The organism is Streptomyces huiliensis (genome assembly GCF_020037025.1).
GTDB classification, from domain to species: domain Bacteria; phylum Actinomycetota; class Actinomycetes; order Streptomycetales; family Streptomycetaceae; genus Streptomyces; species Streptomyces huiliensis.
Genome location: NZ_JAIQLH010000068.1, coordinates 1 through 57,671, shown reverse-complemented (window position 1 = coordinate 57,671; position 57,671 = coordinate 1). Strand labels below are relative to the sequence as shown.

The window sequence follows — 57,671 nt, the reverse complement described above, 5'->3', positions numbered from 1 at the left end:
GCGGTAGTCCAGCAACGCCCGGGAGACCTCGGGGAAATGGAGGTTCAGGTACGGCAGCACGAACAGCTCGTCCCAGAAGACGTGCCCCCGGTACGCCTCCCCGTGCAACCCGCGCGCGGGGACGCCGACGTCCAGGTCGGCCGTGTGCGGGGAGAGGGTCTGCAGGACGTGGAACAGGTGCAGGCGCAGCACCCGGCCCGCCTCGCCGGGGACCTCGAGCTCGGCCTGCCGCCACACCTGCTCCCAGGCGACGGTGTGCGAGCGCAGCAGTTCGGCGAAGTCCGGGGCGGCGGCGACCCGTTCGAGGGCGGCGCCGAGGGGGTCGGCGATCGCCCGGTCCCGGGACGTGTGCAGGGCGACGGTCTTGGTCAGCGCCACCGGCTCGTCCGGCGGCAGGACGAGCCGGAAGCGGTGCGCGGCGTAGGAGCCGGCCGCCGTGCGTTCGGCCGGCGCCGGTTCCGGCCCGTCGACGGCGGCCCGCTGGGCCATGCCGACACCGATGTCGGACGTCTTCGTGCGGCAGTGCAGCCAAACGGCCTCCGGATCGGCCGTCCCGGTGCGCACACGGGCCAGGTGGCGGCGTTGCAGGGCCCGGTAGCGGTGCACGTTGGCGTTGGTCACGTTCCCGTCCAGCCCGGCCTCCGCCTCGACCCGGCCGGGGCGGCCCTCGGCCGTGAAGACCGTCCGCAGCACGCCGAGGTGCGGATCGCCCAGGTGCGTCAGCCGGCACTGCTCAACCCGCAGCGTCCCTCCGTCGTCCGCCCGGAGGCGGAAGGAGCGGGTCAGCGTGCCGCGCCGGATGTCGAGGACCTGCCGGTAGTCCTCGGTCTCGCACCGGTCGGGCGCGAACCAGGGCCCCGGCGTACCGTCGGCGGACAGCGGCCGGAAGCGCAGGGGCAGCCAGTTCGGCAGGTTCACCAGGTCCTCGTTCTCGACCTGCCGGCCCGCGACGGAGGAGACCAGCCGGTCGTAGCAGCCGGCCACGTAGGTGCCCGGGCAGTGGATCAGGCCGGCGCGGCACTCGGGGGCCGCGCCGCGCGTGGCGAAGTAGCCGTTGCCCAGGGTGTGCAGCGCCTCCCGCAGCCGTTCCGTCGCCGGGTCGTACCCGGCGTACTCCCAAGTCCACTCCCCCATCACCGGCCTCGCTTCCGCCTCGGGGGCACGGCCGCAGCGGCGCCGGGGCGTCCGCCCGCTCCGCGCACCCGCGCGCGGGCGGCGGACGGCCGGCTTCCGGCCCGTCCCCCCTCCAGCCTGAGTCCGCCCCGCCCGGGCGGCCACCGGAGCCGGGCGGACCTTCGGCTCTCGCGGGTCGGCGGTCACGACAGCCCCGCCCCGGCGCGGACGCGTGCGCCCGTCGCGATGTCCCCGCCCTCCTGGGTCGCCACCGTGTCACCGAACACTCGCCGCGCCGCCCGGCGCCACTGGTTGCCGGGCAGGTCCGGCCGCAGGACCGCGAGCCCGCCGCAGTACTTGGTGAAGGCCGCCGGGCGCTGCCCGTAGGAGTGCAGCAACCGGTCCGTGTCGGTGAGGTGTCCCGCCGACTTGGTCTCGACGAGGACGAGGTCCGGGCGGCAACGCACCGCCCTGCCCGTGTGCGGGTCGCGGCAGACCAGCCCGGCGTCGCAGGTGACGCGTTCGCCGTCCGCCACCAGGGTGGCGCGCAGGTAGTCCGTGCCGAGCGAGGGGAGGAGCGCGGCGGGGGCCTCGATGCCGTAGGCGCGGCACAGCGTGCCCGCGAGGAAGGCGCGGTGGTGGGCGTCGAGCGGAGTGGCGCCGCCCGTCAGCGCGCTGCGGTGCTTCACGGTGTCGCCGCGCCGCCCCTTCAGCTTGATCTCGAACTGCCGCTCCCCGCAGTCCTGGTACACCCGCTCACGGATCTTGAACCGGAGTCTGCGGCCCTGGCGGTGGTCGTGGAAGGAGCGGAGCCCCGGGGTGTCGTAGTAGACGGAGTGGTAGCGGAAGGCGCGCCGGCCGTCGATCGTCAGGGCGCGGAAGGGGCCGCCGGGCCGCCGGGGGTCGGTCAGCCGTTCGGCCAGCCGCAGGAAGACGTCGGCGGGCAGCAGGTAGGAGCGGTCGAAGCGGGTGAGGAGTCCGGCCCGCTCGTCGAGTTCCGCGAGGGAGACGGGGGCGGCGGCTCCGGCGGCGGCCCGGATGCCGCGGGCCCCGGCCGGCTCGGTGGTGCTCACGCCGCCTCCCCGACGGCCGGGGCGCGGTGCGCGCCCGTGCCGGGGAGCGCCGCCAGGGGCGCGCGGTACCGCACGTCGACGACGGTCAGATCGCGGACGAAGTCGACGGTCACCACCGTCCAGCGCAGGGGCTCGCCCAGCCGCCGGGCGAGGTCGGCCCGCAGAGCGGCCGGGTCGCCGTGCGCGGTGTCCAGGGTGACCAGGGCCCGGCGGGAGCCGGGCAGCAGCCGCGGGTGGTCGGCCGCGTGGACGACGAGCAGCAGGACGCCGCTCAGCCCCGCGGCCGTCGGGAGCCCCAGCTGCGGCAGTGCGCAGAGCAGGCCGAGGACCATCGCGGTGAAGTAGTAGGCGACCTCCTCCTGCTGGAGGGCGTCGGAGCGGAGCCTGACGAGGGACAGCACCCCGAAGAGCCCGAGGCCCAGCGAGGTCCCCCCGTGCCCGCCGCCCGCCGCGGCGAGGACGTGGACGACGGTGAACAGGCCGACGTTCAGCGCGAGCAGGGACGGGACGAGCTCCCGGCGCCCGTGCCGCGGGTGGTAGAGGCGGAAGGTCAGCAGGCAGACGGCCGCGAGGTCGAGTCCCAGGTGGGCGGCGAGGTGCCGCAGGGTGTCCATGGTGGTGCCCCCTCTGTGCGTGCTCGGGTGTGTGTTCTTCGGTGCTTGCGCTTCGGTGCGCGTGCTTCGGTGTCCGTGCTTCGGTGCGCGTTCCGCGGCGTGCGCTCTGCGAGCAGCAGCGGAACGGGGACCGACGATAGGGACCACCGCGGCGAACGTGTGTTCGGCTGTGGAGAAACGATGCACCAACGCCCCATGACGGACCACGGGAAACGACGGGAATCGCCCGACAAAGTCGAGAAGCGACGACAGTGCGGCGATACGCGATCTCAAAGCGCCACAAGGGAGCGTTTAGCGCTCATCAATCAATCGTGCAGCGACTGCCGCGAAAGTCGTCGGATTATCACCCACTCCACGACCGAAGGGACCCGCCATGCGCACGAGAACACCGTTCAAGAGATCCCACCGCGCCCACCGCGCCCGCCGCGCCCACCGCCTCGCCGCCGTCGCCGCCACCGCCGTGATCGCCGCCACCGGCGTCCTCGCGGCCGGCGGACCGGCCTCGGCCGACCGCAACACCGCCCAGGGCATCATCTGGAACAACGAGGTCCTCCCCAAGGGCTCGGACCTCGCGAACGGCGACGCCCGGCTCGTCATGCAGGACGACGGCAACCTCGTCGTCTACACCACCGCCGACCGCTGGGCGCACCGCACGCCGGTCTGGCACACCGACACGTCGGGCTGCGGGGACCGCGCCGTGATGCGGTCCGACGGCGACTTCGTGGTGTACGGCCGCGACGGCCGGCAGTGCTGGGCCAGCGGCACCGCGCAGCGGGACACGGGCCCGGCCTACCCGGTGCGGAAGCTCGCCCTGAGCCCCGACGGCACGCTGCGGGTCTTCAGTGAGGCCCCCTACTTCGTCCAGGTCTGGTCGAGCCGGTGACCCGCGAGCTCCGGTTCTCCCTCCTCGGCCCGGTGCGGGGCTGGAGCGGTGGCGCCGAGCTGGATCTGGGCCGGCCGCAGCAGCGGGAAGTGCTCGCGGTCCTGATCGGCGCCGCCGGACGGACGGTGGCGATGCCGCTGCTCGTCGACGGCGTGTGGGACGAGGCCGACCGTCCCACCAGACCGGAGCACGCGATCCGAACCCACGTCTGGCGGCTGCGCCGGGTCCTCGACGGGCCCGGCGCGCCGGTGCTGGAGACCGTCGGCGAGGGCTACGCGCTGCGCGTCGCCGAACAGGCCGTGGACACCTGGTCGTTCGCGGACGCGGCGGCCAGGGCCGAGGAGGCGCGGTCCGCCGACGGGACACACGCGGCCCGCGAGATCCTCGAAGCGGCCCTCGGGCTGTGGGCCGCCGAGCCGCTGGCGGGCCTGCACGGGCCGGCCGCCAGGGTGGCGCGCGAGCGGTGGCGCGGGGTCCGGCTGGAGCTGCTGGAGGCCCGGCTGGAGCTCGACGCCGAGCTCGGGGACCGGCCGGGGCTGGCCGCGGAGGCCCGCGCCCTGGTGCGGGAGTACCCCGCGAGCCAACGGCTGCGCGGAGTGTGGATGCTGGCGCTGTACCGGTCGGGCCGCCAGGCCGAGGCGCTGGGGGTCTTCGAGGACACCCGGCGTTTCCTCGGCACCGTACGACCCGGCCGGGCGCTGACCGAGCTGCACCGGCGGATCCTCCGCTCGGACCCGTCCCTCAGACCCCCCGAACCGGCCCGCGGCATCCGGGCCGCGGCCCCGCGCCCGGCCGCGCTGCCGCGCGGCGTCGACGACTTCACCGGGCGCGGCCGGCAGGTGGCTGCACTGTCCGAGATGCTGACCGGCGCCACGGCGACCGTGGTGGTCTCCGCGGTCAACGGCATGGCCGGCGTCGGCAAGACCGCGCTGGCCGTGCACACCGCGCGCGGGCTCGGGGACCGGTTCCCGGACGGCCATCTGTACGTGGACCTGCGCGGCGCCGACCGCGACCCGGCCGACCCGCGGACCGTCCTCGGCACTTTCCTGCGGGAGTTGGGGACCGACGCGGATGACGTCCCGGACGGCCTGGCCGAACGCGTCGCGCTCTACCGTTCGTCGCTGGCGGAGCGGCGGGTCCTCCTGCTGCTCGACAACGCGGCCTCCGGCGACCAGGTGCGTCCGCTGATCCCGGGCGCGGCGGGCTGCGCCGTGCTGGTGACCAGCCGCGCGTGGCTCACCGGCCTGGAGGGCGCGCGACACCTGCGGCTCGACGTGCTGCCGGCCGACGAGGCGGTCGCGCTGCTGCGCCGCGTCGTCGGCGACCGTCGCGTCGACGCCGAACCGCGGGCGGCGGCGGCCCTGGCGGACGTCTGCGGGGCGCTGCCCCTGGCCCTGCGGATCGCCGCGTCCCGGCTGGCCGCGGAGCCCGGCCGGCCGCTGGCGGACATGGTCCGCCTGCTCAGGGACGAACGGAGCCGCCTGGACGAGCTGAGCGGCGGGGACGCGGCGGTGGCGGCCGCCTTCGACCTGTCCTACGCCCAGCTCACCGCCGAACAGGCGCGCGCCTTCCGGCTGTCGGCGGTCATGGAGGTGCCGGACTTCGGGTCGCCGTGCGCGGCCGCGCTGCTGGGCGGGGGCACGCACGATCCGGCGAACCCGGCGAACCCGGCGAACACTGAGGACACCGAGGACACCGAGGCACTGCTGGAGTCGCTCGTCGACCTGGGCCTGCTGGAGTCCCGCAGGCCGGGCCGGTACCACTTCCACGACCTGGTCAGGGTGTTCGCGCGGGCCAGGAGCGCCCGCGAGGACACCCCCGAGGAGACCACCCGGGCCTTCGCGGTGCTCCTCGACTTCTGCACGGCCACCGCCCGCAACGCCGACGCGGTCGCGCACTCGGTGGAACCAGAGGAACGTTCCCTCGTCGACGTCCCGACGACCGCGGAGGGCCTCGCCTTCCGCACCGCCCAGGACGCCACCGACTGGCTGCGGGAGGAGACCCCCGTACAGCGCGCGCTGATCGACCGCGCCTGCGCGGACGCCGGCCTGTCACTGGTCCAGGCGGCCGACCTCATGGACAAGCTCAACACCGTGCTGTCCGGCATCCCCCACCTGTCCGCCGTGGCCGAACGGGCCGAGCGCGTCGCCGGCGCCGCCGCGCGCCGCGGCCGCCCGGACGTCGAGGCGCTGGCCCGGTACGTACGGGGCAACGCCCTGTGGCACGCCAACTCCTACGCGGAGGCCGAGTCCGACCTCGTCCGCGCCCTGGAGCTGTGCGCCGGCGGTTCCGCACGGCTGCGGGCGTCCGCACACCTCACGCTGTGCGCGAGCGCCCGCGTCCACGGCCGCTTCGACGAGGCGGTCGAGCACGGCGAGGCGTCCGTGCGGCTCTTCCGCGAGCTCGGTGCGGCGATCTCGGAAGGCACCGCACTCGGCGAGCTGGCCTTCAACTACGCCCGCCTGGGCCGGTTTCCCGAGGCCCGGGCCGCGGCCGAGCGGGGTGCGGAGCAGGTCGGCGGCCGGGAGTCGGTGTCCAAGGCCATCGGGCTCTACTACCTCGCCCGGGTGCTGCGCCTGTGCGGGGACGGGGACGCCGCGCTGGGCCGGGCCCGGGACGCACTGGCCCTGTTCCGTACGTTCGGCGTGACCGCCTTCGAGGCGGCCACGGGCACTCTCATGGCCGAGGTCCACGCGGAGGCCGGCCGCCACTCCCTCGCGGCGGAGACCGCCGAGGAGTTCCTGCCGTCGGCCCGGCGGACCAGCGGCATGCTCGAAGGCGCCCTGCTCAGGGTGCTCGGGTCCGGCCTGGGCCGCCGTCCTGAGCAGCGGGCGCGGGCGAGGGCCTGTCTGGAGGCCGCCCTCGCCCTCTTCGAGCGGCACGGGTCCGCGGCCGAGGCCGAACGGACCCGTGCGCTGCTGGCCGACTCGCGGTGAACGTCAGTTCTTGTACTCGCCCCACCGGACCACGGCGTTGTTGCCGCCACCGCCCTCGATGACGTTGCGGAAGGAACCGTCCGTCCCGTCGGTGTCGTAGCCGTTGCCGCCGACGTAGGGGTTGTTCCAGTGGAAGCGGATGACCCGGCCGCTCCGCCAGCCCTCCTCGCAGTCCGACGTCGTGAACTTGACGGAGCCCTCGGTGCCGGTCATGAACCCGTTGCTCTCCGACCGCCATTCGGCGTCGTTCGTGTTGTACACGACGGCCGGCGGCTCCTGGCTCCAGATGCCGTGCGAGAGGCCGTGGTCCGCCCGGGTGAGCGTGCAACCGGTGCCGTTGTGGAACTTCACCTGGGTGCTTCTGGCCGCGAAGACGACGGCCTGATCGGCCGAGGCGGTCGGTTCGGCCGAGGCGGTGCCGGCGGCGACGGCGCCGAGCCCGATCGCGGCGACGGCGGCCGCGGTCATCAGGCGGTAGGTGATACGAGGCATGAGAAACCTCATTCCTTCGGTCGGTTCCGCGGGTCTTTCCCGCGTTGCCGGAGACTCTGCGGCAGCCCGTTCAACAACCGATGGACGGCGGTCGTTTATCCGTCCGTCCGTGCGGTCGTATGGAAGGCTTTCTCAGGTGAACGTCGCCGCGTTGCAGACGTCCGGACCCACAGGGTCGGCGATCCGGCTCGGCCGAGTACGAGAAGACCTTCCACGGCGGCCGGGAGGCGGGCGCCACCGACGGCTACACCCTCGTCGTCGCCAAGGCGCGGGCGTTGGACAACATCGCCCCGAGGGCCGTCCTGGCCGTGAAGCTGGACGGCACGGTCTGCGAGAAGCACGTGCTGCCCGCCCTGCGGACCAGCGTGTGGGATCACCTCGAACTCCTCGTCCCGGTGGCCGCCGGACAGAAGCTCGCGTACGAGCTCGCCCTGCGGCACGCCGAGACGCACCATCGGGTGCTGTGGCTGCCGGTGGGAAAGCCGTGCTGACCGCCCGCCGCCGCTCACGGGTGGGCCGTCGACCGCCACGTCCCCTCGTCGGGCTCGGCGGCCTCGGCGGCCTCGGCGCACGTCCACGTGTCGGCACTGGCCGCCTCGACGAACTCCTGGTGCTGCGGGCTGCAGTAGCGCGGCGGGTTCCAGCGCGCGGTGTCGAACTCCTCGTGGCCGCTCCACCCGGCGGCGGCCTGGCACAGATGGGCCCAGCCGAAGTGGATCTCCTGGCGCACCTGGTTCTCCGGTACGGGGTACTCGTGCCGGTGCTCGACGTCCCGCCAGGCGTTGACGTAGTCGCGCAGCTCAAGCCCGTCCATGGCGATGAGGTGGGCGAACCCGCGGGCGGCGGCGTGTTCGTCGCTGCCCGCCGGATGCCGCCCGGCCATGTCCTCCAGTCGCCGCTTGAGGAACTCCGTCAGCGCGATCACGTCCGCCTCGGTCAAATCGTCGCTGTACGTGAGCACTTCACCGGCCACGGTACCGACCTCCTCCGCCATGGACATCCCCTCCGTCACGGACGCCGGCACCGGCGCCCCGCCATGCGACTCCCACCGCGGCCCACGCCGCTCGCGCTGTGCATCCTGCCACCGCCGAAGGACCGCGGGGGCCGAAACCGTGGCCAAGGCACCTCCTGGGTTGACGTACGTCGGCGACGCCTCCTACGGGTCCCCCGGGGCCTGGCCCTCCGCCCCCAGGCGGCGCAGGGCGTCCTCGGAGTCGCGGTCGTCGGGCAGGTAGGACAGGAAGTGGTGACCGGGCTCGTCCACGGCGGCCAGTTTCACGTACCGCAGGCGCAGGTCCCCGACGGCCGGGTGGCGGAAGCGGCGGACCGAGGGCTCGAACGCGGCCGTCTCCCGGCGTTCGTACCAGCGGGCAGCGTCGTCGTCGGACAGGAGCTCGGTGACGAGTTCGGCGAACCGCGGGTCGTCGGGCCGGCGGGCCGCCCGGGAGCGGAACTGGCCGAGCAGGGCGCGGGCCTCCTGTTCCCAGTCGGGGAGCAGGGTGCGGGCCGGCGGCCAGCGGAACACCAGCCAGAGCAGGTTGCGCCGCTTGGGGTGCAGCCGTGCCGGGTCCGTCAGCAGCGCGGCGTAGCCGGTGTTCCACGCCAGCAGGTCCCAGTGCGGGTCGAGGACCACGGCGGGGTGCGGCGCCATCGCCCGCACCAGGGTGAGCAGGTTGGGTGACACCCAGGTGGGGGTGTCGGCGGGTGGCCTGTTCTCCTCCGCGAACGACAGGACGTGCGCGGTTTCCGCGGCGTCCAGCCGCAGCACGCGCGCCACCGCGCGCAGCACCTGCTCCGAGGTGCGTGCCCGGCCCTGCTCCAGCCACGTGTACCAGGAGACGCTGATGCCGGCGAGCTCCGCGACCTCCGTCCGCCGCAGCCCGGGTGTCCGGCGGCCCGGGGCGTCCGGCAGGCCCGCGTCCCCGGGTGTGAGCCGTTCCCGGCGGGACCGCAGGAAGGCGCCCAGTTCACGCCGCGGCGAATCGCCCGGCGGCAGGGGCCCGATGCTCACCGGCCACCGCGCCGGCGGCCGGATGTGCGGGACGGGGGCGGGGCACAGGTGTCCGGGGACGACAGCCCGCCGCGCGTCATGGTGTCCCTCCTCCGGCCGGCGGGCGTCCGCGCACGCCCGCGGGTGCCCTCTAGCGATGCTGCCGCCACCAGGCACGATGCCGCGGCGGCAGGCTGTGAGAGATGGTAATAGCCGGCGGCCTCCGCTCCGCGGGGCCCGGTGCTGAACTGACTGGTGACCGGCCGCGTCCGCCCCCGGACCGGCCCGTCTCCGTGCGCCCGTTCTCGCCGGACCCTCCCGGAAAGGAGCACCCTCCCCGTGACCACCACCACCGCGCCGACACCGGTGGCGACGCTTCCCGCGTCCTCCTCGCGGCTGCTGTACGCCGCCGGATTCGTCAGCAACTTCGACCGCTTCTGCATCGCGCCCATGCTGGTTCTCATCGGTGCCCGGCTCGGGGCCCCGCTCCCCACCGTGGTGCTGGCCGCGAGCGGTTACTACCTCGCCTACGGGCTGATGCAGCCGGTGTGGGGGGCGGCCAGTGACCGGTGGGGCCGTGTGCGGGTGATGCGGGTGTCGCTCACCGGCGCGGCGTTGGCCGCCCTGGCCTCGGCTCTCGCGCCCGACGCCCCTGTGCTGATCGGGACCCGTGCCCTGGCCGGCGCGTTCTTCGCCGCCTCCATCGCCGCCTCCCTGACGTACGTGGGCGACACGGTGCCCGCCGCGGTACGGCAGCGCCCGCTGAGCGAGCTGATGACGGCGTTCGCGCTGGGCACCGCCGTGGCCACGGCCGTCGCCGGGGCACTGGCCCACTACCTCACATGGCGGCTGGTGTTCGCACTGCCCGGCGTCCTCGCCGCCTACCTCGCGGTGGCCCTGCGCCGCCTGCCCGAACCCGAGCGGGCTCCCTCCGGTTCGCTGCTGGCACCCTTCCGGGTGGTCCTGTCCTCGGCCTGGCAGTGGTACGTGATGGCGGTGGCGATGCTGGAGGGGGCCGTGCTCCTCGGCTTCCTGACCTACCTGGCCCCGGCCCTGGAGGCGCACGGCGTCCCCACCGCCCTGGCCGGCGCCGTCGCGGCCCTGTACGGGGTGGGTTCCATGGCGGCGGCACAGGCGGTCAAGCGGCTCGTCGGGCGGTGGTCCCCGGTGCGCCTGATCACCGCCGGCGGGGTACAGACGGCCGCGGCGTACACCCTCGCGGGATACCGCCAGTCCACCGGGGCACTCGTCGTGGTCGCCCTGCTCCTCGGGGGCGGTTGGTCGTTCCTCCACTCCACGGTCCAGTCCTGGGCGACGGCCCTGTCCCCCACGGCCCGCGCGACAGGCGTGGCCATGTTCGGCGTCGCCCTGTACACGGGCAGCGCCACCGCCGGCATCCTGGCGGCCCCCGCCGCCCAGGCACACGCCTACCGGCCCCTCTTCTGGCTGGCAGCCCTCCTGACCGTGCCCCTGACGACGGCCGCGGCACTCGGCCGGGCGCGCCACCAGCGCACGTCGACGGCCGGCGAACGCCCTGGCGGGGCACCGGCACCGACGGATGCGTCCTAGCCCGGCCGATGTGGGCCGGCCCTGGCGAGGTACGCGGCGAGGACGAGGCCCGTCCGGTACCTCTCCACCCCGCTGACCTTGCGGCCCGCGCGGACCCGCGCCACCGATCGCGGCACCCGCAGTTGATCCATTGACCGGCCGCCACCGCGCTTTCTCTGATAGTTGTTTCGGTGGGGCACGGGCGTACGCCCGTGGCGGTGTCTCCCGACACCGCGGGGAGGGCGTAGATGAGCACGACTCGGGACGAGATCCTCGTCGGCGAACAGCGGGCGGTGGACCACGCGTACGACTGCTACGCCGCGAAGCTCGCCGAGCTGAGGAGCGGTTCGACGGTCGTCGCGTCGGCGAGCGGCAAGGACGGGATCGCCAACCGGGCGGAGGCGAAGGCCCGGGCCGAGGCTTACGGAGGGCTCGGCGACGAAGCCCTGGTCTTCGCCCGTGTCGACGCGCCGGAGGATCCGGGGCAAGAGCCCCGGCCCTGGTACATCGGACGCCGCGGGGTGCGGGACGCCTCGAACGAGCCGGTGGTGCTGCTGTGGACCAGTCCCCTGGCGAAGAAGTGGATCGAGGCCGGGCCCGAGAGCCCGGGCGAAGTGGTCCTGCGGCGCCGGCTCCGCTGTGTCCGGCGGGTCGTCGAGGGCTACTTCGACGAGATAGCCCTGGCGCCGTCCAGGCCCGTGTCCCCGGTCGGCACCGTGGCCGGGCCCTCCGTCGTCCCGGAGCCCGAGCGGACCGCCGACGGCGGCGAGGCGGAAGGACCTGCCGAATCTCCGGCCCCCGAGGGCGAGGTACGTCCGCCGTCCCCGAGCCCCGGCGATGTCGCGCGACGCCGACGGCGGAAGGCGTTCCAGGTGGACGACTTGCTGCTGCGCGAGCTCCAGCGGTCGCGCGGCCGCCGGATGCGGGACATCGTCGAGACCATCCGCCGTGACCAGATGGAGCTGGTCACCGGTTCTCCCTCGGACATCCTCGTCGTGCAGGGCGGCCCGGGCACCGGTAAGTCGGCGGTCGGCCTCCACCGGGTGACCTGGCTCGTCGACAACGAGCACTTCAAGGCCCAGGACATCCTTGTCATCGGTCCCCACCAGCGGTTCCTCGACTACGTCGGCCGGGTCCTCCCGACCCTCGGCACGCGGGACGTCAACGTCGTCCGGCTGGACCGCCTGTGGGAGGGCGGGGCCACCGGCGACGACTCCCCGCGGGCGCGCCTCGTGAAGTCGGACGACCGCATGGCGGCCGTGCTGCGGCGCCGGGTCGAGCACGACTACCGCCCGGAGGCCCTCGACGGCCTCACCACCGCCCCTTCGTTCGAAGGCGACGAGCCCGCGGTCGTCGTCACCGCGGGCAGCACGACCCTGCGCGTTCCGAAGTCCGAGGTGCTCACGCTGCTCGGCAGGGCCCACGGGGGCGCCGGTCCCTTCCGGGAGCGGCGCGACCGCTTCCGGGGCCTGTTCGTCGACCGGTTGCTGCGCGAGCTCGCCGACATCGCGCCACGGCGCGGACAGGCCGACACGATCCGGCGCGATCTCGAACGCAACCGCCGGGTGGAGCGTCTGGTCGAGCGCGTCTGGCCGTCGCCCGGCCCCCGGCCGCGTCCGGCTGGGCGGAGCGCCTCACCGCGGCACGGCGGGAGCTGCTGGCCCGCTTCGCCACAGCCACCGCCACAGCCACAGCCACCGGGCCGGACCACGGCTCCCGGCCGAACGCCGGCGACGCGGTCCCCGCCGCCCCGCACGAAGCCGAGCAGCAGGAAGAAGGACAGATGAGCACCGCGGGCACCCCCTCCACCCCGCCGTCCCCGACCGCCGCGGAAGGACTGCTCCGCGCGCTGGAGACGGCCGCCGAGGCCGACCGCGCGTGCAAGAAGCACGAGGCGGTCCGCCACGCGCTGAAGGCGTCGCTCCTCTGGGCGGACCTCCAGCCGGCCGACTCACCGGTCGTCGACGTCAGCTGCGTCACCGACCGGGGCCTCTTCCTGTACGAAGCCCTCGGCGCGGGACGCTCCACCTACGCGGACCTCCGCTCGGGCGCCGCCCGGCTGCTGGAGATCAACCACACGCTGCCCACGCCGGCCGACGCCCTCTACCTCGTTCTCCCCGAACCGCCCGCCGAGGACTGGTCCGTGGACACCGTTCGCGATGTCTTCCGGGTCCACGTCATCTGGCGCGGCCCGGCCGGCTGGGCCGGCGAGGGTGCGGACGTCGCGCTGGGCCCCTCCGGCGCCTGACCCCGGCGGCGTGGCTCACCAGGCGATGACGATCAGGCCGTCGCCGCCCTTGGCGCCCGCACCGCCGTCGTATCCGCGCGTGCCCGCCGCGGGCTTGCTGTCGTTGCTACCGCCGGCGCCCCCGAAACCGGGGCGATACCTGGAACGGTCGAAGCGAACGGGCGGGCGGGTTCCGCCGTTGCCGCCCCTGCCGACCGTCGCCGGCGGGGTGTAGGAGGTGCCGTCGGGAAGCGTGATGCGCGCGGGCCCTACGGATCCACCGGTGCCGCCGGAGCCGCCTTCACCCGCGTCGTAGCGTGCGGCGCCGTTCTTCCCCTGCCCGCCGTTGGAACCCTTCTTGCCGGGGAGGAACTGACGGCAGCGATTGAGCGCGATCTTCTTGGCCGCTCCCGCGCCGCCCTGCGCCGTGGCCTTCGTCGCCTTCCCTGCCGAGGCGCCCTTCTCGCTTCCCCCGCCACCGCCGCCTCCACCCCGGCCCCCGTGCCCGCCTTGGCCGCCGTACGCGGCCAGGACGGGCAGGACCGTGTCCTGGCGCTTGCCGGTCACGGGGTCGTACCTGCTGCGGATGCCGACCGAGGTGTGGCCCTCGGAGCCGCCGCGGGCGCCGGTGGCACCGTTCTTGCCCTTGCTGCCGTCGGTCCCCAGGAGGTTGGTGCCGCTGGATCCGCCGTCCCCGCCCGCGCCACCGGCGCCGCCCGCGTTGCCCGCTCCGGCGGAGATGACCAGCGAACCCGTGTACGGCGCCACGCAGTGCAGGAAGCTCCCTGCCCCGCCGCCGCCCCCGCCGTTCCCGCCCGCGCCTCCGGCCCCGGCCCCACCGTTCGACGAGCTGTCGACGCCGGTGCCGCTCCCCGCGCCCCGGCCCTCACCGCCGCCCCCGCCGCCACCCCCTCCCGCGCCGCCTCCGCCGCCGCCCGGGCCCCAGAGGTAGACGTGCAGCTCCTTGACCCCACTCGGGGGCTTCCAGTCCGTCGCCGCGCCCGGGGTGAACACCACGTACCGCTGGGGAGCGGATTCCGCGGGCACGACCAGTTGCGAGGTCATCACGCACGCCCCCGCCAGGGCCGCCGCCCCCGACCACAGCCTCGAACGCCTCATCTGCCGCTCCTTCGCCCCCCGCGGGGCACCGCCGGTGAGTGACGATCCGTATTCAAGGGGTAATCGTCTGGTCGCAGGAGCGGAATACACACGGTTCACCCGTATCGGTCGGCCGGTGCGGCACATCCGTACGGGCCGGCGGGCCGCATTCGACCGTTCCGACCGCCGGGGCCGCGCGGGCGGCGTGTATCAGGCCGGTTTTCCGGATGCCCGGGGCAGCCTGGGTACGGCAGAGTCGGTCGGGCACCGCGAGCGGGCCGAGTACGGACGCGCACCGGGGCCCGGTCGTCATCGGACAACCTCGAGGAGCCCGTGTGGCAGCACGCACCGGCAAGGACTTTCTCGACCGGCTCGCCCGCTCGCGCCCCACCGTGCACATCCAGGGCGAGACCCTGACCGGCGGAGTCCGGGACCACCCCGCGTTCCGCAACGTCGTCCGCAGCTACGCCGAGTTGTACGACCTCCAGCATGCCGACGCGCACAAGGACGTCCTCACCTACCCCTCCCCCGCCTCCGGCGAACCCGTCGCGACCTCCTTCCTCGTCCCCACCACCCCTGGCGAACTCCGCAAGCGCCGCGAGGCGTTCGCCCTCCGGGCCGGGCACAGCAACGGCATGCTCGGGCGCACCGGCGACTACCTCAACAGCGCGCTGATGGCCATGGCCACCGCCGCGGACTGGTTCGCCGGGGCGGACCCGGCCTTCGGCGCGAACGTCCGCCGCTACTACGAGCGGGCCCGCGAGCAGGATCTGCTGCTGAGCCACACGCTGATCCCGCCGCAGGTCAACCGGGCCGTGCCGGGGTCCCGGCAGGCCGGTGGGAGCGTCACCGCGCGCATCGTGCGGGAGGACGACAACGGGGTGGTGGTCCGGGGCGCCCGGATGCTGGCCACGATCGCGCCCTTCGCGGACGACCTCCTCGTCCTCCCCTCGACCGTGCTGCGCGGCGCCCCGGAGGACAGGCCGTACTCGTATGCCTTCGCCGTTCCGATGGACACAAAGGGGCTGCGGTGCATCGCCCGCGAGCCGCTCGATCCGGGGCTGCCGCGCCACGACCACCCGCTGGCCTCGCGCTTCGACGAGCCGGACTGCGTCGTCGTCTTCGACGACGTGCACGTGCCGTACGAGCGGTGCTTCCTGCTGGGGGACGCCGAGCGGTGCAACGAGCTGTTCGCCCGGACGTCGGCCGTGGTGCACATGGCGCACCAGGTCGTCGTCCGCACGGTGGCGAAGACCGAGTACGTCCTGGGCCTGGTCTCGCTGCTGACCGAGGCGGTCGGCGTCGACGGGTACCAGCACGTCCAGGAGGACGTGGCCGAGGTGATCCTGACTCTGGAGACGCTGCGGGCGTTCCTGCGCGCGGCCGAGGCCGACGCCGCCGTCAACGAGTTCGGCGTGCTCACCCCCGCCTGGACCCCCCTGAACGCCGCCCGCAACCTCTACCCCAAGCTCTACCAGCGGTTCCCGCAGATCCTGCGGAAGCTCGGCGCCTCCGGGCTGATGGCCACCCCCACCGCCCTCGACGTCACCGGGCCGGCCGCCGCGGACATCGACGCCTACCTGCAGGCGGCGACGCTGCCGGGGGCCGAGCGCGTGAAGCTGTTCCGGCTGGTGTGGGACACCTGCGTCTCGGCCTTCTCCGGCCGGCAGGCCCTGTACGAGTACTACTTCTTCGGCGACCCGGTCCGCATGGCCTCCGCGTACGTCGCCTCCTACGACCGGGAGCCGTACAAGGCCCGCGTGCGCTCCTTCCTCGACGGCTACGCGGCCGCGGAGGCCCGGCGGGGGCGGGGGCCGGCGTGAGCGGCCGCTCCACTCCCCCGGCACCCTCCGTCATCGCTCACTGGATCGGCGGGGAACCGGCCGAGGCCGCCGACGGCCGCGTCCTCGACGTGACGGACCCGGCCTCGAACCGGGTGTACACCCAGGTGGCCAGGGGCGGGCCCGCCGATGTCGCCCGGGCCGTGGACGCCGCCGGGGCCGCCTTCCCCGCCTGGGCGGCGGCCTCGCCCCAGGAGCGCGCCCGCGTCCTGCACCGCGTCGCCGACGCCGTCGAGGAGCGCCGCGAGCGGCTCGCCGCCGCCGAGTCGTACGACTCCGGCCTGCCGATCGGCCAGGCCCGGGGCCAGGCCCACCGCGCCGCCGAGAACTTCCGCCACTTCGCCGGCGTGATCACCACGCTCGGCGAGGACGCCTGCCGGCAGGGCGGGGCGGGCGCCGAACAGCTGAGCTACGTGGTCCGCGTCCCCGCCGGGGTCGCGGGCCTGATCACCCCCTGGAACACGCCCTTCATGCTGCAGAGCTGGAAGCTCGCGCCGGCCCTCGCGGCGGGGTGCCCGGTCGTCCTCAAACCCGCCGAGTGGACGCCGCTGTCGGCCTCGCTGTGGCCGGAGATCCTCACCGCGGCGGGTGTGCCGGCGGGCGTCGTGAACATCGTGCACGGCACCGGCCCGGAGGCCGGGCAGGCGCTCGCCGACCACCCCGGGGTCCCGCTGATCTCCTTCACCGGCTCGACGGCCACCGGCCGCCGCGTCCTGCGGTCCTGCGCCGACCACTTCAAGGCCGCCTCCATGGAACTGGGCGGCAAGTCCCCCGTCGTCGTCTTCGCCGACGCCGACGTGGAAGCGGCCCTGGACGCCGTCGTCTTCGGCGTGTTCTCCCTCAACGGCGAGCGCTGCACGGCGGGTTCACGGCTGCTCGTCGAGCGCCCGCTGTACGGGGAGTTCGTCCGCCGCCTCACCGACCGCGCCGCACGCGTACGCGTCGGCCCGCCCTCCGACGCGGCCACCGAGGTCGGGCCGCTCGTCCACGCCGACCACTACCGCCGCGTCCTGGAGTACGTCCGGAGCGGCCGTGAGGAGGCGCGCCTCGTGGCCGGCGGCGAGCGGCCGGTCCACCTCCCCGAGGGCAACTACCTACGGCCTACCGTCTTCACCGACGTACCGCGCGAGGCGCGCGTCTTCCAGGAGGAGATCTTCGGGCCCGTCCTCACCGTGACCGCCTTCGACGGCGAGGACGAGGCCGTCGACCTGGCCAACGCCACCCGCTACGGCCTGGCCGCCTACGTCTGGACCTCGGGCCTCCGGCGCGGACACCGCCTCGCCCACGCCATCGACTCCGGCATGGTCTGGATCAACTCCCACAACGTGCGCGACCTGCGCTCGCCCTTCGGCGGCACCAAGGCGTCCGGCGTCGGCCGCGAGGGCGGCGCGCGCGGCATCGACTTCCACACCGAGGCCAAGACCGTCCACGTCGCGGTCGGCGACGCGCGCCCACCGCGGTTCGGAGGCACACCATGACCACCCGCCACCACCCGGCTCCCGACATCGTCCGCGCCGCCTACGCCCAGCTCACGGTCACCGACCTGGCTCAGGCCCGCTGGTTCTGGGCCGACCTGCTCGGCCTCCACGTGCAGTACGAGGACGGCGACACGCTCTGCCTGCGCGGTACGGACGAACTGACCCACCACTCCGTCGTCCTGCGCCTGGGCGACACCGCCGCCCTGGACCACCTCGCCTACCGGGTCCGCACCCCGGACGACGTGGCCAGGGCGGAGCGGTTCTTCGGCGGGCTCGGCTGCCCGACCTCGCGCGTGCCGGCGGGCGGCGGCACGCCCGGCGTCGGCGAGGCCGTCCGCGTGGTCGACCCGCTCGGCTTCCCCGTCGAGTTCTTCCACGGCATCGAGCGCGGTGAACGCCTCATCCAGCGCTACGACTTGAAGCACGGCGCGGAGGTCGCCCGGCTGGACCACTTCAACATCTGCACCCCCGACGTCCCCGCGGCGTACGCGCACTACGCGTCCCTCGGCTTCCGCTGCTCGGAGACCATCGAGGGCGACGCCGACGAGCTGTACGCGGCGTGGATGTACCGGAAACCGACCGTCCACGACGTCGCCTTCACCGCGGGAGCCGGACCTCGCCTGCACCACCTGGGTCTCGCGACCCACGAATCCCATCAAATCCTGCGCGCCGCCGACCTCCTCGGCGCCCTCCACCAGGAACACCGCATCGAACGCGGCCCCGGGCGCCACGGCGTGTCCAACGCCTTCTACCTCTACCTCCGCGACCCCGACGGCCACCGCGCCGAGATCTACACCTCCGACTACTACACCGGCGACCCGGACCACGAGACCTACCGCTGGAACGTCCGGGACGACCGCCGCCGCGACTTCTGGGGCAACGCCGTCATCGAGTCCTGGTACAAGGAGGCGTCCCCGGTGCGGGGTCTGGACGGGGCCGTCCGGCCGGTCTCGGAAGGGGTGCCGGCCGGGCCCTCCGCCCGCGTGGGAGCGGACGGGCTGGGCTGACGGACGTGACTGGCCGCACGGCCCGGAACGTACGCACCGGGGTCGAGCCGCATCAGGACCCCGGATTGTCAGTGGTGGCCTCTACCGTGGTGACACGACGCTTGGCACGTCCGAAGAGAGCAAGGGGGAGGCGGCATGCCCGAGTGGGCTCTCGCGATACTCATTCCGGTCGGCCTGCTGGCCGTGGGCCTGGGGGCGTTCCTGATATGGGCCCGTCTGGGGACGAAGGAACCGTTGAAGCACGACAACCAAATCACGGAGACCCATTTCGGCGTCGGTGAAGGGCCCGGCAGCAACTGACCGGCGGCACCTGACTCGGCACGGGTGCCCGGCGTCACCCGGCGTCACGGGCGGACCGGTCAGGCCCACGAGGTGTACGGCGCCCGGCTTCGGAGGCCCGGCCCGCCGGCCGACCGAGGCCGGCCGGCGGGCCGCACAGAAGTTCACACCCCCGAAGGTCCGCCGCCGCCCCGCCCGTCAGACCGCGCTGTGCGGATGGGCCGCCGTGGCGGAGCGCGGGGGCCAGGCGCACGGGGCCAGGATGCCGAGGACGTAGGCGCGGGCGACGAGGGCCGGGCGGGTCGCCGCGCCCAGGAGCTGCCGCAGGCGGCTGAGGTGGTAGTCGACCGTCTGCCGGGACAGTTGCAGCGAGGTGGCGATGTCGCCGTTGCTGCTGCCTTCCGCCAGGAGGGAGAGGATGCGGACCTGCGCGGCGGTGAGCGGCGCGTGTGCCTCGTGGGCGAGGCTCTGGTGCGTGACGACGGCCCAGACGTGCCGGGCCCGGCCGGCGGAGTGGCCGGTCGTCGTCAGGTGGAGCCGTGCGCGGCGTCGCAGCCCTTGGGCGTCCACGAGCACCACGGAGGTCTCCACCCGCCTGGTGCGGCGCGCTATCAGGCCGTTCCAGCGCCGGAGCAGCCGGTCGAGGTCGGGTTCCGGGGCGAGCAGGGTGTGCGCACGGCGGCCGACCAGGTCGTGCGGGCTGACCCGGAGGAGTTCGGCCGCCGCCGCGCTCGCCTCGACCACGCGCCCGTTCGCCGAGAGCAGCGCGCAGGGCAGGCCGCTGTGGTCGCGCAGGGCCTGCAGGTTCTCCTCTGCCTCCTGCCACCGGACCGTGGCGCGCAGGTGGTCCGTGACGTCCACGTAGATTCCGGCGACGCAGGTCTGCGCGTTCTCCCGGACGGGGAAGCGGTGGCCCACCGCCCGGCCCGCGCTGCCGTCCCGGCGCCGGTAGCCGACGGTGTGGCGCACCGGCGTGCCCCGGCTGAGTATCTCCTGGTCGAGGGTGCGGAACCGGTCGGCCTCGGCGGGCTCGTCGAGGTCCTCTATGTACTTGCCGACGACCTCGTCCGGGACCGTGCCGTAGAGGTGCCCGTAGGCGTGGTTGGCCCACAGGTAGCGTCCGTCGCCGTCCCGTATGAAGGCGGCGGCCGGGGCGAGGTCCACCAGGTCCGCGAAGGCCGCGTCCCCGCGCGGGGCTTCGGGGCGGGCGCCGGCCTCCACCGCGAGACCGCGCGTACGACGGCGGGCCCGGCTCTCGCCCGGGGGCCTGCCGGCACCGAAAGCCCGGCCGGCATCGAAGGCCCGCCCGGAGTCGAAGGTCTGGCCGGCGTCGAAGGCCCGGCCGGAGTCGAAGGTCTGGCTCACCTCGACAGCCCGGCTCACCTCAATAGCCCGGCTCACCTCGAAGGTGCGGCCGTCGAACCGGATTTGCCGGCGGCCCTCCCGTGGCGAGTGCCCCGGTTCGGGGAGTTCCCGGAGCAACCGGTCGAGGAAGCGCCGTTCCGTGCCGGTGTCGGCGAAGGCGCCGCCTCCCTGTTCCAGCACCTGCCCTGTCTCGTCGGCTTCCCACCAGAACACGGGAAGGTGCTCAAGCAGCGCTTTGAGCCTGGAATCATCCACTGCGGTCTCCGTCCGTATACGACTTCCTGACGCTCAGTCACATAACGCCGGATGTCCCGACTTCGCTCCGCACACGCCCGGTTTCCGGCCGTTGCCACTGAGGCAAGAGTGACGGCGGAGACGAAGGCCCTCCGGGACTCAGGCAAATGCCTGAGTCCCGGACTCCCGCGGAGACATCACGGGCCTCCGCATCCTGGTCTCCTTGAGTGAGCGGGTGAACACGCCCCGCCACGCGGGCCGCAGAGCCCTCGGAACCACCACGCGTTCCCCCGGCATACGGCGATCCGTCGAAACCGGACGATTGGAGACGAACTTCCGTGAGCAAGGTGCTGCTAGTGCATGCCAAGGGTGGTCCGCCGCTCGGTCACGTCCTGTCCCGGACGGCCGCGAAGGCGGACGTGCACCTGCTGGCGCTCAGCGCTCTTCCTCCCGCCGTGGCAGGCTCCGCCGGCAGACTGTGCGCCTCGGTCGTGACGCCGGCCGACGCGCACCACCCCGACCTGGTGTCCCTGATCGTCGCCCGGGCCGAGGCCGTGGGCGCCGACGCGGTGCTCACCTTCTCCGAGTACGCGGTCGTGGCCGTCGCCGAGGCGTGCGAGGCGCTCGGCCTCAAAGGGGCGGGCAGCGCCTCCGCCCTCGCTCGCGACAAGCGGCTGATGCGCAGCACCTGGCGGCAACACGGCCTGCCGCAGCCCGAGTTCCGTCCCGTGGACACCGAGGCCGACCTGCACGCGGCGGCGCGTGCCCTGCCGGGGCCGCTGCTGCTCAAGGCGGCCTGGAGCGCCGGGTCGACCGCGCACCAGATCATCCGCTCCCCGCACGAGGTGCCGGCCGCCTGGGCCCGCTCCCGTGACGTGATGGCCGAATCGGCCCGACTGGGCTTCGCGGAACTGCATGTGGCCGAGGCCGACGCGGACTACGTGGTCGAGCGGATCGTCACCGGCACCGCGTCGGACTGGTTCGACGAGTCCGGCTGGGGCGACTACGTGAGCGTCGAGGGCGTCGTGACGGACGGCGTCTTCCGTCCGGTGTGCCTCAGCGGGCGGATGCCCACGGTCGAGCCGTTCACCGAGCGCGCGAGCATCACCCCCGCCCTGCTGTCCGAGGACGCCCAGGACCGGATCGTGGACCTGGCCCGCCGTGCGGTCGACGCCCTCGGCCTGCGCGACTGCGGGACCCACACCGAGATCAAGCTCGGCGCCGACGGCGGCATGTGGCTGATAGAGACGGCCGCCCGGTTCGGCGGCGCGATGACCGTGCCGCAGATCGAGGAGGTCTTCGGGCTCGACCTCGTCGGCATGCTCGTCGACCACCTCCTCGGACGCCCCGTCGCATGGCCCGAGCGGGCGCTGACCCCGGCGGAGGCGCGCGGCGCGGCCGGCTCCCTCGTCGTCCTCGCGGTCGACGGCCACGGCCGGGCCTGGCCGGACCGCAGGGTCTGGGACTTCGGCGCCGTCGCGGCGGACGTCCCCCTCAGCCGGGGCAGCCGCCTGTCGGTGGTCCCGGAGAGCTCGCTCCCCGACGGCAGTGCCGTGCCGGTGTACGACCCGGCCGCCGGCGCCAACACCATGGCGGCCCTGTGCCTGCTCTCCGCCGCCGACGCGCGGACCGTGCTCCGCGACTTCGAGACCCTGGTGGACGCCCTGCCCCGGGTGCTGCCCGCCGCCCAGCCGCAGGAGGTTCCGGCATGACCGCCGAGTTGCTCACCGGTACCGCCGAACCGGCCACGGACCGCACGGTCGTCGGCGAGAACCTCTCGCTGCCGCTCTTCCGCACCCTCTCCGGTGTCCTGGCGGGACACCCGTACCTCAAGGTCGTCGTCGACCGCGCCGAGAACACCTGGCACCTGCTCGACACCGCCGCGCACCCCTTCCACGTCAATTACATCGCCACCAGCGTCCTGGGCATGGACCTGGCCGCACTCGACGCGGACCTCGACGCCTTCAACGCCTCCGTCTACACGGACCCCGGGCGCCGCTTCCTGCTCGGCGTGCTGTCCCTGCACACCGACGAGGACACGGAGGGCCGCGAACGCACGTTCCTCGTCCTGGAGACGACCGAGGCCGACACCATGCACGGGGAACTCCTCGTGTTCTTCTACGAGTTCGTCCGCGCACGGGTCGACGGCAGGCTGCCGCTGCTCCTCAAACCCGCCAACCACGGGCAGGAGGAGGAACTGGCGGCGATCAGCGAACAGCGCGTGCCGCGTATCCTCAGCCACGAGCTCTTCGGCTCCCGGACCCGCACGCCGCTCAACCCCGGCGAGGCCACCGGGCGGCTGCGGTACTTCCGTACGCACGACGAGTACACGGCGTACGCGGCGGAGGCCGGGCTCGGCTGGGCGGACATCGTGGCCATGCCCTGCCTGCCGGACGACGTCCCCCGGGTCGCCGGGTTCCTCAACACCGCGCCGATCACCCCGCTCTCGCACACCAACGTCCTCGCCTCCGGCTGGGGCATCCCCAACGCGATCGTGCGCGACCTGGACCAGCTCGTCGAGAAGGGCGGCCTGGACGGCGCGTGGGTGCGCTACCGGGTCCGCGAGGACGAGATATCCCTGGAGCGGCTCGACGACGAACCCGACCTGCGGCCCCCGGCCTGGCACCGGCAGCGCATCCGCCTCGAACCGCCGCTGCTCGAGGACGTCCCCGTGCTGGCCCTGCACCGGCTGCGCGGCACCGACCGCGACCGCTACGGCACCAAGGCGGCCAACCTCGGCGAGCTGCACCACGTGCTCGACAGCCGTACGGCCGACCTGACCGCCTTCTACGGGCGGCCCCGCCCGCCGCGTGAGGACCTCTACGGGCACCTCGCGGCCCGCCTCGGCCTGGACGCCCCCTCACCCGCCGAACTACGTGCCGCCGCCGCCGACTTCGCGGCCGCGACGGTCGGCGCACCCGAAGGCATCGCGCTGCCCTTCGCGCTCCAGCAGCGCTTCCTGGCCTCCTCCCCCGCCATCCAACAGGGCATCGGCAAGCTCAAGATGGCACTCGAACTCGACGCCGGCGACGTCCTGGACTCGCTCTGCCTGCAGCTCCAGCACCTGATCCGGCACACGCCCGTCCCCGAGTCGGTCACCCGGCAGATCAGTCAGGCCCTTCCCGCCTCCACCGGCTCGCACGGCCGGCTGGTGGTGCGCTCCTCGTCCAACGCCGAGGACCTTCCGGGGTTCTCCGCGGCGGGCGTCTACGACTCCGTCACCACCACCCACGGAACCGACGGACTCCTGGACGCCGTACGCCAGGTGTGGGCCTCGCTGCTCTCGCCCCGCGGCGTGCGCCTCCGCCACCAGGTCGGCATCTCCCTGGACGACACCTACATGGGCGTCATCGTCCAGGAGTACGTCCCCGCCTCCCTCGGCGGCGTTCTGGTGACCTGCGACCCGACCCGCCGCGGCGACTTCCGCAACGTCTACCTCAACTGCTCCCCCGGCTCCCCGGAGCGGGTGGTCGAGGGTTCGGTCCTGCCGCAGCAGTACCTGTACAACACCGTGGAGGGCGGCGGCCGTACCGTCTCCCTGGGCTCCGCGGGCGAGGAGCTCCCCGCCGCCACCCGGGCCCGGCTCGCCGACCTGTGCCTGACCGGGCGGCTCCTGCAGTCCCACTTCAGCGCGTCCGACGTGGACCGGCCGCTGGACGTCGAGTGGCTGATGACCGACCGGGGCGACTTCCGGCTGGTCCAGATCCGTCCGTACGCGCTGTGAGGGCGCGCACCGGCGGACGGGCGGCGGGCACCGGCCTCACCCTCACCGCCCGCCGGATCATCCGGCTCAACTACGGCTTCCAGCTGCTGTTCAACCTGCTGTGGTGGATGCCGGTGTTCTACGCCTACCAGAAGGCGGCCGGGCTCTCGGACGGGCAGATCTTCGGCATCCAGAGCATCTACTACGTGGCTTTCTGCCTGTTCGAGATCCCGACGGGCCTGATCGCCGACCGGATCGGCACCCGCAACTGCCTCCGGGCCGGCGCGGTGGTCATGACCGCGGCGAACCTGGCTCCGGTGGTCAGCGCCTCCTACGCCGGCTTCCTCGTCCACTTCCTGGCCATCGCCGCGGGCCGTTCGCTCACCTCGGGAGCGGCCAGCGCCTACCTGTACGACGGTCTGCGCGCCGAGAAGTGCGACGAGCATTACCTGAGGGCGGAGGGCACCGCCCGGGCGCTGGGGCTCGTGGCGAAGGTCGTGTGCTGGCCGCTGGTCGGGCCACTGATGGCCGTGGCGCATCCGGCCCCGTACGTGCTCAGCGCCGCCAGCGCGGCGGGCTCCCTCGCCTGCGCCGTCGCCCTGCCCCGCCTCGCGGGGACGGGCGACGGTACGGGCGGAGGGCGCGGGGGCGGGCGCGGGGGCGGCGCGTTCCTGCGGGACGCGGGCACCGCGCTGCGCTGTGTCGCCTCCTCGCCGTGGCTGGCGCTGCTGATGGTGCAGGGCGTGGCGGTCTTCACGCTCTCCCGGATCTGCCAGGTCAACCTCTTCCAGCCGATCCTGCTGGACCACGGCATCGCGGAGGCCTCGCACGGCAGTGTGATGGCGGCGATGACGGTGGCGGAGGCGGTGGCGTCGGCCCGCCCGCAGTGGCTGAGCCGCCGCCTGCCACCGGTCGCCTGGGTCTCGGTCCTCAGCCTCGCGCTGGCGGGCAGCCTGGCGGCCATGACGTTCGGCGGGCCGTGGGCCGTCGTCGCGCTGCTCTGCCTGTTCGCCGCCGCGACCGGCTTCGCGTATCCCGTCCAGCGCAAGCTGGTGAACGACGCGGTGCCCGCGCACGCCCCGCGCGCCACGCTGCTCTCGGTCGAGAGCATCGTGGACCGCGCGGTGTGCGCCCTGGCCGCGATCGCCGTGGGCGCCTACCTCGCCGCCGGGCGCCTGGACGCGTTGCTGTGGCACAGCGCGCTCGCCACGGCGGTGCTGCTCGGCGTCCTCCAACTGCTGCTGCGCAGTGGGGCGGTCAGGCGGGAGAGCGCCGGCCGAGGAGTTCGACCAGCCGGACCGGAAGAAACGCGGGCCGGTACGGCCGACCGACCTGATACGGCACGAAACCGAGCGAGGTAGCCGCTCTGACCTCCTCGGCCGTCTCGGCCTCATAGACGACGCGGCACCGGCCCGAACCGGCCTTCGCCCGCTGCCAGAGAGCGGGGGCCGGTTTGCGTTCCGCCTCGGTGCGCGGGGTGAGGACGCGGTCGCCGAAGTCCTTCCACGCGAAGGGCGCGGACCCCTGCCACACGGCGTCGACCTCCTTCCGCAGCCTGGCGGCGCGCTCGGCGTCGGTCGCGCCCCAGGACGGCGGCACATTGGTGATCAGCCCGACGGGAACGCGGCGTGCGCGCAGGGCGCGCAGGTAAGCGTCCGCGCCGGGCCGGTAACCGATGCCGCCGTCACCGGCGGTGTGCACCAGGGTCTCACCCAGATCGAAGTACACGATGGGGCAGCCCCGTTCGCGCACGTCGGCAGCCACTCTCGTGACTCCGCCCGCGTCTTCGGGGAGCGCCACGCTTGGTGTGGCGCTCCCCACGGCCCACACCAGAGCCGCGCTCACCGCGACACTCGCGCGCCCGCACCCCTTGAAAACGGACCTGTTCATACGTCATCACCCGTTCCTCGTGCACACCGGTCCACGACACCCCCGCCCTTGCGCGGGCCTTCCTCGGAGATCACCGCACCGGCGGCCCTTGAAACCCACGGCGGCGCCGTGATGAACACCACGACGACCGGCGGCCTGTCGGCGAGAACGCGTACGATCACTCACGCCCGCCTTGCTCCCACCCCGAGGAACGCCCCTCCGTGCCCGCTTCCATAGCCGCGCCGTCGGCCACCACCGGTCTCCTACGTCTCCGGCACCTGACGCGGACCGAGGACGGCGAGCTACTGCAGGCGCTGCTGTGGCGGGCGGGTCCTGGTTGGCGGATGGCCAGCAGCGCACTCCTCGGTGGTGGCATCGCCGAGCGGACCTGGGTTCTCAACGCCCAGGTCGCCCACGGGTACCGGCGCACCGACCCGGCGGCGCACCTGGCCGGCATCGCCCGGGCGGCCGGGGTGGACGGCGAGGGGGTGGGGCTGATGACGGCGGCCGATGTCTCCGCCTACGGCAGGGCGTACGACGACGGTGTGGAGGCGGTGGCGACCGCGGGCATCGCCGTGCGCGGCTGGGCGGCTTCTCCGCAGGAGGGCACCGTGGGACCCGAGGCGCCCGGCACCATCAACATCATCGCCGCCGTGCCGGTGGCGCTGACCGATGCCGCCTTGGTCAATGCCGTGGCCACGGCCACGGAAGCCAAGGTGCAGGCGCTGCTGGAGGCCGGCTACGACTGTTCCGGCACGCCCACCGACGCGGTGTGCGTCGCGGCGCGTGTGCCACGGCCCGGCGACGAGACCCATCTCTTCGCCGGACCGCGCTCGCTGTGGGGTGCCCGCCTGGCACGAGCGGTCCACCAGGCGGTTCGAGCGGCCGTGCCCGCGTCGCCCTGACGCAGCCGCTCCCGCCCGGCCGACCGAGGCTCAGGCGCCGCGCCGCACCCGGGCCGCCTTGCGGGCCTCCGCGAGCTTGCGGGCCTCGGTGCTCTTGCGGGACGGCTTGCCGCCGGAGCCGCTCTTCGCGTCCTTGGTGCTGCCCAGGCCGCGGAACGGGACGTTGTGGTTCTTGGGGCGGGATACGGCCGGTCCGCCGTCGAGCGGCTCGCCGGAGGGGGCCCGCGCGCCGGTGATACGGCTCAGCTCCGCCTCCCCGGAGCGCACCTTGGTGACCTTGGACGCGACGCCGGCGTCCGCCATGACCTGGCCCGCCTCGCGGCGCTGCCCCGTCAGGACGAGTGTCACGACGGTGCCGGAGCGGCCGGCCCGGGCCGTGCGGCCCGCGCGGTGCAGATAGTCCTTCGGGTCGGTGGCCGGGTCGACGTTGACCACGAGGTCCAGGTCGTCGACGTGGAGGCCGCGCGCGGCGACGTTCGTCGCCACCAGGGCGGTGACCTGCCCGTTCTTGAACTGCGCCAGGGTCCGGGTGCGCTGCGGCTGTGACTTCCCGCTGTGCAGGGCGGCGGCGGCCACCCCGCTGGCCCGCAGGTGCCGCGTGAGCTGGTCGACGCCGTGCTTGGAGTCCAGGAACAGCAGGACGCGGCCGTCCCGGGCGGCGATCTCCGTGGTCACGGCGTACCGGTCGGGGCCGTGCACGACGAAGACGTGGTGCTCGATCGCGGACACCGCGCCGGCCGAGGGGTCCACGGAGTGGACGGCGGGATCGCGCAGGTAGCGCCGCACCAGCTCGTCGACGTCGCGGTCGAGGGTGGCGGAGAACAGCATCCGCTGCCCGTCGGGACGCACCTGGTCCAGGATCTCGCTGACCTGCGGCAGGAACCCCATGTCACACATCTGGTCCGCTTCGTCCAGGACCGTGATGCGCACCCGTCCCAGTCGGCAGTCCTTGCGCTCGATGAGGTCGTGCAGCCGGCCGGGTGTGGCGACGACGATCTCGGCGCCCTCCCGCAGCAGGGCGGCCTGCCGCCCGATGGACACCCCGCCCACCACGGTGGTGAGCCGCAGCCGCAGCGCCTCGGCGTACGGGGCGAGCGCCTCACCGACCTGCTGCGCCAGCTCCCTGGTCGGCACCAGCACGAGGGCCAGCGGCTCCTTGGACTGCGCGCGCCGCCCGGCCGTCCGGGCGAGCATGCCCAGCCCGAAGGCGAGGGTCTTGCCGGATCCCGTGCGGCCCCGTCCCAGGACGTCCCGCCCCGCGAGCGCGTTCGGCAGCGCCGCCGCCTGGATGGGGAAGGGCGTGGTCACACCCCGCTCGTCGAGCACCCGCAGAACGTCGGCCGGCAGCCCCAGCTCCGCGAAGGACGCCACCGCGGGCCGCGCCGAAGGGGCGCCCGACGCCTCGGACACAGAGTCCTGTCGCCGGACATCCGCACGTGCTGATCCGCTGCTCACAAAAAGCCTTCCGTCGAGTCGAAGAGGTCGAAGGTCGAAGGTCGAAGAGACCGAACCGAGGAAGGCGCGGCCGGGTCGCGGTCACCAGCCACGGACACCGCGAGGAGCACCGACACGGCGACGATGCGAACAGGTGAGCCTAGCACGGAGCACACCGCCCGGGCCTCCCACGGCGACCGAGGGGGCCCTCGTCGCCCCGCCCCTCACCGTTCCCCGGGAGTCCGTTCCGCGCCTCGCGACGGCGACTCCGCCTCGGCGGTGATGCCCAGGCGGAGCAGGACGAGGTGCGAGATGTCGGTGATGGTGCCGCCGCTGCGCAGGAGCTCCAGCGGGGGGATCTCGATGTCGAACCGTTTGCGGAGGGAGACCAGGAGTTCGGCGAGCATGAGGGAGTCGAGCCCGTACTCGTCGAGGCGCCGGTCGGGGTCGATGTCCCGCTCGTCCAGGTGGAGGACGTCGGCCATCAGCCGGGTGAGGGTGGCGGCGACGGCTCGTGACGCCTCCTCGTAGGGCATGGTGGCGAGGAACCGGAGGATCTCCTCCTGGGTGTGGTCCGCTTCCTGGAGGTGTTCGGGCAGGAGGGAGGCGCAGCGGGGGGAGTCCAGGAGGGGGAGGACGCCGCGGAGGCGGCCCCAGTTGTAGCGGCCCAGGCCGGCGACGGCGGTGCCCTGGGCGATCAGCAGGCCGCCGGTGGCGAGGGCTTCGCGCGGGTCGAGGGGTTCGATGCCGACGGCGGCCAGGGTGCGGGCGAGGCCGGTGCGGGCGACGTAGCCGGTCTCGCCGATGGCGCCCCAGGCGATGGCCTGGGCGGGCAGGCCCCGCTGCCTGCGCCGCCGGGCGAGCGCTTCCAGGTGGAGGTTGGCGGCGACGTAGCCGGCCTGGCGGATGTTGCCGAGGAAGGTGGTGCCGGAGGAGTAGAGCAGGAAGGTCTCCAGGGGCCGGTCGGCGAGGAGGCGTTCGAGGACGGCGGCTCCGGCGACCTTGGGGGTGAGGACGGCGGCGAGGCGTTCGTCGGTGAGGTCGGCCAGCGGGTCGTCGTCCAGGTGCATCGCGCAGTGCAGGACGCCGTCGACCGGGTGTCCGGTGGCGTCGACGAGCTCGATGACGCGGCGCATGCCGTCCGGGTCGGCCGCGTCGGCCGCGTACGCCGTGGCGGTGACGCCGCGTCCGGCCAGGTCGGCCAGGAGGGCGGCGGCTTCCGGTGCCCGGTGGCCCCGGCGGCTGACCAGGGCCAGGCGGCGCACCCCGTGGTCCGCGAGCCACCGGGCGCCGGTGGCGCCGAACCCGCTCGTGCCCCCGGTGACCAGATAGGTGCCCCGGGATCCGAACCGGGGTGCGGTGACGGGCCGTTCGACGACCGGGGGCTCGTCCAAGGGGTCGAACGTGACGACGACTTTGCCGATGTGGCGTGAGTGCTGCAGCAGCCGGAACGCCTCGGCCACCCGGGCGGCCGGGTAGGTGCTGTGCGGCAGGGGCCGGTAGGAGCCGGCGTGGACGCGCCGGGTGACCTCGGCGAACAGGCGGGCGCCCCGGTCGGGGTCGAAGGCGAGGGTGGTCAGGTCGACGCCGAAGAAGGCCAGGTTGTGACGGAAGGGCCGCAGGAGGAGGGGCTGGTTCTCGTAGATGTCGCGCTTGCCCAGTTCGATGAACCGGCCGCCGGGGCGCAGGAGTTCCAGCCCTCTCGTGATGGCCTCGCCCGCCAGGGAGTTGACCACCACGTCGACTCCCCCGCCCTCGGTGGCGTCCATGACCTGTGCGGCGAAGTCGAGGGCGCGGGAGTCGACGACGTGGTCGGCGCCGAGGTGCCGCAGCAGCTCCCGCTTGGCGGGGGTGCCGGCCGTGGCGACGACGCGCGCGCCGCACAGCCGGGCGTGGCGCAGCGCGGCCAGGCCGACGCCTCCCGCGCCGCCGTGAACCAGGACCGTCTCCCCGCGACGCAGGCGGGCGAGGTCGTGGAGGCCGTAGTGGACGGTGGCGAAGACGACGGGGAGCGTGGCGGCTTCCGCGAAGGACATCCCGTGCGGCATGTGTCCGACGGCCTGGGCGACGGTGCGCGTCCGGGACGCGAGGGAGGCCGGTGCGAGGGCGAAGACGCGGTCGCCGGGGCGGAACGCGGTGACGCCGTCGCCGACGGCGGTGACGACGCCGGCGCACTCCAGGCCCGGGCCCGTCTCCGTGTAGGTGCCCTCGACGGCCTCCGCGGGCAGGAGGCCGACGGCCTGCATGACGTCCCGGTAGTTGAGGGCCGCGGCGCGTACGTCGATGGCGACCTCGCCGGGGCCCACCGGTTCCTGGGTGCGTTCCACCCAGACGGGCCGGTAGGAGAGGCCGGGCGTGCGGATCTCCAGGGCGTACGCGGTGGTGGGTGCGGCGGTCGTGGTGGTGTGGCCGGCCGGCAGCGGCAGTTCCCTGGGGGCGAAGCGGCCTCCGGAGCGGGTGAGGGCCACCTCCGTCTCGTCGGTCGTTGCGAGCAGTTCGCGGGCCAGGCGCCGGGCGTCGGTCTCCGTCCGGCCGGAACGGTCCAGCGAGACGGTGCGCATGGACACCCCGGTTTCCTCGTTGGCCAGGGTACGCATGATGCCCCAGACGGCGGCGTCCTCGGGCGCGAGCGGGCGTTCGGGCGGGGGCAGGGCGCCGCTGGGCCGGGTGACCACGATCAGCTCCGCCCGGGCGCCTTCCGGCGGGCGGGTGCCGGCGGCCGTGATCCGCCTCAGAAGTGCCGCGCGCCGGGTGGTCAGCGCGACGGCGGCGGTGGGCTCGGGCAGGTGGTGCGCGCCGAGGATGACGCAGGTCCCGGCGGTGCCACCGCTCGGTGTCGCGGGCCGGGGCGCGGTCGTGTCCTCCACGGCGTCCACGCGGTGGGCGGCGCCTCCCTCCGGCCGCGGGAGACGGGCGGCCACCGCCCGCGCCAGGGTGAGTTCCTCGCGCGTCTCCGCCACGATGTGCCAGGGGCGCCCGGGCCCGGGCGCCCGCGCCGGTCGCCGGGTGGAGCGTCGCGGCGCGTTGGCGAGCAGGACGGAGAAGTCGTCGCGGCAGGGCGCGGTGTCGTCGCCGGTGCGGACGGCGTCGGTGAAACCGCAGCGGGTGAGCAGGGCGACCCACCGGTCGGCCGTCAGGAGGGGCGAGTCGGGGCGTTCGTCGTGGTCGGTGCGGTCCCAGAAGGTGTCCAGGGTGCCGAAGAAGGGCGCCAGGACGTACGGGTCGTGACTCTCGACGGCCAGCAGCAGGCCGTTCGACGCCGTCAGCGCCGCCACGTTGCGGACGGCGGTCTCGGCGGACCGCGCGGTGTGGAGGGCGTTGGCCGCGACGACGATGTCGAAGGTTCCCTCGGCCAGGCCCTGCCCGACGGGGTCGGCATCGAGGTCGAGGGTACGGAAGGTGAGGAAGTCGTAGGCGGCGAAGCGGTGTTCGGCTCGGGTGAGGAAGGCCGGGGAGACGTCGGTGAAGACGTACTGGGTGCGCTCGGGAGGCAGCAGCGGCAGCAAGGCCGCCGTCGTACCGCCGGTGCCCGCGCCGACCTCCAGCACGCGCAGGGGGCGGTCGTCCGGCCATCGCTCCACGACGACGCGCAGGAGCGCCTGCGCCAGCCGGTTGTGGAAGCGGCCGATGACCCCCGTGTCGTACAGCTGCTCGAGATCGGCCAGGCCGCCTTCGGAGAGCAGGTGCTCGACCGGGTGGTGTCCGCCCGTGGCCCGCAGCGCGCGCAGGCCGTGGAGCGCCAGGCGGCCTTCAGGGGCGTAGCGGGGGAAGCGCAGGATCAGGTCGCGCAGCGCCCCGGCGCCGTCGAACCGGGTGCGGAGCAGCCGGTGCCCGCCGGCGCCGTCCCGGCCGAGCAGACGGTGACGGCGCAGTTCGGGCAGCATCGCGACGAGGAAGGCCGCGTGCCGGGGAAGCGTGCCGGCGCGGAGGAGGTCGGCCGGTGTGAAGGAGGCGTCCGGGCGCGGGAGGACGTCGGCGAGGGCGGCGGCGTAGCAGTGGGCGGCGGCCCTCTTGAGCGCCGCCGCGAACCGGGGGTAGTCGTGACCGTGCCAGTCGGCGCGCAGCGCCGCCACCTGTCGCGTGGCCGCCGAGGCGATGTCCGTCGCGGTCATCGGCGGCTCGCCCGGCGACAGTGCGTCCGATACCGGCTCGTCGAGAGGAGTGACCGCCCGGAGGACGGTGTGGTGGACGGTCACGGGGGTGCGGTGGGCTCCGGCCAGCCGGCGGAGGCGGCAGCTCCGCAGCTCGGCGCTGACCCGGCCGTCGTCGTCCGTGATCAGGACGTCCCAGCACACCTCGGTCCCGGAGGCCGAGAGCGGGCGCACGTACGCCCACCCGGTCGCCGCCGGGCGGTGCCACACCCGGGCGGCACCGATCGCGGCCGGCAGGTACACGGCGCCGTCCGCCACGGCCTCGCCGAGCAGCGGCGCCCCCGCCTGCAAGGCGGCGTCCAGCAGGGCCGGGTGGGCGGTAAACGGGTCGTCCGCCGCCTGGTGCCGGTAGGCCGCCAGCACCTCGCCGTCGCCCACGTGCAGCACGTCGAGGAGCCGGAAGGCGGGCCCGTAGCGCAGTCCGGCCCGGCCGACGGACTCGTAGTGCTCCGCGCCGGTGACGGTACGGGGGCAGCGCGCCCGGGCGGCGGCCACGTCGACGTCCGCCGGGGCGTGACCGTACAGCGCCCGGACCCGTGCCCGTACATGCGGGCGCGGCCGCTGGGCCCGGGCGTCGGTGCTGGTGATGTGCACCCGCCCGTCATCGGGGCTGATCGCGAGCTGGACGCGGACGCTGCCGGCGTCCGCCCATGGGACCACCAGGGGGCGGGTGATCTCCAGATGGTCCACTTCGGCCGCGCTCTCCAGCGAGAGTTTCCCGGCCGCCAGGGCCATCTCCACGTAGGCGGTCGCCGGGACGACCACGGATCCGGCCAGTTGGTGATCGGCCAGCCAGGGCACGAGGACCGGTTCCACCGTCCCTTGCCAGGTCGGCCACGGCGCGGGCAGCCGCTCGCCCAGCAGAGGGTGCTCCAGTTCGCCGGACCCGCTGGTGCGCAGCCAGCTGTGGGGCGTGCCGTTCCAGTGGCGTTCCCGCTGCCAGGGGTAGGCGGGCAGGTCGGCCACCGCGCCCCTTTCGGGGAAGTACGCGCGCCAGTCCGGCTCCGCACCCTGGGCGAGCAGCGTGGCGACGGCCCGTCCCATCGCCTCCGCGCCGGGTTCGCCCCGCCGCAGCGTGCCGGTCACCGCGATCGTCGTGCGCGGCCGGCTGGCGGCGATCCGCCGCAGGAAGGGGCTCAGGACGGGATGCGGGCCGACCTCCAGGAGGATGTCGGCACCGAGGTCGAGGGCGCGTTCGACGGCGGGGGCGAACGCGACGGGTTCGCGGACGTTGCGCCACCAGTACGCCGCGTCCAGGCCGGCGCCGTCCACCGGCTGCCCGGTCACGGTGGAGATCATCGGCACGGCCGGGGGCGCGGGCCGCAGGTCCGCGAGCGCCTCCCGCAGCGGCTGCTCGACGGGGTCCATGGCCACGCTGTGGAACGCGTGGTCCACGCCGAGTTCCGTGCCGGCCACCCCCCTCTCCCCCAGCCGCGCCAGGAACGCGCGCACGGCGTCGGCCGGGCCGGCGACGGTCACGTCGCGCCCGCTGTTGACGGCGGCCACCTCCAGCCCGGGGTGGCCGGCCAGCGCCTTCCGGGCATCGGCCTCGCCGAGCGCCACGGCCGCCATCCGGCCCGATCCGGCGGTGTCCGCCTGCCGTGCGCTGCGCGCCGCGACCACCCGGGCCGCCTGCCCCAGGTCGAGCACGCCCGCCACGTATGCGGCCGCCACCTCGCCGACGCTGTGCCCGAGCACGCAGTACGGCATGATGCCCTGCTCCGCCAGGAGCCGGGCCAAGCCGACCTGGACGGCGAACAGCAGCGGCTGCGCGACCCGCGTCAGCGCCATGCGCTGCGCCTCCGGCGGCGCCGCGAGCTCGTCGAGCGGTGACCAGCCCAGGAGCGGCGAGAGACGCTCGTCCGCCTCCGCGACCGCCGCGCGGAACGCGGCGCTGTTCTCCAGCAGGTCGGCGGCCATGCCGGCCCACTGCGACCCGTTGCCCGGGAAGACGAACGCGACCCGTCCGTGCTCGACCGCCTGAGACGTCATCCCCAGGCCCTGGAGCCCCTCGCCGAGGGCCGGTTCCGGGTCCGCGGGAGGCGCGGGAGGCGCGGGAGCCGACTCGGCCGGTGCCGCGGGGGCCTGCGCCTCCGTTCCGGGGCCGTGTTCCGGGAGCGTGAAGGACCGCAGCAGCGGGACGGCCGTCCTCGCGGTCGCCAGGACGGCCAGCCGGTGCGGATGGAGTCCGCGGCGCCGGCACGCGGTGTAGGCGATGTCGTGGAACTCGCCCTCGCTGAAGCCTCGTTCGAGCTGGGCGGCCATGGCGGCGGCGGCCTCGGCCAGCGCCGGCGCCGTGCGCGCCGAGACGACGAGCGGCAGGGGCCTTCCCGCGAGACCCGGCCCCGGCGACTCACGGTCCGACGCCGCGCCGGGGCCGGCCGCCAGAGCCACATGAGCGTTCGAGCCGCCGAATCCGAAGGAGTTGACGCCGACGACGGGACGGACGACGGCCGCGGTCGGACGCGCCTCGACGGCCGGCGCGATGTTCAGCCCGCCGAAGTCGATGTCGGGATGGGCGGGGACGGCGTGCAGCGTCGGCGGGACGGTCCGGTGCCGGAGCACGAGGAGGGCCTTGAGCAGGCCCACGATCCCCGAAGCGGGCTCCAGATGACCGAAGTTGGTCTTCACCGAGCCGATGGGCAGGACCCCGGTGGTCCGCCGCCGCCCCAGGGCCCGGCCGATGGCCCGGCACTCCACGGGGTCCCCGACGGGGGTCCCCGTACCGTGCGCCTCCAGGTACACGAGCTCGTCCGGGTCGATGCCCGCCCCCTCGTACACCGACCGCAGCAACTCCTCCTGCGCCGGCGCGCTCGGCAGGGCGAGACCCATGGTCCGGCCGTCGCTGTTCGTCCCCGTGCCCAGGATCAGACCGTGGATCCGGTCGCCGTCGGCCACGGCGTCCGCCGCCGGCTTCAGCACCACCACACCGCCGCCCTCCGCCCGGACGAAGCCGTCGGCGGCGGCGGAGAACGCGGCGCACCTGCCCGTCGGCGACAACATGGCCGCCTGGGAGAACCCGACGAAGTGGTAAGGGCTCAGCAGGACGTTCACTCCCGCGCACAGCGCCGCCGCGCTGGTGCCGTCCGCCAGGGTGCGGCACGCCCGGTCCAGCGCCACCAGCGAGGACGAACACGCCGTGTCCACCACCATGCTGGGCCCGCGCAGGTCGAAGAAGTGCGACAGCCGGTTCGCCGCGATGGACGACGCGCCGCCGGACATGGTGTAGGCGTTGACCGCCTCGGGGTGCATCATCTGCAGGCCGCCGTACGACGTGTCCGACACCCCGACGAACACGGCCGTGTCCGAACCGGCCAGCCGCGCGGGCGCGATGCCCGCGTCGTCCAGCGCCTCCACGGCCAGCTCCAGCAGCAGCCGGTGCTGCGGGTCCATCCGCGACGCTTCCTTGGGGGCGATCCCGAAGTACCCGGCGTCGAAACCGGCGACGTCGTCGAGGAATCCCCCCGCCGCCGTACAGCTCTTGCCGCTGCGCGGCATCGACGTGTCGACGAACCGGCGCGCGTCGAACCGGTCCGCCGGCACTTCCCCGACCAGGTCCCGCCCCTGCTCCAGCACCTCCCACAGGGCGGACAGGTCGCCGACGCCCCCGGGCAGCCGGCACGACACCCCGACGACCGCGACCGGACCTCCACCAGGACCCGACGGCAGTACGGCCATGGCACCCCCCACACGCCAGGAGCGAGACGCCCCATAACGAGACAATGACCCCCACAGGGGGTTACCCCTCGCGGGCGGCCCGTTCACCCGCCCCGTCGGTCGGGGATACGTTCGGTCGCTCCGGCCCCTTCCCCGTCCCGCGGAGGTGACCAGGGCCGGCCGGGCTCGGCCGGTGTCGGTGAACCACCGGGCGTGGACGGCGCTCTTGGCGTACGGGCGGCGTTCGGTGACGAGGTGAGGGTGAGAGCGCCCGTCGGCTTCAGGCCGCGTGCACCCGGACCGGCAGGCTCTGCAGCCTGCGCATCGTGCTTTCCGGCCGCAGTACCGCGGGCCCGGCGGGTTCGATCCGGCCCCAGACTGCCGGCAGCCGACTGAAGACGATCTCCGCTTGCAGACGGGCCAGTTGAGAGCCGAGGCAGTAGTGAGCACCGCCGGCGAAGGAGAGGTGGGGCCCTTCGTCGCGGATGATGTCGAAGCGGTCCGGGTCGGTGAACCGGTCGGGGTCGCGGTTCGCGGCCGCGAGCACGGCCACGACCAGGGCGCCGGCCTCGATTTCCAGACCCGCGAGGGTCAGCGCCGTCCGCGCGCGGCGGGCCATGACCTGGACAGGGGGGTCGTAGCGCAGCATTTCCTCGACGGCGGACGCCGTGAGGTCCGGCCGGCGGCGCAGCAGTGCGAACTGCGCGGGGGTGTCGAGGAGCGCGCGCAGGCCGTTGCCGAGCATATGGGCCGCGTTGCAGCCCGCGACGAACAAGGTGGCGGCGAGGGCGACGACTTCGAGAGTGTCCAGGCCCGATTCGTCCCGGGACGATTCCAGCCGGCTCAGCAGGTCCGGAGCGGGGTGCCGGCGCTTTTCCGCGAGCACGTCGGTGAAGTAGGCGTACAGTTCGCGGGCCGCCGCGGCCGTCCGGGCGAGCGTCGGTTCGTCGGTGAAGGGCTCCACGAGTGCCGCCGCCGCTTGGGCGACCGTCGCGAGGAAGGGGCGGTCCGCGGCGGGGACGCCGAGGAGTTCGGCGGTCACATGGAGCGTCAGGGGCCGGGCCACAGCGGCCATGAAGTCGCCGTGGTCGGCCAGGCCGGCGACGCACGTCTCCGCATGGCGGGTGACGGACGCGCGCAGCCGCTCGACGGCGTCGGCGGTGAAGGCCGATGCGACCGCGCGGCGCAACCGGGTGTGGTCCGGGGGGTCGCTGAACGGCAGGATCCCCACGAGGGAGTGGAGGGAGGCCCCGGCCCTGCCGTGCGTGCTCCAGACCGTCGGCCGGGCCGCTCCGAGGTCGCGGTGGCGGATCGCGGTGGCGCAGTCCTCGTAACGGGTCAGCACCAGCGTGCCGTTGGAGGTGCGCAGGAGCGGTGCCATGGTGCGCAGCCGGTGGTACGTCGCGTACTGCCCTTCCCGCGCGTCGGCCACGACCGAGGCGAGGAGCGCTTCGGCCGCGGGGTCCACACCGATCTCGCGCGGGCTCACCGGAGAAGTCATTTCCCCTGCCCTCCCGTTCACGTCGGACGGGACGACAGGTACGCCTCGTCGAGAGGCCGGCCCGCGGGCCAGGCGAGCCCCAGGGCCGCCGCCCGGGTGACCTCGTAGCGACGGCGCTGCCGCATGAAGGGCAGGTACCGGACCCATCGCCGGTGCATGGTCCGTTCCGCTTCCGTCCCGGGCGGTTCCGGGTCGAGGACGAAGGTGGGACTGCCGCCGAGCCCGCGGGTGACGGCCGCGAGGAGCGCGGACACGGGCGTGCCCTCCTGGTGGGCGATGTGCTGCAGGTACATGCCGCCGGTGGACGGCGCGCGGTCCAGGGATTCCGCCATGACGCGGGCGACGTGCTCCACGGGCAGGTAGTTGTGCACGGCGTCCGGGCGGGTGCCCGGCAGGCGGACCGTCCCGGTGGGGCCGACGACCTCCGGGAGGGTCCGGAGCATCGTGTGTATCAGGGGCGTGCAGACGTCCAGCGGGCCGCGTGGCCGTCCGGGATAGGCGGGCGTGGCGGTGACCAGGCCGGGCAGGCGGAAGACCGCCGCGGAGCGCCCCCGGCGTGTGCACCAGTCGTGGACGAGGAGTTCGCAGAGGAACTTGGACTCCTCGTAGGGGGAGTTGAAGCCGTGGGCGCCGTCGAGCAGCGTCTCGGGGACCGTGCCGTCCTCTTGGGCCCCCGCCACGGCGAGGCTGCCGGAGTGGACGAGCCGGGGAGCGCGCTCCCCGGCGTCGAGCAGGGCCAGCACCTGCCGCATGCCGTTGGTGTTGGCGGTGCGGACGGCGGAGCCGGCCGGGTCGAGGCTGATGTCGGCGGCGCAGTGCCAGACCGTGTCGGCCTCGTCGGCCAGCCGCCGGAAGGCCGGCTCCGGCAGGCCCAGGCGGGGGGCGGTGACGTCGCCGTCGACCACGCGCAGGCGTTCCGGCAGCCGTCGCGTCTCGTGGTCCGGCATGCCGTGGTGGCGCAGGAAGCGTGCGACGCGCGGTAGGGCGGGCGGGGAGGCGGCCCGGGCCAGGAGGGTCAGGCGGTCGTGCCGGGCGAGGAGTTCACGGATGAGGTGGAGGCCGAGGAAGCCGGTGCCCCCGGTGAGCAGGACGGTCATCGGGCGGCCTCGGCGTGGCGGGCGAGGAGGCGGCCGACGAGCTCGGCCGGGGTCGTCGTGCCCAGCAGCTCCATGGTGGGGATCGTGCGGCCGAAGCGCTGCCGGATCAGGACCGCGAGTTCGGAGGCCGTCAGTGAGTCCATGCCCATCTGCTCCAGGGGGCGGGTACGGTCGACGCGGTCGGGAGCGGTGTGCAGGACCCGGGCGAGCAGTTCGGCCAGGACGTCCGCGGCCCGTGCGGGGTCGGACGGCACGGTGCCGGGGACGCCGGCGGTGTCCTTTTCGTCCGGTAGCAGACCGGCCGTGCGCGGGGCGGACAGCGTGTGCAGGAACGGCGCGGCACGGTCCCAGTCGAACCGGCCGACGGTCACGACGTCCACGTCGGGTCGCGCCAGCAGCGCGTCGAGTTCGGCCAGTGCCTCCTCCGACGAGAGGGTCGTGACGGAGTACGGCACCACGGTCCGCCCCGTGTCCCGGGCCCGCCGGACGAAGCCGACGTCGTCGAGGGCTCCCCAGCGCACGGACAGGCCCGGGAGACCGGCCCGCCGCCGCGCACGGACCATGGCGTCGAGCGCCAGGTTCCCGGCGGCGTACGGAGTCTGCCTCAGGTTGCCGGCCAGAGCCGCCGCGGAGCTGTAGGTGACGAAGAAGTCGAGGTCGCGGTGGCGGGTGAGGTCGTCGAGCAGGAGCCCGGCGGTCATCTTGGGGGCCAGGACGGCCCGCAGGCGCTCGTCGGTGAGGTCGGTGAGCGGGGCGTCGTCCAGGACCATGGCCGCGTGCACGACGCCGGCCAGCCGCCGTCCGCCGGTGTCGATGGCGTCCAGCACGCCGCGCAGCGACGGGACGTCACTCGCGTCGACGGCGTGCACCGCGGCCTCGGCACCGGCTTCCGCGAGGTCGTCGAGGAGGGCGGGCCCCTCGGGTGTGCCGGTTCCCCGGCGGCCGACGAGGGTCAGGTGGCGGGCTCCCCGGCGGGCCAGATGGCGGGCGGTGGCCGCGCCGAGGCCGCTGAGGCCCCCGGTGATGAGATACGTCGCCCGGGCGTCGAGCGGCGGCGGTGCGGCGGGCGGTGTCACGGACACGGGCTCGTCGGGGTCGAAGGTGACGACGACCTTGCCGATGTGCCGGGAGTGCTGGAGGCAGGCGAACGCCTCCCGTACCCGGTGGGCGGGGTAGGTGCTCAGGGGCAGGGGACGGAGGTCACCGTGGTGCACGGCGTCCCGCAACGCCGCGAGATGGGCGTCGGCGCGCGGGCTGGCCGCCGTGGCCCAGGGGAAGACGCCGACCACGAAGTACGAGAGGGACTTCTCGAACGCGCCGAGGGGAAGCGCGTTGTCGTCCAGCAGGTCCCGCTTGCCCAGCTCGACGAAGCGGCCCTCGGGGCGCAGTACGTCCAGACCGCGGGTCATGGCCTCGCCCGCCAGGGAGTTGAGCACGATGTCGACACCCTCGCCGCCGGTCACCTCGAGGACCTGGTCGGCGAAGCGCAACCCCCGCGAGTCCAGGACGTGTTCGGCGCCGAGCAGGCGCAGCAGGTCGCGTTTGGCGGGAGTGCCCGCGGTGGCGGTCACCCGGGCGCCGGCCCGCCGGGCGTACTGGAGCGCGGCCAGTCCGACGCCGCCCGCGCCCCCGTGCACGAGCACGCGCTCCCCCGCCGCGAGCCTGGCGAGATGGCCCAGGCCGTGCTGCACGGTGAGGAAGGCGCAGAGCAGGGTGGCGGCCTCCGCGAATGTCATGGTGTCGGGGACGGGCACGACCCGGTCGGCGCGGCACCGGGCGTGGGTGCCCAGGCAGGCGTTCGACATCCCCATCACCCGGTCGCCGGGGGCCGGGTGGCGCACCCCGGGGCCGACGGCCGTGACCGTGCCGGCGCACTCCAGGCCGACGGCGGTGGTCGGCATGGGCACCAGCCCGGTGACGGTGAGGACGTCGCGGTAGTTGAGCCCCACGGCCGCCACCTCGACGACGACCTCGCCGGGGCCGGGTACCGGCGTCTCGCAGGGGGCCCACCCCAGCCTGTAACGCAGGCCGGGGTTCTCCACCATCAGGGAGTACGAACCGCGCGGCAGCCCGGGACCCGACGAGGGGCGCCGGTACGGAGGCAGGGGCACCACCCGGGGGACGAACCGGCCGCCGGGGGTGAGGACGACCTCGTCCTCGTCGGCGTCGTTCCCGTCGTCACAGGCGAGGAGTTCGTCGGCCAGCCGCCCGGCCGGCACCTCCGTCCCGTCCCCGGCGGTGCAGAGCGCGACCCGGCGGACCCGCAGTCGCGGGTGCTCGTTGGCCAGGGAGCGGGCCGCGCCCCACAGGGCGGCGCCCGCGCCCGCGTGCCCGGGGACGGACCGCTCGTCGAAGGCGTCCCCGTGGAGGACGAGCCAGACGGTCACCTCCCGTTCCCGCGGCAGTCGCAGGGCCGCGTCGGCGAGGGCCCGCAGGACGGCGCAGCCGTGGAGGGCCCGCCCGGCGCGCTCGGCGGCCGGGCCGTCGTCCGCCCCGGCCGTCAGCAGGACGTCCACGGGGGCCGTGCCGGCTCCGAGGTACTCGGCCCAGGCCCCCGGGTCCGTACCGGCCTCGGCCGGGGACACCGTGCCGGGCGTCAGCCGGGACCGCAGGGCGGCCAGGATCCCGTCGTCGTCCCCCGTCGCGTACAGCGGTGCCAGCAGCCGCCGGCGGCCGTCGGCCGGAGCGGGGGCCGGTGCGCACGGCGGGCGCGGGTGGCGGGCGGCGAGGAGGACGGACTGGTCGCCGCGCGCGGGTTCTTCGGGATCTCCGGCGCGGACGGTCCCGGTGAAGCCGTTGCGCTCCAGCAGGGACTGCCACTCTTCGTACGCGAGCAGGGGGGCGGTGCCGCCCGCGGGCCAGAAGGAGTCGAGCAGCCCGAAGACCGGTGCGACCAAGGGCGTGTGGTGGGATTCCAGAGCGAGGAGATGGCCGTCGTCGGCGAGCAGCCGGTGCACATGGGACAGCGCCCGGTCCGGGTCGTGCGCGGTGTGCAGGGAGTTGGCGGCGATGACGAGGTCGAAGGAACCGTCCTCGAAGCCCTGCTCGGCGGGGTCGGCGGTCAGGTCGAGGCGCCGGCAGGTGAGGAAGGGGAAGTCCCGGAAGCGGTGACGGGCCTGTGGGAAGAAGACGGCCGAGACGTCGGTGTAGACGTACCGGCAGCGTCCGGGCGGGAGTTCCGGCAGGATCAGGGCGGTCGTTCCCCCGGTGCCCGCGCCGACCTCCAGGACGCGCAGCGGGCGGTCGGCGGGGCGGCCGGCGCTCAGGGCGCGGACGAGCAGCCGGGCGACCTCGCCGTGGTAGCGGTTGATCCCGTCGGCATCGTAGTAGCGGGCGGCCAGGGGGTCGGGCCCGAAGAAGAGCAGTTCCAGCGGGTCGCACTCGCCGCGGAGCACTCCGGCCAGGCGGAGGCCGCAGACGGCGTGGGTGTGGAACGTGGTGATCGCGGCGGGCATCGTGCGCACGGCGTCCTGGAGGACGCGGTGCGGGTCGGGGTCCGCGGCCCGTCGCCAGCCGCCGTCCTCGGCCGTGAACAGCCCGTACTCGGCGGCGGTCGCCAGCAAGGTGCGCAGCAGCCGCACGTGGCGGGGTAGGGCGCCGGCCAGCAGCAGGTCCTCGATCGTGAAACGCTCCCGGTCGGGAAGGAGTCCGGCGACCGCGGCGGCGGTGCAGTGTGCCGAGATCTCCATGGCGGACGCGCGGCCGCGAGCGTAGGGATGGGCGTGCCAGCGCGCTGTCAGCGCTGTGAGTCCCGGTGCCGCGGCGGCCAGGACGTCCGCCGGCGGACGTCCCTCGCTCGGCGCCGCCGGGCCGGGCAGCGGAGCGGCGCGCAGGACTTCGGTGAGGCGGGACGGCGGGGCCGTCGGCACGGCGTCGAACCGCTGGGCCCGGATACCGAGCAGTTCCAGGGCCACGGTGCCGTCCTCACCGGCGATGGTGAGGCTCCACGACGGCTCCTGGGACGGCGCGGCATGTGTGCGGACGTGCACGGTGCCGGCCGTGGGCAGGGGCTGCCAGCAGCGCACGGCCTCGAAGCCGATGGGCAGGAAGGCCATGCGCTCGCCCAGCGCGGCCTGGGCGAGTGGCAGGACCGCTTGGAGGGCGCCGTCGAGGAGCGCGGGATGGGCGAGGTAGCCGGTGCCGGTGCCGGGGTCCGCGGCGTAGGAGGCCAGGACCTCGCCGTCCCCGGTGCGCAGGCCGGTCAGCGGGCGGAACGCCGGGCCGTAGCGCACGCCCGTGCGCTCGGCGGCCGCGTAGTGCGCCTCGGCCGCGCGGTGCCCCGGCAGACGCCGGGCGACGGCCGCCGCGTCGAGGGCGGGCGGGCGGTCGCGCAGCAGCCGCCTTACCCGGCAGCGGGCGTGCTCCACCCACTCGCCGTCGGTGCCCCGGCGGGTGGCGACCGTGAATTCTCCTTGAGGCGAGAGCGAACAGTCGAGGACGAGCTCTGTCCCCGAGGAGTCGGACGGCACGGTCACGGAGCGGCGGATGGCGAGCCGGGTCGCTTCCACCGGCCCGCCGAGGGTCGGCTCGCCGGCGGCCAGGGCCAGTTCGAGGAAGGCCGAGGCGGGGAGCACCACGGCGCCGCCCACCGTGTGATCGGCCAGCCACCGCGGGCCGCCCGGCGCGAGTCTCCGGCTCCACGTGGGCAGGGCCGTCGGCTGCCGGTGGCCCAGCAGCGGGTGGGACGGGCCCGCTTCGGCCTCCGTGGCGCGCTCGTACCACCACGAGGGTTCCCCGTTCCAGTGCCGCTCGCGCTGCCAGGGATACGCGGGGGTGGTCACGACCCGGCCCGGGCGGGGGAAGTACCGCCGTTCGCCGGTGGCACCGGCGGCCAGGAGGTGTGCCTCGGTCCGGTCGAGCGCGGCGGGTCCGGCGTCGGTACGGCGCAGGGTGGGCACCACCGCCACCGGTGTGCCGGGGGCGGCGGCCCGGCGCAGGTAGGTGGCCAGCACCGGGTGCGGGCCGATCTCCACGAGCGCGTCGCAGCCCTCCGGCCCGGTCAGCTCCGCCACGGCGCGGGAGAACCGCACGGGCTCGCGCAGGCTGCTCCACCAGTAGTCGGCATCCAGGAAGCGGCTCTCCACCCGTTCCCCGGTGACCCCGGACACCACCGGCAGCCGGCCGTCGCCGACGGCGAGCCCGGCCAGTCCGGACTTGACGGCGTCCCGCAACGGGTCCATGGCCGCGGTGTGGAAGGCGTAGTCGAGTCCGATGTCCCGGAAGAAGACGCCCTCGGCGGTGAGCTCGGCGCCGAGCGCGGCCAGCGCTCCGGCGTCGCCGGCGACCGTCACGTCCCGGTCGCTGTTGACCGCGGCGACCACCAGGCGGCCCGGGCAGCGGTCCTCCAGGAGCCGTACCGCCTCTTCCTCGCCCAGTCCGACCGCCGCCATGCGGCCCGAACCGGCGGTCATGGCCTGGGCCTTGCCGCGTTCCACGATCACCCGGCAGGCGGCCGCGCGGTCCAGGGCGCCGGCGCAGTACGCCGCCGCGACCTCCCCGACGCTGTGCCCGGTGACGGCGGCCGGGGTGATCCCGCGCGCGGCCAGTGCCGCCACCAGCCCGGCCTGCACCGCGAACAGCAGCGGCTGCGCCACCTCGGTGCGGTCCCACCGCTCCGGGTCGTCCGGGTGAGCCATCTCCTCCAGCACGGACCATCCCAGCCGGTGCGTCAGTTCCTCGTCCACCGCGGCCGCCTCGGCCGTGAACGCCTGGTCGGTGGCGAGGAGTTCGCGCCCCATGCCCACCCAGTTGGCCCCGCCGCCGCAGAACACGAAGGCCGTCCGGCCGCCGCGTACCGCCACGGCCGAGGCGCAGGCGGCATCCGGCTCACCGCGTGCCGCCGTGCGCAGCGCGTCCGCCGCCTCTCGCGGTCCGTCCGCCAGCAGTGCCAGCCGGTGCTCGTGGCGGGTGCGGCGGAACGAGGTGAACGCGAGGTCGTAGAAGGCGTCCGGCCCGGCGTCCGCCAAGCGGTCCGCCCAGGCGCCGGCCGCGGCGGCCAGCGCCTCGGGGGTCCGCGCGGACACCAGGACCGGCAGCCTTTCCGTGTGCGGCACCGTCCCGCGGGCGACCGGCGCCGGCGCCAGCACCACATGGGTGTTGGCCCCGCCGAAGCCGAAGGAGTTGACCCCGACCAGGCCGCGTCCGGTGCGTGGCAGCGGGCGGTCCGTGGTCACCGGGGCGAGGCCCAGGCCGGCGAAGTCGATGGCGTCGTTGAGGGGTTCGGCGTGGAGCGTCGCCGGGATCCGGCCCTCGCGCAGCACGAGCAGGCCCTTGAGGAGCCCGGCGATCCCCGAAGCCGCTTCCAGATGGCCCAGGTTGGGCTTGAGCGAGCCGATCGGCAGCCCGCCGTCCGCCCGGTGCCGGCCCAGCGCCGCGCCCAGGGCCTCGCACTCCACCGGATCGCCCACCTGCGTCCCCGTGCCGTGGGCCTCCACGTAGGCCACCTCTTCGGGGGCGATCCCGGCCCGCTCGTAGACGTCGCGCAGCAGCGCGGCCTGTGCCTGCGCACTGGGCATCGGGAGCCCGGCCGTGCGGCCGTCCGCGTTCATCCCGCTCGCCACGATCACCGCGTGCACCCGGTCGCCGTCCGCCAGCGCCGCGGCCAGCGGCTTGAGGACGAGCACCCCCGCACCCTCGGCCCGGACGAACCCGTCCGCCGCCGCGGAGAAGGGCCGGCAACGGCCGGTGGGCGACAGCATCGAGGCCTGGGAGAATCCCACGAACCCGCCCGGGCCCAGCAGGACGTTCACCCCGCCCGCCAGCGCCAACGCACTGCGTCCGGAGCGCACCTGCTCACAGGCGGTGTGCACCGCCGTCAGTCCGGAAGAGCAGGCGGTGTCGACGGCCAGGGACGGTCCGCGCACGTCGAGGAAGTGGGAGATCCGGTTGGCGGTGTTGCCGCCAGCTCCCCCGCTCATCGTGTAGGCGTTCATCGTCCGCAGCCGGCGCTGCTGGAGGATGAAGTGCTCGGACGTACAGGCGCCCATCACCACGGCGGTGTCGCCGCCCGCCAGCCCGGCCGCGTCCAGGCCCGCGTCGTCCAGTGCCTCCACCGCGCACTCCAGCAACAGCCGCTGCTGCGGATCGACGCGTGACGCCTCCTTGGGCGACATCCGGAAGTAGTCCGCGTCGAAGAGCGCGGGATCGTCCTCGAGGAAGCCGCCCGCCGAGGTGTACGACAGGCCCGGCGGGCAGGGCACGTCCGCCCCGGTGAACGACGACGCGTCGAAACGCTCCGGGGGGACCTCACCGATCGTGTCCCGGCCGGCCGCCAGCGTCTCCCACAGGGCGTCCAGCGAGCGGATGCCGCCCGGCAGCCGGCACCCCACTCCCACCACGGCAACAGCGTCGGACCCGGCCACGCGCGCATTCCTTCCTCGGCCCCCGGAAGAAGCCTCGGCCGCCCTCCGGACCGCCGCATCCGAGGTGATCCGTCCGGGCCCGACGTCACCTGTCCGGCCGCCCCCGATGGCCCAGGGACCGCCGGATCCGGAGCATGGGGACGGGGGGAAGCCCCGATGACGAAGGACGGCCGGCACCATGACCCTGTCCCGAACCTTCATAGCCGCCGTCCTCGGCGCCGCCGCCCTGACCACCGGCACCCTGGCCACCGGCGGCGCCCTGGCGCTGCAGGCCGCACACGCCCGGGCACCGGTGAGCCTGGACTTGGTCAGTGCCTCCGGCCAGTGCACGGTGACCTGGAAGAAGGACGGAGTGGCCTTCGAGCCCCTCGCTCCCGGCGACGTCCCCGGCTCCTTCGCGATGACCGGCGGCACGGGGACGGTCAGCTTCGACCTCGCCGCGCTCACGGATCCCGTCGCGCTGGCCAGGTCCATGCGGATCGAGGGCACTTTCAAGGGGGGATTCACCTACACCGACCCGGCCGGCCGCACCGTGGAGGTCAGCGACGGCCAGTACACGCTCCCGGTCGGCAGCGTGAGCTATCTGGTGAAGAGCCCCGCCGCTCCGGCCGGCGTCCGGATGACCACCCACGTGTACGACGGGACGGCGGCCTTCGAACCGACGGTCACCTCCGTGATGCCGCCCAAGGTGGGCGTGCGGACCACCGGGCTGACGACGAACATCACCCCCGAGTTCGCCCAGGTCCTCAACGACACCTTCGGCCCGGGAAGCGTCACGAGCGGCGCACCCGTCGCCACCTGCACGGGCTCCGCCACCACATGAGCCGTGCCGGGCCGAAGAGGCCCGGTCTTCGAACGCTCCGCCGCCCCGAACGCACCATTCCTCCGCGATGACGGGTGGGCGGACGACAATCGTGCGCTTGGGCAGGAATTCGCGGGGGTAACGGGCGTAGAAGATCTCGCCTTCCCGCCGGATCCATTCGCTGTTGTAGACGACGAGGTCGGCGCCCGCCGCGTTGTGGAAGCTCGCGGTGAAGTCGTCGTGACAGAGGACGACCATGGGTATGTCCCGGGCCTTCGCGAGACCCGCCAGGATCGGGACGTTCTCGAAGTGGGACAGCAGCACGTCCGCCTTCTGCGCGTGGGCGGCGAAGTCGATGCCCTCCCGGTACGGGACGACACGCACGCCGTCGATCTCATAGCTCTTGTCGATGCTTCCGGGGCGCGACAGCCAGACCGTCACCCGGTGACTCGCAGGCGAACGGCACGGCAGGCCCGTGGCCACCTTGCGGCCCGCTTCGCGCACCCCGTGCGACGATGGCCGGGCGACGCCCCGCTGCCCGAGGGGAAGATCTTCGATCCCACCGACGTTGACGCCCCGCACAAGCCTTCGACGCACGTGACAGGAGTGGACCACCGCGATGCCCAGCTCCACCACCACCCAGCCCACCGCGCAGATCGGCGTCACCGGCCTCGCCGTCATGGGCAGCAACCTCGCCCGGAACTTCGCCCGCCACGGGCACACCGTGGCCGTCCACAACCGCACGTACGCCAAGACCAAGGCCCTCGTCGACGAGCACGGGCACGAAGGGACCTTCGTCCCCGCCGAGAGCGCCGAGGAGTTCGTGGCGGCCCTCCAGAAGCCCCGCCGCATCGTCGTCATGGTCAAGGCCGGCGAGCCCACCGACGCCGTCATCGACGAGTTCACTCCCCTCCTCGACGAGGGCGACGTCATCATCGACGGCGGCAACGCCCACTTCCACGACACCCTCCGTCGCGAAAAGGCCCTGCGCGACAAGGGCATCCACTTCGTCGGGACCGGGATCAGCGGTGGTGAAGAAGGGGCGCTCAACGGGCCCGCCATCATGCCCGGCGGGTCAGCCGAATCCTACAAATCCCTGGGCCCCCTCCTGGAGTCCATCGCCGCCAAGGCACCCGACGGGACGCCCTGTTGCACGCACATCGGGCCCGACGCCGCCGGGCACTTCGTCAAGATGGTGCACAACGGCATCGAGTACGCCGACATGCAGCTGATCGCCGAGGCGTACGACCTGCTGCGGACGGTGGCGGGGTTCGGGCCGGCGCGGATCGCGGAGGTGTTCCGGGGGTGGAACAGCGGGCGGCTCAACTCGTATCTGATCGAGATCACGGCCGAGGTGCTGGCGCACACGGACGCGGCGAGCGGGCGGCCGTTCGTGGACGTGGTGGCGGACGAGGCCGAGCAGAAGGGCACCGGGCGGTGGACCGTGCAGACGGCGCTGGACCTGGGAGTGCCGGTGTCCGGGATCGCGGAGGCGGTGTTCGCGCGGTCGCTGTCCGGGCATCGTGAGCTGCGCGACGCGGCCCGGACGCTGCCCGGGCCGGCCGCCGCGCCACTGGACGCCGAGGAGGCCGAGGCGTTCGCGGCGCGGGTGGAGGAGGCGCTGTACGCGTCGAAGCTCGTGTCCTACGCCCAGGGCTGGAACATGATCGCCGCCGCGAGCGCCGAGTACGGGTGGGACATCGACCTCGGTGCCGTGGCCGCCATCTGGCGGGGCGGCTGCATCATCCGCGCCGCCTTCCTCGACCGGATCCGCGCGGCGTTCGCCGCCGACCCCTCCCTGCCCACGCTGCTGGCCGACGAGGGGTTCGCGGACGAGGTGGGCCGCGCCCAGGACGCCTGGCGCGACGTCGTCGCCACCGCCGTGCGCCGCGGCGTGCCGACCCCGGGCTTCTCGGCCGCCCTCGCCTACTACGACGCGCTGCGCGCCGAGCGCCTGCCCGCCGCCCTGACGCAGGGTCAGCGTGACTTCTTCGGCGCCCACACCTACCGGCGCACCGATCGCGAGGGGTCCTTCCACACGCTGTGGGGCGGGGACAGGAGCGAGCAGGACGTGTCCTGACGCCTCGTCAGGAGGCTTGCGCCGCCGCACAATGGGCGCATGTCGTCGTACGAGCACACCGATCCGCTGCGCCGGCTCTCCCTCGGCGAGCTGCGCCGCCGTACGAGCGCGAAGTGGCGGACGTATCCGCCGGACGTGCTGCCGCTGTGGGTCGCCGAGATGGACGTGCCGCTCCCGGAGCCCGTGGCCCGGGTGCTGGCCGAGGCCGTCGCCCTGGGCGACACCGGGTACGCGACGGGCGAGGGCTACGCCGAGGCGCTGGCCGGGTTCGCCCGGGAGCGCTGGGGCTGGTACGGGGTCGCGACGGACCGTACGGCGGTGGTGGCCGACGTGATGCGGGGCGTCGTGGAGGTGCTGCGGCTGGTGACGGGACCGGGTGACGCGGTGGTGGTCACCCCGCCCGTCTACCCGCCGTTCCACGCCTTCGTCGCCCACGAGGGGCGGCGAGTCGTGGCGGCGCCGCTGGACCGCACGGGCCGGCTGGACCCCGGTGCCCTGCGGGCCGCCTTCCGCGAGGCCACGGCGGCGGGACGGCGCGCCGCCCTGCTGCTGTGCAGCCCGCACAACCCGACGGGGACGGTCCACACGCGGCCGGAGCTCACGGCGGTCGCGGAGCTGGCGCGACGGTACGGGGTGCGGGTCGTCGCCGACGAGGTGCACGCCCCGCTGGTGCTGCCGGGCGCGGAGTTCGTGCCGTACCTGTCGGTGCCGGGGGCGGAGGACGCGTTCTCGGTGCTGTCCGCGTCCAAGGCCTGGAACCTGGCCGGGCTCAAGGCCGCGCTGGTCGTGGCCGGTCCGGAGGCCGCCGCCGGCCTGGGCCGGCTGCCACCCGAGGTGAGCCACGGCCCGTCCCACCTCGGCGTCCTGGCCCACACCGCCGCCCTGCGGCACGCCGGCGGCTGGCTCGACGCCCTGCTCGGCGGGCTGGACGCGAACCGCCGGCTGCTCGGCGAGCTGCTCGCGCGGGAGCTGCCCGAGGTGGGGTACCGGCCGCCGGAGGGCGGCTACCTGGCGTGGCTGGACTGCCGGGCGGCCGGCCTGGGCGACGATCCGGCGGCCGCCTTCCTGGAACGGGGGCGCGTCGCGCTCACGTCGGGGCCGCCCTTCGGCGCGGGCGGTACCGGACACGTCCGGCTCAACCTCGCCGCCTCACCGGACGTGCTCGGGGAGGCGGTCCGCCGGATGTCGGCGACGGTACGGCGGGACCCGGCGGCCTGACATGGCGGGACGCGGTGGGCTGACAGGACGGCCGGGGCCCGTGGGCTGACGAGGCGACGGTCGCGCCCCGCCGCCGTGCGCCATCCGGCGCACAAAGCGGACGATCCGCCTCCGCCGCTGGGTACACTCGCCGCGCGTCGCTCGGCGAGGGAGGCCGTACTCATGGGGTGCGGCGATCCCGTCCCGTCGCGCTCTCTTCGTACCGGGTCCGCCGGAGTCCGGGTGACGCTCACCGGGACGCTCACCGGACGGTCCCGAGACGACGACACACGAGGAGAGCAGTCATGGCCGAGGTCAAGCTGGCCGCCGAAACGCGCACCGATTTCGGCAAGGGCGCCGCCCGTCGCATCCGTCGGGACGACAAGGTACCGGGGGTCATCTACGGCCACGGCGCCGAACCGAAGCACGTGACGCTCGACGGGCACGCCCTGATGATGGCGCTGAAGACACCGAACGTGCTGCTGCGCCTGCAACTCGGCGGCAAGGGCGGCGAGTTGGTGATCCCCAAGGAGGTGCAGCGGGACCCGCTGAAGGGCTTCCTCGTCCACGCGGACTTCCTGGCCGTCAAGAAGGGCGAGAAGGTCACCGTCGAGGTGCCCGTGCACACGGAGGGCGAGCTGGCCCCCGGCGGCAACCTGCTGGAGCACATGCTCAACGCACTGCCCGTGGAGGCGGAGGCCACGCACATCCCGGAGGGGTTCACGGTGTCGATCGAGGGCCTGGAGGCCGGGCACACGGTCCGGGCGGGGGACGTGGAGCTGCCGCGCGGCACGACGCTGGCCGTCGACGAGAGCACCGCCATCCTCCAGGTCGTCGCCGCGCAGACCGAGGCGCTGCCCGAGGAGGAGGCAGAGGAAGAGGCGGAGGGTGCGGAGGGGGCGCCCGCCGAGGCGGCGGAGGAAGAGGCCGCGGCTCCGGCCGAGGAGTCCTGAGCCGGCCACCCCATCCACCGAGGCGCTCCCGGCACCCACCGCGCCGGGGGCGCCTCGGTGTACACAGGGGTGCGAACCCTACGCCGACAGCGCCGCCCCGCCGGCCACCCCCTCCGCCCCCTCGTCCGGCACCGACGCCGCGGCCAGCGCGTCCAGGGAGACGCCGAGAGCGCCGGCCAGCGCCGCCACCGTGAAGAAGGCCGGGGTCGGCGCCCGGCCCGTCTCGATCTTGCGCAGGGTCTCCGCGGAGACGCCGGCCGCCGCGGCGACCTCCACCATGCTGCGTTCGCCCCGGGCCTGCCGCACCAGGGCGCCGAAGATCTCGCCGCGGCGCCGTTCCCAGGGGGTCAGAGGAGTTCTCACCATGCCCCGATACTAATACCGTGATATCTATACCGTGATACAAATACCGGGATACCAATACCGGCACGAGACCGGACGGTCGGGTCGGACGAGGGGAGCGTCGGAGGACATGGTCGAGATCAAGAGTGACGGCGAGCTGGCGGCGATGCGCGAGGCGGGCCGGGTGGTGGCCCACGCGCTGGCCGCCGTACGGGAGGCGGCGGCCGTCAGGGTGAGCCTGCGGGAGCTGGACGAGGTGGCCCGCGAGGTCCTCGCGACGGCGGGTGCCGAGTCGCCGTTCCTCGGCTACCGGCCGTCCTTCGCGCCCGTGCCGTTCCCCGGAGTGATCTGCACATCCGTCAACGACGCGGTGGTGCACGGCATACCCACCGGCTACCGGCTGCGCGACGGCGACCTGCTCAGCGTCGACTGCGGCGCCCGGCTCGACGGGTGGACGGGCGACGCGGCGGTCAGCTTCACCGTCGGGACGGCCCGGCCGGCCGACACCGAGCTCATCGCCCGAACCCGGGAGGCGCTGGACGCCGGCATCGCCGCCGCGCTGGCCGGCAACCGCATGGGCGACATCTCACACGCGGTCGGCAGGGTCGCGGCGAAGGCGCGCTGCGGCATGCCGGCCGACTTCGGCGGCCACGGCATCGGCCGGCAGATGCACGAGGACCCGCACGTGCCCAACCGCGGCCGTCCCGGCCGGGGTTACCCGCTGCGGCACGGGCTGGTGCTCGCGATCGAGCCGATGCTGATGGCCGGCGGCGGCGACGCCTACCGCACCGCCGAGGACGGGTGGACGCTGGTGACCGCCGACGGCAGCCGGGCGGCGCACATCGAGCACACCGTGGCCGTCACGGACGACGGCCCGCGGATCCTCACCCTGCCGTGATCCTCGCCCTGCCGTGACCCTCACCCTGCCGTGAGCGAACCCGCCTCGCGTCCGACCCCCTCGGCCCCGCCGAACTCCCGCAGCGCCTCCTGCACGATCGCCTCCAGCCGCGCGTGGTGCGCGCCGCGCCAGTACACGCGCTCGCAGGCGGCGCACTGCGCGAAGACGTCGTACGTACGGCGCGTGCCGTGCTCCAGGAGCTCGCCGACGGAGTCCTTGTCGGCGTCGCGCAGCTCCCCGTTGCAGGCGGTGCAGCGCGTCCACGGCGCGAGGGGCGGGGCGAACCGGCCGAGGACGTCGCGCAGCTGGTCGTCGGGCCGGTCGCTGTAGACGTAGGCGCCGGCCCAGAGCTCCCTGCGGCGCAGCAGGCCGCGGTCGCGGGAGAGCATCACGCGGCGCTCGGCCGCGGAGCGGGCGGCGAGCGCCGGGTCGCCGATGTCCTCGCTCTCGTAGGCGGCGTCGACGCCGAGCAGCCGCAGCCGCCGGGCGAGCGTGCCGAGGTGGACGTCCAGCAGGAAGCGCAGCGGCGCGCCGGGGACCCGCTGCGGGCGCTCGACCGCCCGTACCTCCACCGTCTCGCCCGCTCCCGGCACGTGGGACACGGGCACCTCGCGGCCGTCGACGAGCAGCCGGCCGGCCTCGGTGAGGGGCATGCCCAGCGACTCGATCACATGCCCGAGCGACGACGATCCGTCGGTGACGACGGTCATCCGCTCGGCCCGGCGTTCGGCGGGGACGAAGAGCCGCAGTTCGGGGGCGAAGGTCACGGTGATCTCGGGTCGGTTCACGGCTTCAGCATGCCATGGGCCGCGTCCGCCCCCGCCGGGTGTCCCGCCGCACCCGTCCGGCGGGCTGTGTACGGTCATGGCGAGGGCCCCGCAGCGACGCGTCAGGAGGAAGAACGTGAGGAAGCACCGCAGGCTCCGGCCGTCGTTGGCCGCGCTGGTCGTGCTGGCGGCCGTCGCCGGTGGGGCCACCGCGTGCGGCGGCAAGGACGACGGCAAGTCCCAGGGCCGCCCGTCGCCGAAGGCCACCCCGATCGACCAGAAGTCCCCGGAGAAGCCGGACGGCGACCAGGACCCCGCCCGCTACGCCCCCGAGGTGAAGCGGTACGCCAAGGAGGCGGGCGTCAGCGCGCAGCTGGTGATGGCGATCCTCTACAACGAGGCGTACAAGCCGCACGACCCGGAGTTCGAGAAGTCCTGGCAGAGGATGAAGCCGGACTCCGCGTTCGGGGTGGCCAACATGCACCGGGCGGCCTACGACGAGACCAAGCGCGGGCGCCCCTTCGCGAACCGCAGCTGGTTCGATCTGCCGGACGACCCCGCGCTCGCCATCCGGGCGGAGTCCTGGCACCTGCGGGACCTGGCCGTGCAACTGCCGGGTTCCTGGCCGGGGTCGTACACCAAGGAGGAGCTGATGGCCCTCGGGTACAACGCGGGCGCGGGGAACATGGCGGCGTTCGCCCGGGGCGTCAAGCCGGGGTCGCAAGCCGGTTCGTACCTCGCGAACCTGCGCGGGAACTGGTCCAAGGCCGCTGCGGCGCTGCGGAGTTCCGGCTGACGGCGGGGTGACGGCAGGCCGGCGGCCGGCGCGCGGACCGGTCGGTCGCGGGCCGCCCATGTCCCCCGGCGGCCCTCCCGCGTTGCTCAGGGTGCGTGCCCGCGAGCGGGCGCGCGTACCGAGCGACGCCGAGAGGGAGTACGTCAGCCATGCGCCCACGTCCGCACCGGTTCCGCCGCCCGCCGTCGGACGGCAAGGACCCGTCCGCCCGGAGGAACGCCTCGTCCGCGGAGGAGGACGGCAGCCTATGGGCCTACCTGCGCGGCGGCGCGCTCCGCCGCGAGGAGGCGCGGCACGCGTTCGAGTGGGCCGCGCCGCACCACAAGCGCCTCTCGAAGGCCCACCCCACCGACTGGCTCACCCACCACGGGACGACCGGGGGCACCCTCCGCGTCAACCTCACCTGGAGCATGCACACCGGTCCGGGCGGGGACGGGCCGTCGGGGCTGCTGCGCAGCCTGTTCGCGCCGCTGGGCGCCTCGGTGCAGGTGCACGGGCCGGCCGTGGTCTCCGCCGACCTCGACCTGGCCTGCCTCTACGAACTCACCGACGGCACCAAGGGCGTGGTGCAGCCGCTGGGCGGCTTCCACGGCGACCTGTACCGGCCGCCGTACATCTCGCTCAGCGCGGACAGCCGGTTCGGCGGCCCGATGGGCGAGACGCTGTACATCAACCTGGACAAGCGGGACGAGTTCCGGCGGATGCTGGTCTTCGTCTACAACTACGACTGCACGCCCGTGTTCGGACGGGTGGACAGCGTGCTCACGTTCTACCTGCCGGACGGGCACCAGTTCGCCGTGGAGCTGAGGGAGCGGGTGCCGCAGGCGCGGTCCTGCGCCGTGGCGCTGATCGAGAACCGGCAGGGGCATCTGACGGTGCGTCGGGAGGCGACGTACGTGTACGGGTTCCAGTCGGATCTGGACCGGTTGTACGGGTGGGGGATGCGGTGGGCGCGGGGGCACAAGCGGCCGTGACGGGGGCCGGGGCGATCGGTACGGGGGCCGGAGCGATCGGTACGGGGGCCGGAGCGACACTCGGCCCCCGCGCCGCCTACGCCACCGGCACCGGTTCGAGCAGGTTCCGCCGCAGGGCCGCGACCAGGGCGTCGTCCACGCCCAGCACCTTCTCTGCGTACCCGCTCACGGACCCGTGCCGCCGGGCGAGGCCGTCCAGGAACAGGCTCATCACGTCGGCGGGCGCCGTGCCGTAGGCGGGCCAGGCGAGTTCGCGTCCCGGGTGGCCGGCCCGCCAGTCGGCGACGAGCCGCGCGGTGGCGCGCTCGGTGAGCGTGAAGTCCTCGACGACGACGTCCTGTTCGACGTCGAGCAGGGTCAGGACGAGGGCGGCGAGCAGTCCGGTGCGGTCCTTGCCGGAGGCGCAGTGGAAGACCACGGCCCCGGGTTCCGGTCCGTCCCCCGCACCGGCGATCACGTCGAGGGCGCGCCGCAGTTCGGCGGCCCCGTCGTGGGCGACCTCCAGGTAGCGCTCGGCGAGGTAGGGGCCGGGGGCGACGTCCGGGCCGAGGGCGGCCTGGTCGTAGGGGCGGTGTTCGACGCTGAGGTTGTGCCAGGTGTACGACGGGTGCTCGGGCGCCCGTCCGGCGGCGTCGATCTCCCAGGGGTATCGCAGGTCGATGACGGTGCCGACGCCCAGCGCGAGGAAGCGGTCGAGGTCCGCTCCGGCGAGCTTGCCCAGCGAGTCGGAGCGGTACAGCCGCCCCCAGCGCACGGTGGCTCCGTCCCGGGTGGGATAGCCGCCCAGGTCACGGAAGTTGTGCAGGCGCTCGAACGTCAGATGTCTGTCCATGGCCGGACTCTAGGGGCGGAACGCCGGGACCGCCGCGACGTGGATCACCTTCCCCCTTGCTTCTACGCCTCCGCGCGCCGGCGTTCGCGGAGGGCGCGGACGCGGCCCCGGCTGGCGCAGGCCGGCGCGGGGCACCAGCGGCGGCGGCCGGTGGGGTTGGCGAAGAGGCCGCGGCAGTCGTGTTCGGGGCAGACGGCGAGCGTGGCGCGCTCGGGGCCGGTGAGGTGGCCGACCGCCTGTCGGACGATCCGGGCGAGGGCGGCGCCGGTGTCGGCGGGGGGCTCGCGGAGCAGCCGGTCGGTGACGGTGAGGCGTACGGGGTCGGGCTGCTCCGCGAGGAAGCGGGCGGTCTCGGCGACCGCGCCGGCGGGCGGGGTCCCGCCCTCGACGACGGGCAGGGCGAGGAGGCGCAGGGTCTCCCGCACGGCGTGGACCCGGACGACGTCGGCCGCGTCGGGGGGCCGGACGGGGGTGAGTTCGACGCGGGCGAACCACTCCACCAGCCGCTCGGCTGTGGCGACGCGTTCGACCGGCCGCGTGCCGAACGTCCGTCCCTTGGTCGCGAGGAAGTCGAGCCAGGTCGCGCCGAGGTCGAACCGGAACTCCAGGTGCTCTGCTGCGGGCATGCCCCCATCGTAACGGCTGATGCGTTACATTGACCGCGTCGATGTAACGGCTCAGCCGTTACACACGTTCTGGGGTGGGAGGAAAGACATGACGGAGAACATCGGTACGGAGCCGCGGGGCGCGGCGTTCGACCGTGCCGCGGGGTACCGGCTGCTGGAGGTGCTCCAGGACGAACGGACGCGGGAGGCGACGCTTCCCGGGCTGGAGCGGTTGGCGCCCGGCTTCCCCGACTGGATCGTCACCAGTCTGTTCGGCGGTACGTACCAGCGCGACGGGCTGTCCCTGCGCGACCGGCAGATCGCCAACCTGGCCGCGCTCACCGCGCTGGGCGGCGTGGAACCGCAGCTGGCCGGGCACGTCACCACGGGTCTGCGGGTGGGGCTGACGGAGGAGGAGATCGTCGAGGTCTTCGTGCACCTGGCCCCCTACATCGGGGTGCCGAAGGCGCTGGCCGGACTGCGCGCCGCCGCGCCGGCGCTGACGGTGGCCACCGGCGCCGACGAGACCGCGACGACCGCGACGGAGGGGGCCGCGTGACCGCCGTCGTCCGGACAGTGCTCGGCGACGTCCCGGCGGAAGCGCTCGGCACGGTCGACGCCCACGACCACCTCTTCCTGCGCAGCCCCCTCCTGCCCGGCCGGGAACTCGACGACGCCCGGGCGGCGGAGGCCGAACTGCGCGCCTTCGCCGCGGCGGGCGGCGGGACGGTGGTGCAGTGGACGCCGCGCGGCATGGGACGACGGTCGGCCGACGTGGTGGCGGCGTCCCGCGCGACGGGTGTCCACGTCGTGCTGGCCACCGGCATGCACCAGGCGGTGCACTACACACCGCCGCCGACCCCCGCCGAACTGGACGCGCTGGCGGCGAAGTTCGTGACCGACCTGACCGCGGTCCCGGTCCGCGCCGGCCTGGTCAAGGTCGCCGGCGGGTTCCACGGCCTCGACGAGCACGCCCGGCGCACGATGACCGCCGCCGCCGAGGCGCACCACGCGACCGGCGCGGCCGTGGCCGTCCACCTGGAGCTCGGCACGGCGCCGCTGGAGGTGCTCGACCTGCTGTGCGGCACGCTCGGCATGCCGCCCTCCGCCGTCGTCCTCGGCCACCTGGGCCGCTGCCCCGACCTCCGCGTACAGCGGGAGGCGGCCCGGGCGGGGGCCTTCCTGGCCTTCGACGGCCCGTCACGCGCCAACCACGCCACCGACTGGCGGCTCTTCGACCAGCTGGCCGCCCTGGCCGACGCCGGGCACGCGGGACAGCTCCTCCTCGGCGGGGACACGACGACGGCCGCCGCCCGGTCGGTCGACGGGGGGCCCGGCATGCCCTACCTGCTGCGAGTACTCCGGCCGCGCCTGGCACGGGAGTTCGGGGAGGACTTCGTCACCGGGCTGTTCGTCCACAACCCGGGCCGGGCGTTCGCGCTGCGGCGCGGCTGACACGCACCAGCCCGTCCGGCGTTTGAGGACAACCGCGCGGAGCGCGGTTGCGGGGGTGCGGGGGCCTGCCCCCGCAAGAAACGGTGAAAGGGCGGGACCGGGGCCCCCAAAAGC

40 protein-coding genes and 1 pseudogene (1 of these 41 running past the window's edge) are annotated in these 57,671 nt (G+C 74.4%); 23 read left to right on the top strand and 18 right to left on the bottom strand.

Annotated elements, in window-relative coordinates; all coding sequences use genetic code 11:
* The 3 genes from JNW98_RS14440 to JNW98_RS14430 all read right to left on the bottom strand — a co-directional run.
* A protein-coding gene (locus tag JNW98_RS14440) for a glycoside hydrolase family 65 protein (protein WP_223768605.1) crosses the window boundary here: on the bottom strand, positions 1-1,134 show its start. 1,305 nt of this gene lie to the left of the window's left edge; the window shows 1,134 of its 2,439 coding nt (coding positions 1-1,134); it begins with the start codon at positions 1,132-1,134; its stop codon lies beyond the left edge, outside the window.
* A gap of 182 nt (positions 1,135-1,316) precedes the next feature.
* The gene (locus JNW98_RS14435) at positions 1,317-2,186 is read right to left on the bottom strand and encodes a polyphosphate polymerase domain-containing protein (protein WP_223768604.1); all 870 of its coding nucleotides are present in this window, start codon (positions 2,184-2,186) and stop codon (positions 1,317-1,319) included.
* Positions 2,183-2,800, bottom strand: coding sequence for a DUF4956 domain-containing protein (locus JNW98_RS14430; protein ID WP_223768603.1), 618 nt, complete (start codon positions 2,798-2,800; stop codon positions 2,183-2,185). The genes JNW98_RS14435 and JNW98_RS14430 overlap by 4 nt, the downstream gene beginning before the upstream one ends.
* A 373-nt stretch (positions 2,801-3,173) precedes the next feature.
* On the opposite strand from JNW98_RS14430, the gene JNW98_RS14425 reads away from it, so the two are divergent.
* Both JNW98_RS14425 and JNW98_RS14420 read left to right on the top strand, forming a co-directional pair.
* Positions 3,174-3,683, top strand: coding sequence for a hypothetical protein (locus JNW98_RS14425; RefSeq protein ID WP_223768602.1), 510 nt, complete (start codon positions 3,174-3,176; stop codon positions 3,681-3,683).
* The gene (locus JNW98_RS14420) at positions 3,680-6,619 is read left to right on the top strand and encodes an AfsR/SARP family transcriptional regulator (protein WP_223768601.1); all 2,940 of its coding nucleotides are present in this window, start codon (positions 3,680-3,682) and stop codon (positions 6,617-6,619) included. The genes JNW98_RS14425 and JNW98_RS14420 overlap by 4 nt, the downstream gene beginning before the upstream one ends.
* 3 nt (positions 6,620-6,622) lie before the next feature.
* Here JNW98_RS14420 and JNW98_RS14415 read toward each other — a convergent pair whose 3' ends face one another.
* Positions 6,623-7,111: a hypothetical protein gene (locus tag JNW98_RS14415; RefSeq protein WP_223768600.1), complete on the bottom strand. Its 489-nt coding sequence runs from the start codon at positions 7,109-7,111 to the stop codon at positions 6,623-6,625.
* Between the two features lie 275 nt (positions 7,112-7,386).
* Between JNW98_RS14415 and JNW98_RS14410 the strand changes: the two genes are divergently transcribed.
* Entirely contained in the window at positions 7,387-7,602 is a 216-nt protein-coding gene (locus JNW98_RS14410) for a hypothetical protein (RefSeq protein ID WP_223768599.1), read from the top strand.
* A gap of 14 nt (positions 7,603-7,616) precedes the next feature.
* Here JNW98_RS14410 and JNW98_RS14405 read toward each other — a convergent pair whose 3' ends face one another.
* Complete coding sequence (locus JNW98_RS14405; protein WP_223768598.1) at positions 7,617-8,105, bottom strand: hypothetical protein; 489 nt, start codon at positions 8,103-8,105, stop codon at positions 7,617-7,619.
* A 162-nt stretch (positions 8,106-8,267) separates the two neighbouring features.
* Positions 8,268-9,122 (bottom strand): helix-turn-helix domain-containing protein, encoded by an 855-nt coding sequence (locus JNW98_RS14400; protein ID WP_223768597.1) that lies wholly within the window; start codon positions 9,120-9,122, stop codon positions 8,268-8,270.
* 318 nt (positions 9,123-9,440) lie between these two features.
* Here JNW98_RS14400 and JNW98_RS14395 point away from each other — a divergent pair, with 318 nt between their 5' ends.
* The 3 genes and pseudogenes from JNW98_RS14395 to JNW98_RS14385 all read left to right on the top strand — a co-directional run bounded on the left by JNW98_RS14395 (position 9,441) and on the right by JNW98_RS14385 (position 12,897).
* Positions 9,441-10,670 carry an MFS transporter gene (locus JNW98_RS14395; RefSeq protein WP_223768596.1) on the top strand — a complete coding sequence of 410 codons (1,230 nt, stop codon included), beginning with the start codon at positions 9,441-9,443 and terminating at the stop codon, positions 10,668-10,670.
* A gap of 227 nt (positions 10,671-10,897) precedes the next feature.
* Positions 10,898-12,259 (top strand): annotated as a pseudogene (locus JNW98_RS14390) (helicase domain-containing protein); the annotation flags it as partial.
* A gap of 173 nt (positions 12,260-12,432) precedes the next feature.
* A complete protein-coding gene (locus JNW98_RS14385; RefSeq protein WP_223768594.1) occupies positions 12,433-12,897 on the top strand; it encodes a hypothetical protein in 465 nt (154 codons plus the stop codon).
* Positions 12,898-12,912: 15 nt separating this feature from the next.
* Here the strand turns inward: JNW98_RS14385 and JNW98_RS14380 are convergent, their stop codons facing one another.
* Entirely contained in the window at positions 12,913-13,995 is a 1,083-nt protein-coding gene (locus JNW98_RS14380) for a hypothetical protein (protein WP_223768614.1), read from the bottom strand.
* A 314-nt stretch (positions 13,996-14,309) separates the two neighbouring features.
* Between JNW98_RS14380 and hpaB the strand changes: the two genes are divergently transcribed.
* From hpaB to JNW98_RS14360, 4 genes are all read left to right on the top strand, one after another.
* Positions 14,310-15,797: a 4-hydroxyphenylacetate 3-monooxygenase, oxygenase component gene (gene hpaB, locus JNW98_RS14375; RefSeq protein WP_223768593.1), complete on the top strand. Its 1,488-nt coding sequence runs from the start codon at positions 14,310-14,312 to the stop codon at positions 15,795-15,797.
* Positions 15,794-17,293, top strand: a complete 1,500-nt coding sequence (locus JNW98_RS14370; protein WP_223768592.1) for an aldehyde dehydrogenase — start codon at positions 15,794-15,796, stop codon at positions 17,291-17,293. The genes hpaB and JNW98_RS14370 overlap by 4 nt, the downstream gene beginning before the upstream one ends.
* Complete coding sequence (gene hpaD, locus JNW98_RS14365) at positions 17,290-18,300, top strand: 3,4-dihydroxyphenylacetate 2,3-dioxygenase (RefSeq protein WP_223768591.1); 1,011 nt, start codon at positions 17,290-17,292, stop codon at positions 18,298-18,300. Before JNW98_RS14370 ends, hpaD begins: the two co-directional genes overlap by 4 nt.
* 135 nt (positions 18,301-18,435) lie before the next feature.
* Positions 18,436-18,600, top strand: a complete 165-nt coding sequence (locus JNW98_RS14360; RefSeq protein WP_223768590.1) for a hypothetical protein — start codon at positions 18,436-18,438, stop codon at positions 18,598-18,600.
* Positions 18,601-18,777: 177 nt separating this feature from the next.
* On the opposite strand, the gene JNW98_RS14355 is transcribed toward JNW98_RS14360, so the two are convergent.
* The gene (locus JNW98_RS14355) at positions 18,778-20,199 is read right to left on the bottom strand and encodes a LuxR family transcriptional regulator (RefSeq protein ID WP_223768589.1); all 1,422 of its coding nucleotides are present in this window, start codon (positions 20,197-20,199) and stop codon (positions 18,778-18,780) included.
* A 317-nt stretch (positions 20,200-20,516) separates the two neighbouring features.
* Between JNW98_RS14355 and JNW98_RS14350 the strand changes: the two genes are divergently transcribed.
* The 3 genes from JNW98_RS14350 to JNW98_RS14340 are packed head-to-tail and all read left to right on the top strand — an operon-like array spanning position 20,517 to position 25,242.
* Positions 20,517-21,890 carry an ATP-grasp domain-containing protein gene (locus JNW98_RS14350; protein ID WP_223768588.1) on the top strand — a complete coding sequence of 458 codons (1,374 nt, stop codon included), beginning with the start codon at positions 20,517-20,519 and terminating at the stop codon, positions 21,888-21,890.
* Positions 21,887-23,902: a PEP/pyruvate-binding domain-containing protein gene (locus tag JNW98_RS14345; RefSeq protein ID WP_223768587.1), complete on the top strand. Its 2,016-nt coding sequence runs from the start codon at positions 21,887-21,889 to the stop codon at positions 23,900-23,902. The genes JNW98_RS14350 and JNW98_RS14345 overlap by 4 nt, the downstream gene beginning before the upstream one ends.
* Positions 23,899-25,242, top strand: a complete 1,344-nt coding sequence (locus JNW98_RS14340; RefSeq protein ID WP_223768586.1) for an MFS transporter — start codon at positions 23,899-23,901, stop codon at positions 25,240-25,242. Before JNW98_RS14345 ends, JNW98_RS14340 begins: the two co-directional genes overlap by 4 nt.
* Here the strand turns inward: JNW98_RS14340 and JNW98_RS14335 are convergent.
* Positions 25,139-25,645: an HAD family hydrolase gene (locus JNW98_RS14335; protein ID WP_223768585.1), complete on the bottom strand. Its 507-nt coding sequence runs from the start codon at positions 25,643-25,645 to the stop codon at positions 25,139-25,141. The two genes, JNW98_RS14340 and JNW98_RS14335, sit on opposite strands and share 104 nt — an antisense overlap.
* Positions 25,646-25,971: 326 nt before the next feature.
* Between JNW98_RS14335 and JNW98_RS14330 the strand changes: the two genes are divergently transcribed.
* Positions 25,972-26,655, top strand: coding sequence for an adenosylcobinamide amidohydrolase (locus JNW98_RS14330; protein WP_223768584.1), 684 nt, complete (start codon positions 25,972-25,974; stop codon positions 26,653-26,655).
* Positions 26,656-26,685: 30 nt separating this feature from the next.
* Here the strand turns inward: JNW98_RS14330 and JNW98_RS14325 are convergent, their stop codons facing one another.
* The 5 genes from JNW98_RS14325 to JNW98_RS14305 form a co-directional block, all read right to left on the bottom strand.
* Positions 26,686-28,065 carry a DEAD/DEAH box helicase gene (locus JNW98_RS14325; RefSeq protein ID WP_223768583.1) on the bottom strand — a complete coding sequence of 460 codons (1,380 nt, stop codon included), beginning with the start codon at positions 28,063-28,065 and terminating at the stop codon, positions 26,686-26,688.
* Between the two features lie 248 nt (positions 28,066-28,313).
* Complete coding sequence (locus JNW98_RS14320) at positions 28,314-35,918, bottom strand: type I polyketide synthase (protein WP_223768582.1); 7,605 nt, start codon at positions 35,916-35,918, stop codon at positions 28,314-28,316.
* 259 nt (positions 35,919-36,177) lie between these two features.
* On the bottom strand, positions 36,178-37,398 hold the full coding sequence (locus JNW98_RS14315) for a cytochrome P450 (protein WP_223768581.1): 1,221 nt from the start codon (positions 37,396-37,398) through the stop codon (positions 36,178-36,180).
* Positions 37,399-37,415: 17 nt separating this feature from the next.
* Positions 37,416-38,495 (bottom strand): SDR family oxidoreductase, encoded by a 1,080-nt coding sequence (locus JNW98_RS14310; protein WP_223768580.1) that lies wholly within the window; start codon positions 38,493-38,495, stop codon positions 37,416-37,418.
* Positions 38,492-45,856, bottom strand: a complete 7,365-nt coding sequence (locus JNW98_RS14305) for a type I polyketide synthase (RefSeq protein ID WP_223768579.1) — start codon at positions 45,854-45,856, stop codon at positions 38,492-38,494. The genes JNW98_RS14310 and JNW98_RS14305 overlap by 4 nt, the downstream gene beginning before the upstream one ends.
* A gap of 178 nt (positions 45,857-46,034) precedes the next feature.
* Here JNW98_RS14305 and JNW98_RS14300 point away from each other — a divergent pair, with 178 nt between their 5' ends.
* From JNW98_RS14300 to JNW98_RS14285, 4 genes are all read left to right on the top strand, one after another.
* On the top strand, positions 46,035-46,679 hold the full coding sequence (locus JNW98_RS14300) for a hypothetical protein (protein WP_223768578.1): 645 nt from the start codon (positions 46,035-46,037) through the stop codon (positions 46,677-46,679).
* 598 nt (positions 46,680-47,277) lie between these two features.
* Positions 47,278-48,738: an NADP-dependent phosphogluconate dehydrogenase gene (gene gnd, locus JNW98_RS14295; protein ID WP_223768577.1), complete on the top strand. Its 1,461-nt coding sequence runs from the start codon at positions 47,278-47,280 to the stop codon at positions 48,736-48,738.
* A 39-nt stretch (positions 48,739-48,777) separates the two neighbouring features.
* The gene (locus JNW98_RS14290) at positions 48,778-49,956 is read left to right on the top strand and encodes a MalY/PatB family protein (RefSeq protein ID WP_223768576.1); all 1,179 of its coding nucleotides are present in this window, start codon (positions 48,778-48,780) and stop codon (positions 49,954-49,956) included.
* Between the two features lie 284 nt (positions 49,957-50,240).
* Positions 50,241-50,888, top strand: coding sequence for a 50S ribosomal protein L25/general stress protein Ctc (locus JNW98_RS14285; RefSeq protein WP_223768575.1), 648 nt, complete (start codon positions 50,241-50,243; stop codon positions 50,886-50,888).
* 78 nt (positions 50,889-50,966) lie between these two features.
* On the opposite strand, the gene JNW98_RS14280 is transcribed toward JNW98_RS14285, so the two are convergent.
* Positions 50,967-51,254: a helix-turn-helix domain-containing protein gene (locus tag JNW98_RS14280; RefSeq protein WP_223768574.1), complete on the bottom strand. Its 288-nt coding sequence runs from the start codon at positions 51,252-51,254 to the stop codon at positions 50,967-50,969.
* Between the two features lie 106 nt (positions 51,255-51,360).
* On the opposite strand from JNW98_RS14280, the gene map reads away from it, so the two are divergent.
* Positions 51,361-52,128, top strand: coding sequence for a type I methionyl aminopeptidase (gene map / locus JNW98_RS14275; protein ID WP_223768573.1), 768 nt, complete (start codon positions 51,361-51,363; stop codon positions 52,126-52,128).
* A gap of 20 nt (positions 52,129-52,148) precedes the next feature.
* Here map and JNW98_RS14270 read toward each other — a convergent pair whose 3' ends face one another.
* On the bottom strand, positions 52,149-52,916 hold the full coding sequence (locus tag JNW98_RS14270; RefSeq protein WP_223768572.1) for a Mut7-C RNAse domain-containing protein: 768 nt from the start codon (positions 52,914-52,916) through the stop codon (positions 52,149-52,151).
* Between the two features lie 115 nt (positions 52,917-53,031).
* Between JNW98_RS14270 and JNW98_RS14265 the strand changes: the two genes are divergently transcribed.
* Positions 53,032-53,691: a lytic transglycosylase domain-containing protein gene (locus JNW98_RS14265; protein WP_223768571.1), complete on the top strand. Its 660-nt coding sequence runs from the start codon at positions 53,032-53,034 to the stop codon at positions 53,689-53,691.
* A gap of 149 nt (positions 53,692-53,840) precedes the next feature.
* Positions 53,841-54,665, top strand: coding sequence for a Tellurium resistance (locus JNW98_RS14260; RefSeq protein WP_223768570.1), 825 nt, complete (start codon positions 53,841-53,843; stop codon positions 54,663-54,665).
* 76 nt (positions 54,666-54,741) lie between these two features.
* Here JNW98_RS14260 and JNW98_RS14255 read toward each other — a convergent pair whose 3' ends face one another.
* A complete protein-coding gene (locus JNW98_RS14255; protein WP_223768569.1) occupies positions 54,742-55,497 on the bottom strand; it encodes a tyrosine-protein phosphatase in 756 nt (251 codons plus the stop codon).
* Between the two features lie 62 nt (positions 55,498-55,559).
* Positions 55,560-56,123: a CGNR zinc finger domain-containing protein gene (locus tag JNW98_RS14250; RefSeq protein WP_223768568.1), complete on the bottom strand. Its 564-nt coding sequence runs from the start codon at positions 56,121-56,123 to the stop codon at positions 55,560-55,562.
* A gap of 88 nt (positions 56,124-56,211) precedes the next feature.
* On the opposite strand from JNW98_RS14250, the gene JNW98_RS14245 reads away from it, so the two are divergent.
* Together JNW98_RS14245 and JNW98_RS14240 are read left to right on the top strand one after the other, a co-directional pair.
* Positions 56,212-56,661 (top strand): carboxymuconolactone decarboxylase family protein, encoded by a 450-nt coding sequence (locus tag JNW98_RS14245; protein ID WP_223768567.1) that lies wholly within the window; start codon positions 56,212-56,214, stop codon positions 56,659-56,661.
* A complete protein-coding gene (locus tag JNW98_RS14240) occupies positions 56,658-57,557 on the top strand; it encodes a phosphotriesterase family protein (protein ID WP_223768566.1) in 900 nt (299 codons plus the stop codon). Before JNW98_RS14245 ends, JNW98_RS14240 begins: the two co-directional genes overlap by 4 nt.
* Positions 57,558-57,671: the final 114 nt, after the last annotated feature.

Bases quoted from the DNA above. Each gene is read 5' to 3' on its own strand.
- JNW98_RS14260 (WP_223768570.1), top strand. From the start codon at position 53,841: ATGCGCCCACGTCCGCACCGGTTCCGCCGCCCGCCGTCGGACGGCAAG.
- JNW98_RS14250 (WP_223768568.1), bottom strand. From the start codon at position 56,123: ATGCCCGCAGCAGAGCACCTGGAGTTCCGGTTCGACCTCGGCGCGACC.
- JNW98_RS14290 (WP_223768576.1), top strand. From the start codon at position 48,778: ATGTCGTCGTACGAGCACACCGATCCGCTGCGCCGGCTCTCCCTCGGC.
- JNW98_RS14280 (WP_223768574.1), bottom strand. From the start codon at position 51,254: ATGGTGAGAACTCCTCTGACCCCCTGGGAACGGCGCCGCGGCGAGATC.
- map (WP_223768573.1), top strand. From the start codon at position 51,361: ATGGTCGAGATCAAGAGTGACGGCGAGCTGGCGGCGATGCGCGAGGCG.
- JNW98_RS14415 (WP_223768600.1), bottom strand. From the start codon at position 7,111: ATGCCTCGTATCACCTACCGCCTGATGACCGCGGCCGCCGTCGCCGCG.
- JNW98_RS14300 (WP_223768578.1), top strand. From the start codon at position 46,035: ATGACCCTGTCCCGAACCTTCATAGCCGCCGTCCTCGGCGCCGCCGCC.
- JNW98_RS14320 (WP_223768582.1), bottom strand. From the start codon at position 35,918: ATGGCCGTACTGCCGTCGGGTCCTGGTGGAGGTCCGGTCGCGGTCGTC.
- JNW98_RS14345 (WP_223768587.1), top strand. From the start codon at position 21,887: ATGACCGCCGAGTTGCTCACCGGTACCGCCGAACCGGCCACGGACCGC.
- hpaD (WP_223768591.1), top strand. From the start codon at position 17,290: ATGACCACCCGCCACCACCCGGCTCCCGACATCGTCCGCGCCGCCTAC.
- JNW98_RS14405 (WP_223768598.1), bottom strand. From the start codon at position 8,105: ATGGCGGAGGAGGTCGGTACCGTGGCCGGTGAAGTGCTCACGTACAGC.
- JNW98_RS14380 (WP_223768614.1), bottom strand. From the start codon at position 13,995: ATGAGGCGTTCGAGGCTGTGGTCGGGGGCGGCGGCCCTGGCGGGGGCG.
- JNW98_RS14385 (WP_223768594.1), top strand. From the start codon at position 12,433: ATGAGCACCGCGGGCACCCCCTCCACCCCGCCGTCCCCGACCGCCGCG.
- JNW98_RS14430 (WP_223768603.1), bottom strand. From the start codon at position 2,800: ATGGACACCCTGCGGCACCTCGCCGCCCACCTGGGACTCGACCTCGCG.
- JNW98_RS14310 (WP_223768580.1), bottom strand. From the start codon at position 38,495: ATGACCGTCCTGCTCACCGGGGGCACCGGCTTCCTCGGCCTCCACCTC.
- JNW98_RS14360 (WP_223768590.1), top strand. From the start codon at position 18,436: ATGCCCGAGTGGGCTCTCGCGATACTCATTCCGGTCGGCCTGCTGGCC.
- gnd (WP_223768577.1), top strand. From the start codon at position 47,278: ATGCCCAGCTCCACCACCACCCAGCCCACCGCGCAGATCGGCGTCACC.
- JNW98_RS14425 (WP_223768602.1), top strand. From the start codon at position 3,174: ATGCGCACGAGAACACCGTTCAAGAGATCCCACCGCGCCCACCGCGCC.
- JNW98_RS14255 (WP_223768569.1), bottom strand. From the start codon at position 55,497: ATGGACAGACATCTGACGTTCGAGCGCCTGCACAACTTCCGTGACCTG.
- JNW98_RS14245 (WP_223768567.1), top strand. From the start codon at position 56,212: ATGACGGAGAACATCGGTACGGAGCCGCGGGGCGCGGCGTTCGACCGT.
- JNW98_RS14315 (WP_223768581.1), bottom strand. From the start codon at position 37,398: ATGACTTCTCCGGTGAGCCCGCGCGAGATCGGTGTGGACCCCGCGGCC.
- JNW98_RS14285 (WP_223768575.1), top strand. From the start codon at position 50,241: ATGGCCGAGGTCAAGCTGGCCGCCGAAACGCGCACCGATTTCGGCAAG.